43 protein-coding genes and 2 pseudogenes (1 of these 45 running past the window's edge) are annotated in these 52,023 nt (G+C 73.5%); 21 read left to right on the forward strand and 24 right to left on the reverse strand.

Features of this window, described 5'->3' with window-relative positions; translation table 11 throughout:
• Positions 1 to 186 carry the start of a Si-specific NAD(P)(+) transhydrogenase gene (gene sthA / locus AC27LF_RS27115; RefSeq protein ID WP_479660935.1) on the reverse strand. The gene continues 1,218 nt to the left of window position 1, outside the view, so only the first 186 of its 1,404 coding nucleotides appear in the window; it begins with the start codon at positions 184 to 186; its stop codon lies off the left edge, out of view.
• Positions 187 to 491: 305 nt separating this feature from the next.
• Positions 492 to 698: a hypothetical protein gene (locus AC27LF_RS27120; RefSeq protein WP_479660936.1), complete on the reverse strand. Its 207-nt coding sequence runs from the start codon at positions 696 to 698 to the stop codon at positions 492 to 494.
• A gap of 489 nt (positions 699 to 1,187) precedes the next feature.
• On the opposite strand from AC27LF_RS27120, the gene AC27LF_RS27125 reads away from it, so the two are divergent.
• Positions 1,188 to 3,032 (forward strand): glycoside hydrolase family 15 protein, encoded by a 1,845-nt coding sequence (locus AC27LF_RS27125; RefSeq protein WP_479660937.1) that lies wholly within the window; start codon positions 1,188 to 1,190, stop codon positions 3,030 to 3,032.
• Positions 3,033 to 3,041: 9 nt separating this feature from the next.
• Here AC27LF_RS27125 and AC27LF_RS27130 read toward each other — a convergent pair whose 3' ends face one another.
• Complete coding sequence (locus tag AC27LF_RS27130; protein WP_479660938.1) at positions 3,042 to 5,789, reverse strand: SpoIIE family protein phosphatase; 2,748 nt, start codon at positions 5,787 to 5,789, stop codon at positions 3,042 to 3,044.
• Between the two features lie 154 nt (positions 5,790 to 5,943).
• Here AC27LF_RS27130 and AC27LF_RS27135 point away from each other — a divergent pair, with 154 nt between their 5' ends.
• A complete protein-coding gene (locus AC27LF_RS27135) occupies positions 5,944 to 6,069 on the forward strand; it encodes a hypothetical protein (protein ID WP_487227777.1) in 126 nt (41 codons plus the stop codon).
• 224 nt (positions 6,070 to 6,293) lie between these two features.
• Here the strand turns inward: AC27LF_RS27135 and AC27LF_RS27140 are convergent, their stop codons facing one another.
• The 4 genes from AC27LF_RS27140 to AC27LF_RS27155 all read right to left on the reverse strand — a co-directional run bounded on the left by AC27LF_RS27140 (position 6,294) and on the right by AC27LF_RS27155 (position 11,320).
• Complete coding sequence (locus tag AC27LF_RS27140; protein ID WP_479660939.1) at positions 6,294 to 6,581, reverse strand: DUF1232 domain-containing protein; 288 nt, start codon at positions 6,579 to 6,581, stop codon at positions 6,294 to 6,296.
• 83 nt (positions 6,582 to 6,664) lie between these two features.
• Positions 6,665 to 7,807: a hypothetical protein gene (locus AC27LF_RS27145; protein WP_479660940.1), complete on the reverse strand. Its 1,143-nt coding sequence runs from the start codon at positions 7,805 to 7,807 to the stop codon at positions 6,665 to 6,667.
• 434 nt (positions 7,808 to 8,241) lie between these two features.
• A complete protein-coding gene (locus tag AC27LF_RS27150; RefSeq protein ID WP_404031190.1) occupies positions 8,242 to 9,606 on the reverse strand; it encodes an FAD-dependent oxidoreductase in 1,365 nt (454 codons plus the stop codon).
• 148 nt (positions 9,607 to 9,754) lie between these two features.
• On the reverse strand, positions 9,755 to 11,320 hold the full coding sequence (locus AC27LF_RS27155; protein WP_479660941.1) for a C40 family peptidase: 1,566 nt from the start codon (positions 11,318 to 11,320) through the stop codon (positions 9,755 to 9,757).
• 599 nt (positions 11,321 to 11,919) lie between these two features.
• On the opposite strand from AC27LF_RS27155, the gene AC27LF_RS27160 reads away from it, so the two are divergent.
• Together AC27LF_RS27160 and AC27LF_RS27165 are read left to right on the forward strand one after the other, a co-directional pair.
• Positions 11,920 to 13,866, forward strand: coding sequence for a DUF1996 domain-containing protein (locus AC27LF_RS27160; protein WP_479660969.1), 1,947 nt, complete (start codon positions 11,920 to 11,922; stop codon positions 13,864 to 13,866).
• A gap of 113 nt (positions 13,867 to 13,979) precedes the next feature.
• Positions 13,980 to 14,168, forward strand: a pseudogene (locus AC27LF_RS27165) (flavodoxin family protein); the annotation flags it as partial.
• A 106-nt stretch (positions 14,169 to 14,274) separates the two neighbouring features.
• Here AC27LF_RS27165 and AC27LF_RS27170 read toward each other — a convergent pair.
• Positions 14,275 to 14,712 carry a VOC family protein gene (locus tag AC27LF_RS27170; RefSeq protein WP_479660942.1) on the reverse strand — a complete coding sequence of 146 codons (438 nt, stop codon included), beginning with the start codon at positions 14,710 to 14,712 and terminating at the stop codon, positions 14,275 to 14,277.
• A gap of 177 nt (positions 14,713 to 14,889) precedes the next feature.
• On the opposite strand from AC27LF_RS27170, the gene AC27LF_RS27175 reads away from it, so the two are divergent.
• The 3 genes from AC27LF_RS27175 to AC27LF_RS27185 all read left to right on the forward strand — a co-directional run bounded on the left by AC27LF_RS27175 (position 14,890) and on the right by AC27LF_RS27185 (position 17,419).
• Complete coding sequence (locus AC27LF_RS27175; protein WP_487231278.1) at positions 14,890 to 16,131, forward strand: hypothetical protein; 1,242 nt, start codon at positions 14,890 to 14,892, stop codon at positions 16,129 to 16,131.
• A gap of 107 nt (positions 16,132 to 16,238) precedes the next feature.
• On the forward strand, positions 16,239 to 16,877 hold the full coding sequence (locus AC27LF_RS27180; protein WP_479660944.1) for a class F sortase: 639 nt from the start codon (positions 16,239 to 16,241) through the stop codon (positions 16,875 to 16,877).
• A gap of 74 nt (positions 16,878 to 16,951) precedes the next feature.
• Positions 16,952 to 17,419 (forward strand): SRPBCC family protein, encoded by a 468-nt coding sequence (locus AC27LF_RS27185; protein WP_479660945.1) that lies wholly within the window; start codon positions 16,952 to 16,954, stop codon positions 17,417 to 17,419.
• Between the two features lie 28 nt (positions 17,420 to 17,447).
• Here the strand turns inward: AC27LF_RS27185 and AC27LF_RS27190 are convergent, their stop codons facing one another.
• The 3 genes from AC27LF_RS27190 to AC27LF_RS27200 all read right to left on the reverse strand — a co-directional run bounded on the left by AC27LF_RS27190 (position 17,448) and on the right by AC27LF_RS27200 (position 22,112).
• Entirely contained in the window at positions 17,448 to 18,590 is a 1,143-nt protein-coding gene (locus tag AC27LF_RS27190) for a glycoside hydrolase family 19 protein (protein ID WP_479660946.1), read from the reverse strand.
• Between the two features lie 410 nt (positions 18,591 to 19,000).
• Positions 19,001 to 20,455 (reverse strand): glyceraldehyde-3-phosphate dehydrogenase, encoded by a 1,455-nt coding sequence (locus AC27LF_RS27195; protein WP_479660947.1) that lies wholly within the window; start codon positions 20,453 to 20,455, stop codon positions 19,001 to 19,003.
• A 667-nt stretch (positions 20,456 to 21,122) separates the two neighbouring features.
• Positions 21,123 to 22,112, reverse strand: coding sequence for an aldo/keto reductase (locus AC27LF_RS27200; RefSeq protein ID WP_479660948.1), 990 nt, complete (start codon positions 22,110 to 22,112; stop codon positions 21,123 to 21,125).
• A gap of 270 nt (positions 22,113 to 22,382) precedes the next feature.
• Here AC27LF_RS27200 and AC27LF_RS27205 point away from each other — a divergent pair, with 270 nt between their 5' ends.
• From AC27LF_RS27205 to AC27LF_RS27215, 3 genes are all read left to right on the forward strand, one after another.
• Positions 22,383 to 25,025 carry a winged helix-turn-helix domain-containing protein gene (locus AC27LF_RS27205; protein ID WP_479660949.1) on the forward strand — a complete coding sequence of 881 codons (2,643 nt, stop codon included), beginning with the start codon at positions 22,383 to 22,385 and terminating at the stop codon, positions 25,023 to 25,025.
• A gap of 115 nt (positions 25,026 to 25,140) precedes the next feature.
• Complete coding sequence (locus AC27LF_RS27210; protein ID WP_479660950.1) at positions 25,141 to 25,338, forward strand: hypothetical protein; 198 nt, start codon at positions 25,141 to 25,143, stop codon at positions 25,336 to 25,338.
• 269 nt (positions 25,339 to 25,607) lie between these two features.
• Positions 25,608 to 26,147: an HdeD family acid-resistance protein gene (locus AC27LF_RS27215; RefSeq protein WP_479660951.1), complete on the forward strand. Its 540-nt coding sequence runs from the start codon at positions 25,608 to 25,610 to the stop codon at positions 26,145 to 26,147.
• Here AC27LF_RS27215 and AC27LF_RS27220 read toward each other — a convergent pair.
• The 9 genes from AC27LF_RS27220 to AC27LF_RS27260 all read right to left on the reverse strand — a co-directional run bounded on the left by AC27LF_RS27220 (position 26,139) and on the right by AC27LF_RS27260 (position 35,463).
• On the reverse strand, positions 26,139 to 27,230 hold the full coding sequence (locus AC27LF_RS27220) for a polyphosphate kinase 2 family protein (RefSeq protein ID WP_479660952.1): 1,092 nt from the start codon (positions 27,228 to 27,230) through the stop codon (positions 26,139 to 26,141). The two genes, AC27LF_RS27215 and AC27LF_RS27220, sit on opposite strands and share 9 nt — an antisense overlap.
• Before the next feature lie 141 nt (positions 27,231 to 27,371).
• Positions 27,372 to 27,995, reverse strand: coding sequence for a GTP-binding protein (locus tag AC27LF_RS27225; RefSeq protein ID WP_479660953.1), 624 nt, complete (start codon positions 27,993 to 27,995; stop codon positions 27,372 to 27,374).
• A 208-nt stretch (positions 27,996 to 28,203) separates the two neighbouring features.
• Positions 28,204 to 28,563 carry a DUF742 domain-containing protein gene (locus tag AC27LF_RS27230; protein ID WP_479660954.1) on the reverse strand — a complete coding sequence of 120 codons (360 nt, stop codon included), beginning with the start codon at positions 28,561 to 28,563 and terminating at the stop codon, positions 28,204 to 28,206.
• A gap of 1 nt (position 28,564) precedes the next feature.
• On the reverse strand, positions 28,565 to 28,996 hold the full coding sequence (locus AC27LF_RS27235; protein WP_479660955.1) for a roadblock/LC7 domain-containing protein: 432 nt from the start codon (positions 28,994 to 28,996) through the stop codon (positions 28,565 to 28,567).
• Position 28,997: 1 nt separating this feature from the next.
• Positions 28,998 to 31,355, reverse strand: a complete 2,358-nt coding sequence (locus AC27LF_RS27240) for a sensor histidine kinase (protein ID WP_479660956.1) — start codon at positions 31,353 to 31,355, stop codon at positions 28,998 to 29,000.
• Between the two features lie 164 nt (positions 31,356 to 31,519).
• Positions 31,520 to 32,533 (reverse strand): substrate-binding domain-containing protein, encoded by a 1,014-nt coding sequence (locus tag AC27LF_RS27245; RefSeq protein ID WP_479660957.1) that lies wholly within the window; start codon positions 32,531 to 32,533, stop codon positions 31,520 to 31,522.
• A 248-nt stretch (positions 32,534 to 32,781) separates the two neighbouring features.
• The gene (locus tag AC27LF_RS27250; RefSeq protein WP_479660958.1) at positions 32,782 to 32,970 is read right to left on the reverse strand and encodes a hypothetical protein; all 189 of its coding nucleotides are present in this window, start codon (positions 32,968 to 32,970) and stop codon (positions 32,782 to 32,784) included.
• 178 nt (positions 32,971 to 33,148) lie between these two features.
• On the reverse strand, positions 33,149 to 33,817 hold the full coding sequence (locus AC27LF_RS27255) for a response regulator (protein ID WP_479660959.1): 669 nt from the start codon (positions 33,815 to 33,817) through the stop codon (positions 33,149 to 33,151).
• Positions 33,814 to 35,463, reverse strand: a complete 1,650-nt coding sequence (locus tag AC27LF_RS27260; protein ID WP_479660960.1) for a sensor histidine kinase — start codon at positions 35,461 to 35,463, stop codon at positions 33,814 to 33,816. The genes AC27LF_RS27255 and AC27LF_RS27260 overlap by 4 nt, the downstream gene beginning before the upstream one ends.
• A 98-nt stretch (positions 35,464 to 35,561) precedes the next feature.
• On the opposite strand from AC27LF_RS27260, the gene AC27LF_RS27265 reads away from it, so the two are divergent.
• The 3 genes and pseudogenes from AC27LF_RS27265 (at position 35,562) to AC27LF_RS27275 (ending at position 37,529) form a co-directional block, all read left to right on the forward strand.
• The gene (locus tag AC27LF_RS27265) at positions 35,562 to 36,548 is read left to right on the forward strand and encodes a Bug family tripartite tricarboxylate transporter substrate binding protein (protein ID WP_479660961.1); all 987 of its coding nucleotides are present in this window, start codon (positions 35,562 to 35,564) and stop codon (positions 36,546 to 36,548) included.
• Positions 36,549 to 36,652: 104 nt separating this feature from the next.
• Positions 36,653 to 36,826 (forward strand): annotated as a pseudogene (locus AC27LF_RS27270) (GntT/GntP/DsdX family permease); the annotation flags it as partial.
• 100 nt (positions 36,827 to 36,926) lie between these two features.
• Positions 36,927 to 37,529 (forward strand): GntT/GntP/DsdX family permease, encoded by a 603-nt coding sequence (locus tag AC27LF_RS27275; protein WP_479660962.1) that lies wholly within the window; start codon positions 36,927 to 36,929, stop codon positions 37,527 to 37,529.
• A 44-nt stretch (positions 37,530 to 37,573) separates the two neighbouring features.
• Here AC27LF_RS27275 and AC27LF_RS27280 read toward each other — a convergent pair whose 3' ends face one another.
• Entirely contained in the window at positions 37,574 to 38,038 is a 465-nt protein-coding gene (locus AC27LF_RS27280) for a hypothetical protein (RefSeq protein WP_479660963.1), read from the reverse strand.
• A 208-nt stretch (positions 38,039 to 38,246) separates the two neighbouring features.
• Entirely contained in the window at positions 38,247 to 39,893 is a 1,647-nt protein-coding gene (locus tag AC27LF_RS27285; protein WP_479660964.1) for a multicopper oxidase family protein, read from the reverse strand.
• Between the two features lie 184 nt (positions 39,894 to 40,077).
• Here AC27LF_RS27285 and AC27LF_RS27290 point away from each other — a divergent pair, with 184 nt between their 5' ends.
• Positions 40,078 to 40,344 (forward strand): hypothetical protein, encoded by a 267-nt coding sequence (locus AC27LF_RS27290; protein ID WP_404031132.1) that lies wholly within the window; start codon positions 40,078 to 40,080, stop codon positions 40,342 to 40,344.
• A gap of 129 nt (positions 40,345 to 40,473) precedes the next feature.
• The gene (gene rpmG, locus AC27LF_RS27295) at positions 40,474 to 40,638 is read left to right on the forward strand and encodes a 50S ribosomal protein L33 (RefSeq protein ID WP_479660965.1); all 165 of its coding nucleotides are present in this window, start codon (positions 40,474 to 40,476) and stop codon (positions 40,636 to 40,638) included.
• Between the two features lie 94 nt (positions 40,639 to 40,732).
• Here rpmG and AC27LF_RS27300 read toward each other — a convergent pair whose 3' ends face one another.
• Positions 40,733 to 41,356, reverse strand: coding sequence for a TetR/AcrR family transcriptional regulator (locus AC27LF_RS27300; RefSeq protein WP_479660966.1), 624 nt, complete (start codon positions 41,354 to 41,356; stop codon positions 40,733 to 40,735).
• 606 nt (positions 41,357 to 41,962) lie between these two features.
• On the opposite strand from AC27LF_RS27300, the gene AC27LF_RS27305 reads away from it, so the two are divergent.
• Entirely contained in the window at positions 41,963 to 42,958 is a 996-nt protein-coding gene (locus tag AC27LF_RS27305) for an ion transporter (RefSeq protein ID WP_479661148.1), read from the forward strand.
• A gap of 176 nt (positions 42,959 to 43,134) precedes the next feature.
• Complete coding sequence (locus tag AC27LF_RS27310) at positions 43,135 to 46,509, forward strand: pyruvate carboxylase (protein ID WP_479661151.1); 3,375 nt, start codon at positions 43,135 to 43,137, stop codon at positions 46,507 to 46,509.
• Between the two features lie 536 nt (positions 46,510 to 47,045).
• Here the strand turns inward: AC27LF_RS27310 and AC27LF_RS27315 are convergent.
• A complete protein-coding gene (locus AC27LF_RS27315; RefSeq protein ID WP_479661147.1) occupies positions 47,046 to 47,849 on the reverse strand; it encodes an SDR family NAD(P)-dependent oxidoreductase in 804 nt (267 codons plus the stop codon).
• A gap of 86 nt (positions 47,850 to 47,935) precedes the next feature.
• Here AC27LF_RS27315 and AC27LF_RS27320 point away from each other — a divergent pair, with 86 nt between their 5' ends.
• The 4 genes from AC27LF_RS27320 (at position 47,936) to AC27LF_RS27335 (ending at position 51,959) form a co-directional block, all read left to right on the forward strand.
• Entirely contained in the window at positions 47,936 to 48,787 is an 852-nt protein-coding gene (locus AC27LF_RS27320) for a helix-turn-helix transcriptional regulator (protein WP_479661146.1), read from the forward strand.
• A gap of 113 nt (positions 48,788 to 48,900) precedes the next feature.
• On the forward strand, positions 48,901 to 49,368 hold the full coding sequence (locus AC27LF_RS27325) for a MarR family winged helix-turn-helix transcriptional regulator (protein ID WP_479661145.1): 468 nt from the start codon (positions 48,901 to 48,903) through the stop codon (positions 49,366 to 49,368).
• Between the two features lie 136 nt (positions 49,369 to 49,504).
• A complete protein-coding gene (locus tag AC27LF_RS27330; RefSeq protein WP_479661144.1) occupies positions 49,505 to 51,226 on the forward strand; it encodes an MFS transporter in 1,722 nt (573 codons plus the stop codon).
• Between the two features lie 157 nt (positions 51,227 to 51,383).
• The gene (locus AC27LF_RS27335; RefSeq protein ID WP_479661143.1) at positions 51,384 to 51,959 is read left to right on the forward strand and encodes a DUF2269 family protein; all 576 of its coding nucleotides are present in this window, start codon (positions 51,384 to 51,386) and stop codon (positions 51,957 to 51,959) included.
• Positions 51,960 to 52,023: the final 64 nt, after the last annotated feature.

Consider the following 52,023-nt stretch of genomic DNA (forward strand, 5'->3'; position numbering starts at 1 on the left):
GCCGGTCAGGTACAGCACCGCCTCGCGGAGCGTCTTGGAGGGAATGGTGCCGGTGTGGATGGAGACCCCGCCGACCATGTCGGGGCGGTCGACGACGGCGACCCGGCGGCCGAGCTTGGCCGCGGCGATGGCGGCCTTCTGGCCGCCGGGTCCGGATCCTATGACGAGCATGTCGAAGTCGGGCACCCACCGGAGTCTGACACCCCCGAGCCCCCGCGGAAAGCCCCACAACGGCCCGGACCGCCCCCGCCGAGAACGCGAGCACGCACCCGCGCACGGTCCTGATGACGGCGCCACCGGCGGGACGGGCGAGCAGCCGGGTGGTCTCGCGGGGTTTCACCGCTGCGGCCGGGGCGACGTCGGTGGGAGCGCCGACGCCGTCGCGTGTCGCGCAGCCGGACAGCGCCGGCAGCAGGGACAGGGTGAGCGCCATGACGGCCGTGGATGCCGCCGGGCGCGGCCGTCGGCGTCACGCAGGAGGTGACCGTGTGCTACGGCAGCAGTTTCTCGATGGCGGCCGGGCCCTCCGCGGCCAGTTTGCGGCGGGCCCATTCGAGGGTGGCCGGAGTGATGTCCCTGCCGGCGGCGAGGACCAGGTCCTCCGGGCCGATGCCGGAGCCGGGGGCGGAGTGGAGCAGGGCGTCCGGGGTGCAGTGGTCGCCGGGCGACTTGGATGTCTCGGGTTCTGACGTCGACATGATGTCTCCTCCTCGGGTCCGTGTGGCCGCATCGGTACCCGTGCCGCGAGAGCGTGGCACTCTCTCACAATTCACCGCCAAGCCCCACCCTGCATCCGGAAGAGCGCCCTCACCTCGCCGCAGTCGCGCCTCGCCCCGCCGCCCGTCCCGCAGACCCGCCCGTCTCGCAGACCCGCACGCCCCGCCTCGCCCGGCCCGCCCCGTCCGCCGTCCGCCTCGCGGACGCGCCGGCCACCAGGCTCGCGGACCCGTCCCGTCCACCACCCGGCTCCCGGACGCCCCTGCCGCCCGCGCACGCGCCCGCCGCCCGCTCGCTTCGCCCGCCGCGTGGCTCGCGGACGCGCCGTTCGTCGCCCGCGCCGCTGACGTGCCGCTCGCTGACGCGGCGCCGCTCGGCCCGCGGGCGCGGGATCGTGGGCGCGCCGTCGGAAAAGTTTCGCTTTTAAGCTGGAAGCAGTCCGCACGCCCGTTGGCCGGGAGGCTGCCGCGATGTCCGAGACGCCGTTTCGCCGGGACGAACCCGGCAACCCCCGCTATCTGCCGATCGCCGAGCACGGACTGATCGGCGACCTGCAGACCGTGGCCCTGGTGGGCAGCAACGGCACGATCGACTGGTACTGCTGCCCGTCCTTCGACGCCCCCAGCGTCTTCGCGGCGATCCTGGACGCCGAGCGCGGCGGAGCCTTCGAGCTGGCGGCGGCCGTACCGGCCCGGACCAAGCAGTTCTACTTCCCCGACACCAACGTGCTGATCACCCGCTTCTTCACCGAGGACGGCGTGGGCGAGGTCCAGGACTTCATGCCGGTGACCGGAGAGCCCGCCGGCTCCGCCGAAGGCGACCGGCACCGCCTGATCCGTCGCGTCGTGTGCGTCCGCGGAGCCGTACCCTTCCGGGCCCGGGTGGCCCCCCGCTTCAACTACGGCGCCGACCCGCACGCCGTGCTCATGCGGAACGGCAGCGCCCTGTTCGAGTCACCGGAGCTGTCCCTGTGGCTCACCTCCACCGTGGCGCTGGAGAGCGACGGCGTGGACGCCAGGGCCGACTTCAAGCTCGCCGAGGGCGAGTCCGCGGTGTTCGCCCTCGACCGGGTCGGCGACGCCGTGGCCCCCCGCGGCTGCGCCCAGATGGAGGCCGAGCACGAGTTCGCCGCCACGGTCGCCTACTGGCGCCGCTGGCTGCACCAGTCCCGCTACCGCGGACGCTGGCGCGAGATGGTGCACCGCTCGGCGCTCACCCTGAAACTGCTCACCTACGCGCCGACCGGCGCCATCGTCGCCGCCCCCACCACCAGCCTCCCCGAGCAGGTCGGCGGCGAACGCAACTGGGACTACCGCTATGTCTGGGTGCGCGACGCGGCCTTCTGCGTCTACGCGCTGCTGCGGCTGGGCTTCAGCAGCGAGGCCGAGGGGTTCATGCGCTTCCTGACCACCCACATCAGCGTCGGCGACGGCGGTGCCTCCGGGCCGCTGCAGATCATGTACGGCATCGACGGCCGCGCCGACCTGCCCGAACGTGAGCTGCCGCACCTGGAGGGCCACCAGGGCTCCGCTCCGGTCCGGGTCGGCAACGCCGCCGCCGACCAGCTCCAGCTCGACATCTACGGCGCCCTCATCGACTCGGTCTACCTCTACGACAAGTGGGCCCAGCCCATCCCCAGCGACCAGTGGGACGACGTGTGCCATCTGGTGGACTGGGTCTGCGACAACTGGGACCAGCCGGACGAGGGGGTGTGGGAGACCCGGGGAGGGCGCAAGAACTTCCTGTACTCGCGGCTGATGTGCTGGGTGGCCATCGAACGCGCCATCCGCCTCGCCAACCGGCGCGGACTGCCCGCCGACCTGCCCCGCTGGCGGCGGAGCCGCGACTCGATCTACCGGCGGATCATGGACCACGGCTGGTCGGCGACGCGCCATGCCTTCGTCCAGTACGAGGACGGCGACGTACTGGACGCCTCCCTGCTGATGATGCCGCTGGCCAAGTTCATCGCGCCCACCGACCCGAAGTGGCTGTCCACCCTGGACGCGCTGACCGAGGACCTGGTCTCCGACTCGCTCGTCTACCGCTACGACCCGCAGGCCAGCCCGGACGGACTGCGCGGCGACGAGGGCACCTTCTCGATCTGCTCGTTCTGGTACGTCGAGGCGATGGTGCGCGCCGGGCGTCTTGAGGAGGCCCGGCTGGCGTTCGAGAAGATGCTCACGTACGCCAACCACCTGGGCCTGTACGCGGAGGAGATCGGCCGCACCGGCGAGCAGCAGGGCAACTTCCCGCAGGCGTTCACCCACTTCTCGCTGATCAGTGCCGCCTACAACCTGGACCGCGCCCTCGGCTGACCGGGAGCCTCACGGCGCCGCGGGCAGGGACTGCTCCGCCCAGATGACCTTTCCGGACGGCGTGTACCGGGTGCCCCAGCGGTCGGCGAGCCGGGCGACGAGGAACAGGCCGCGTCCGCCCTCGTCCGTGCTCGCCGCGTACCGCAGGTGCGGCGAGGTCGTGCTGCTGTCGGAGACCTCGCAGATCAGTGACCGGTCGCGGAGCAGCCGCACGCCGACCGGGGCACGGCCGTAGCGGATCGCGTTGGTGACCAGCTCGCTGAGGATCAGCTCCGTGGTGAACGTCATCTCCTCGACGCCCCACGCGGCCAACTGCCGGGTCACGGCGGCCCGTACGTCCGAGACGGCGGCCGGATCGGACGGCACCCGCCAGTCGGCCACCCGGTCCGGGCCGAGCGCGCGGGTGCGCGCGACGATCAGGGCGACATCGTCGTGCGGGCGGGCCGGCAGCCGGTCCAGGACGGCCCGGCAGGTGTCCTCGGGCGAGTCGCCGGCCCGTTCCAGCGCGGTCCGCAGCAGGCCGAGACCCACGTCGATGTCCCGGGCCCGGTCCTCCACGAGCCCGTCGGTGTACAGCACCAGCCGGCTGCCCTCGGGCAGATCCAGATCGGCCGTCTCGAAGGGCAGACCGCCGAGGCCGAGCGGCGGCCCGGCCGGCACGTCCGGGAACTCGACGGTGCCGTCGGGCCTGACCAGCGCGGCCGGCGGATGGCCGGCCCGGGCGAGGGTGCAGCGACGGGAGACCGGATCGTAGATCGCGTACAGGCAGGTCGCGCCGGTGACCGCAGCGCCGCGGTCGGCCGGTGCCTCGTCCTGGTCGATGCGGCCCACCAACTCGTCCAGCAGACCGAGGAGTTCGTCGGGCGGCAGATCCAGCGCGGCGAAGTTGTGCACCGCCGTGCGCAGCCGGCCCATCGTGGCCGCGGCGTGCAGCCCGTGCCCGACCACGTCGCCGACGACCAGCGCCACCCGGGCACCGGACAGCGGCAGCACGTCGAACCAGTCACCGCCCACCCCGGACTGCGCCGGCAGATAGCGGTAGGCGAGGTCAAGCGCGCCCTGCTCGGGCAGGCTGCGCGGCAGCAGGCTGCGCTGGAGCGTCACCGCCATGCTGTGTTCGCGGGTGTAGCGGCGCGCGTTGTCGATGGACACCGCGGCCCGGGCGACCAGCTCCTCGGCCAGGGCCAGATCCTCCCGGTCGAACGGCTCGGGCCGCTTCGACCGCCAGAAGTTGGCCAGGCCCAGGAGCAGGCTGCCCGCCCGCAGCGGCACCGTGACCAGCGAGTGGATGCCGTACTCCATCACCCGGGCGGTCCGCTCCACGTCCTGCGCGTGCCAGCCGGGCGCCTCGCTCAGCACCGGTTCGACCACGGCACGGCCGGTCGCGAGGCTGCGGCCCTGCGGCGCGGACGGCACAAAACGGATCCGCTCGCCCACCTGGTAGAGCGGGGCGTCCTTGCCGAGGCCGTTGCAGGCGACGCGGCGCAGCGCGGCGCCGGGCTGCGGCTCCTCCCCGCCGAGGACGGCTTCGTACAGGTCGACGGAGACGAAGTCGGCGAAGCGGGGCACGACCACCTCCGTCAGTTCCTCGGCGGTGCGGGTCACGTCCAGGCTGGTGCCGACGCCCACCCCGGCGTCGTAGAGCATGTCGAGGCGTTCGCGGGCCGTCTCCGCCCGGCCGGACAGGGCGCGCAGCTCCGTGGAGTCGCGCAGTGTGGTGACGCTGCCCGGCGGGCCGCCCCGCAGATGCGTGGGCCGCTGGTTGATCGCCAGCAGCCGGTCCTTGACGAGGTGCACCTCGTCGGTGGCGGCGCGGCCCGAGGCGATCAGACCGGCGGTGTCCGCGTCCAGGCCCAGCTCCAGGACGTGCCGGCGCTCGGCGTCCGGCGGCAGGCCGAGCAGGCGCTGCGCCTCGTCGTTGGCCAGCAGCAGCCGGCCGTCGCCGCCGACGATGAGCACACCCTCGCGGACCGCGTGCAGCACCGCGTCGTGGTGCTCGTACATCCGCGTCATCTCGTGCGGGCCCAGCCCCCTGGTCTGCCGCAGCAGCCGGCGGCTCACCAGCGCCGTGCCCGCGGTGGCCAGGGCGAGCGCGGCGGCGGCCGAGGCCAGCAGCAGCGGCAGCTGCTGGTCGGCGAGCACACCCACGTGCGCGGTGGTGATGCCGGACGACACCACGCCCACCACGCGGCCGTCGGGTGCCTTCACGGGCACCACGACCTGCACCAGCGGACCGAGGGTCCCCTCGATCTCCTCGGTGACGGTGCCCCCGGCCAGCGCCGGGCCGATGTTCCCGACGAACTTCTTGCCGATGCGGTCCGGCTCGGGGTGCGTGTAGCGGATCCCGTCGGTGTTCATCACGACGATGAAGTCGACACCGGTCGCCCTGCGGGCGGCCTCCGCCCTGGGCTGCAGGGCGGCGATCGGATCCGGGCTGCGCAGCCCTTCGACCGTGCCCGGCGCGTTGGCGAACGTCTCGGCGACGGAGAGTGAGCGGCTGCGGGCCTCCACGGTGCTGTCGTGCCGCACCTGGAGCACCTGTGCCACCACGGCCGACACGACCAGCAGCAGCACGATCACCACCTGGAACACGAAGACCTGCGCGGCGACGCTGCGCCCGCCCAGCGCCGACCGCAGCCGTCCGCGGCCGGTGCGGCGCGAACCGGCCGCGGCCTGCACCTCCGGCGCCGGGGGTGCGTGGGTGTCCCCGGGCGGACGGTGCGGCCGAGTACCGGACTGGCCGGGCGGGCGGTCCATGTGCCATGTCTACACTGCCCGGCCGTGTGAGGCGAGAGGCGTCACACGTGCCGACGCCCGGCGAACCGGCACCTCCGGGCTCACACACGGTGACCATCCGGTACGTGCCCCGCCGGGTGGCCCGGCCGCACGGCGCGCCCGCGGAGGGGCGGGCGTGCCGCGCTCCGGGGCCCGCGGGGCGCTCGGCGCCGGCGCCACCGTGCGCGCTGTTCCGGCCGTGCGCGCCGCCCGTCTCCTCCCGCAGGAATTCGGCTCCGCCCCGCTCAAGCCCGCCATGTGAGTGACGTCACCCCAGCGGCACCCGCGGGGCCGGGCGGCCGGGAAGATCCACCGGGGAACGGACCCCGTGCGGCGCCGGTGGGCGGTTCGCGGCAGGCCGCCGGCAGCCCGACAGGCGCGGCGCGACCGGAGGAGGCCAGGACCCGTCCCTCTGCGGCGACCCGCCGTGGCGGCAGCGTGGGCACGACCCGACGCCGGCCGTCTTCGGTGGGGCGGGGAGGGACATCACGGCTTCGTGCCGTCCGGCGGGAGGGTCGGGCCGCCGCGCAGGCTGCGCAGTGCGAGCAGCAGCACGCCGATGTCGTCGAGGTACACCGGGTCGGGCAGCAGGTCGGCGGGGAGCACCAGGTAGAGGACGGCGCCCCAGAAGATCCAGCGCGGGCCCGTGGGCAGCCCGGCCCGCCGCAGCGTCCGCCGGGCGCGGACCAGCCGGACCAGCAGGACGAGGGCCACACCGAGGACGGCGACCGCGAGCACCGCGGCGACCAGCAGCACCGTCGTGGTCGTGTCCATGAATGCTCCTGTCCGTCCGCTGCCCCTGCCCGGCCACTCCTTCGCTTTCCCGCTGCGGTGCCGCCGTACCGCTCGGCCACGGATCAGGAGGGGCCCTTCACCCCGTCGGCGTCGTCACCGCCCCGGGTACGCGACCCCTTGGCGCCGCTCGTCAGCCGGGCGAACGTCCGCGTGAACTGCCGCAACGGAGACGCCGCGGACGCCGCGGGCGGCTCGGGCCGCTCGGCGGGCGGGGCGGGCGCGTCGCGGTAGGCGGCCAGTGCCTCATGGGCCTTCTCCGCCGCCTCCCGGTACAGGTCCCGGGACCTGGTCATCGCCTCCAGCGCCTCGGCGTACATCGCCACCAGCCCGCGCTCACGGGCCAGTTCCTCCTCCAGGGTGAGCAGCGTCCAGTTGTCGCGCAGGTCGGCCAGCGCCTCCGCGGCGCCCTCGGGCGCCGGCTTCGGCAGGGCGGTGAAGCGCCGCAGCGCGTCGAGGAGTTCGGCGGGTTCGGAGCCGTCGAGGAAGACGCTGCGCACGGCGTACTCCTCGGCGTCGTAGCCGTCCGGGGCCGGCTGCGGCGGCAGCAGGACGGCCCCGCCGCGTGGCACCTCCACGCCCTGGTCGCGCAGCGCCCAGTTGACGGCGCGCAGTTGGTGCGGCGCGGCCCGGTGCTCCATGACGCGGTGGCGCAGCGCCGGCGGCAGCAGCCGGGCCAGCGGCAGCCTGCCCCGCTCGTCCGGGGTCATGGCCTCGTGCACGACCAGGTGGACGGACCAGGACCCGCGTACGGCGTCGCGGAAGACCCGCCGCATGGCCTTGTCGTCCTCGGGGAGCGGGTTGATGTCGCGCAGGCGCAGCCCGGCGACGGCGTGGTGGTGGTCCCAGGGGACGTCGTCCTCGTCGGGCCAGAACATGGTCGCGGGCGACGGCCAGGTGTCCTCCCACGGCCGTTCCGCCTCCGCGACGAGCAGCCACGCGCGCCCGTCGGCCCGGTCCCGCGGCGGCGGGAGCGTCAGCCGGGCCCGCACCGGCACCGCGCCGTCGACCCGCCAGCGTGCCTCGAAGACCCGCCCTGCGGTGTCCTGCGGCACGGGGGGTTCGGCGAAGTCGTCGAGGATCTTGCCGTCCTTGTGCCGACGCAGGGTGCGGCGCAGGACGTCCTCCGAGGAGGTGCCGGCATGGCGGCCGCGGGCCTGCCACACCGTGCCGGGGATCGGGGAGCGGTCACTGGCGGAGTTCGACATGGGCCCATCTGCGGTGGAGGCGGCGTGCGCCTTCCAGTATCACCGTTGGGGAACGCGGCCCGGCGGCCGGGTCGGGGCCGACGGGCGCGCGCCGCCGATTCCGCGCGGGCCCGCGGGCTCGGGGGAGTGCCCCGGCGCGCCTCGGACTGCCCGGCGCACACACGGTGTTCGCGGCGCACCCGGGGTGTGCGCGGCGCACCGCTCACGGCCCCCATTCACTCGTGCCGGTGAGCTGTCGCGGCCCACGACCATGGGGCGCAGAACGGGGCCCGCCCGCCCATCCGCTCAGGGGCGGACCCCGTTCACGCCGGGCGAGGCCCGGCCGCGGTCGCGGGCGGCGCGGCACCGGGGGGCGCCCCGGCGGGCCGTGGGGCGCGCCCGTGGATGCGGCGCGCCGTCAGCGCACCGCCGGACCCACGGGCGCGTTCGTCGCCCTACGCCCCGCTCTCGCGGAGCATGTCCTCGCGCTCGACGATCTTCACGCGCTCGCGGCCCTCGCTCTCGCCCCGCGCCTTTTCGGCGGCGTCCAGGCGGTACCAGCCGTCCCAGGTGGTGAAACGGATGTTCCGGTCGGCGAGGAACGCGTCCACGGCCTGCGGCGCGGGTGACTCGGGTGTGTGCAGACGGCCGTTCGCGTGGTCGTCCAGGAGGTTGGACACCGTCTCGTTGGCGTCGCCCTTGGTGTGACCGATCAGACCGACCGGACCGCGCCGGATCCAGCCGGTGACATACGTGGACTGCAGGTGTGCGCCGCTCTCCTCGATGACCCGGCCGCCCTCGTCGGGGACGGTGCCGGAATCCAGGTCCCACGGCAGCTTGGGCAGCTTCTCGGAGAGATAGCCGACGGCCCGGTAGACCGCCGTGACGTCCCAGTCCTTGAAGGTTCCGGTGCCCTTGACGTTGCCGGTGCCGTCGAGGGCGGTGCGCTCGGTGCGCAGGCCGACGACCTTGCCGTCCGCGCCGAGGATCTCCGCGGGCGACTCGAAGAAGTGCAGGAACAGCTTGTGCGGCCGGTCGCCGACGTCGCGGATCGCCCAGTTCTCCAGCGTCTTGGCGACCATGTCGGCCTGCTTGTTGCCGCGCCGGGTCTCGATCGAGCCCGCGTCGTAGTCGATGTCCTCGGGGTCGACGATGACCTCGATGTTCGGGGAGTGGTCCAGCTCGCGCAGCTCCATCGGGCTGAACTTCGCCTGGGCCGGGCCGCGGCGGCCGAAGACGTGGATCTCCCGGGCCCTGTTGGCCTTCAGACCGTCGTACACGTTCGGCGGGATCTCCGTCGGCAGCAGTTCGTCCGCCGTCTTGGCGAGGACGCGGGCCACGTCGAGGGCGACGTTGCCGACGCCGAGCACGGCCACCTTCTCGGCCTCCAGGGGCCAGGTGCGCGGCACGTCCGGGTGGCCGTCGTACCAGGAGACGAAGTCGGCGGCGCCGTACGAGCCGGCCAGGTCGATGCCGGGGATACGCAGATCGCGGTCGGCCATCGCGCCGGTCGAGAAGATCACGGCGTCGTAGAACGCGCGCAGGTCGTCGAGGCTCACGTCGCGTGGGTAGTCGACGTTCCCGAACAGCCGGATCTGCGGCTTGTCGAGCACCTGGTGCAGGGCCGTGACGATGCCCTTGATGCGGGGGTGGTCGGGAGCGACGCCGTACCGGATCAGGCCGAAGGGTGCGGGCATCCGTTCGAACAGGTCGACGGAGACGCCGGGTTCGGCCGCCACCTCGGATTTGAGCAGGGCGTCGGCGGCGTAGATCCCGGCGGGGCCGGCTCCGACGATGGCTACCCGCAGGGGGCGCGGCATGATCAGGTTCCCTTCGAGCGACAATGGGCGACTCGAACGGGAAGCCTAAACTAAGGCAGACCTAAGTTAGTACGCGGGTCCGCCCTATGACCCCATAAACCGGCCTTATGCCCGGGGTGCCGGAGCCCGGGAGCGGCTGCTCAGGGGGTCATGCCGGTCGTACCACCCGGTGGATCGCCGACTCGCCGGCGCCGTAGACGGACTCCTCGCGGACGGCCGAGCCCGGGCCCGGTGCGTGCACCATCATGCCGTCGCCGACGTAGATGCCGACGTGGCTGTCGTTGTCGAAGAAGAAGACGAGGTCGCCGCCGCGGATGCCGGTGAGCGCGACCGGGGTGCCCGCGAGGGCCTGCTCCTGCGCCGAACGCGGCAGGTCCACCCCGGCGGCCTTCCACGCGGCCTGGGTGAGGCCGGCGTAGTCGTACGAGTCGGGTCCGGTCGCGCCCCAGACGCACGGCCGTCCGATCTGCGCCCGGGCGAAGGCCACGGCCTGCGCGGCCCGGCCACCGGCCGCCCCGGCAACGAGGGAATCCGGGCCGGCCGACGTCCCGGCGGCGAAGGACACCGTGCCGACGGGCGAGCCGATGCCGTGAGCCCCGAAGAGCCCGGCCCCTTCCGGCGGGGACGCGAACGCCGTCACCGCCGTCGCTTCCGGCCGCGGTTCGATCGCAGCCGTCATGGCTCCCGGCTGGGGGTCGACGGTCGTCACCGCTGCCGCTTCCGGCCGGGGCGCGAACGCCGTCGGCACCGGTTCCGGCGGGGGCGCGAACGCCGTCGCCGCTGTGGCTCCCGGCTGGGGGGCGACCGCCGCCACAGCTGCCCCTGCCGACCGGGGCTCGAACCCCGCAACCGCCACTGCTTCCGGGCGCGGCTCGAATGCCGCCGTCCCTGTTCCCGGCTGGGGGTCGATCGCCGTCGTCGCGGCTTCCGGCCGGGGGCCGATCGCCGTCGTCGCGGCTTCCGGCCGGGGGCCGATCGCCGTCGTCGCCGCCGCGTCAGCTCGGGGCTGGAATGTCGTCGTCGCCGCCTCCGGTGGCCGCGCGGTGTGCCGGGTCAGCTGTTCGCGTGCCGCGGCGAGCTTGCGGCGGTTGCTCTCCTTGGCGGCGGCCGGTGAGGGCCTGCGCGGCCCGGTGGCGGGCGCGGGCGGCTCCGGCGCGTTCGGCGCCTCGGCTGCCCGCCGCTGCCCGGGCACGGCGGGCAGCGCGGCGACCGGCCCCGCGACCGGTTCCAGGGCGGAGTGAGCGGCGGGTTCCAGGAGCGGGCGGCCGGTGGGCTCGGGTGCCGGGTCGCCGGGCGGGGCCGGTGCCGGACCGGCCGGCAGCGCCGGGAGCGGGCCGCCGGTCAGTTCCGCGACGGCGCGGCCGGCCGGCCCCGGGGGCAGTTCGGGCACGGAACGGCCCGCGGCCTCCCGCCCGCCCTCCCGGGGGGTGGGGCCGGGGCGGTTCGCGGCCGGCCGCTCGGGCATCCGGTCGGCCGGGAGCACGGCCGGAACGGTCGGACCGAGCTTCGCGCGCGCCACATCGAACCACTGCCGGGCCACCTCGTCGAGCGCGGGATCGCCGCGCCCACCCGGCCGCTTGCGCAGCGGGACACCGCGGGTCCGTGTTCTGGCGGTCATCGCACGCGTCGCGTTGTAGTTCCCGGTGGCGTTCTCGGCCTGGTCGTAGAGGCTGTCGATCCGTTGCCGGACCTCGTCGCGGCTCTCCGGCGCCATGGGCGACGCGCTCCTTCCGTGCTCCGCCTGCCGGGTCGGCCGTCGGGTCAGGGCGTACGGCTGCGGAAGGCGTGCCCTACGGCCCCTGCCCGATGGGCGGTCGGGCCGGTTCACCCCGTCGTCGGTCGGGTCCCCGGCTCCGGCCGGCTCGGCGGCCACCGGACTCGGCGGAGGCCGCGCGGCCCGACGGGGTTCGCCGGGTGCACCGGGCGGCCTGGGCGTCAACCTAGCCAACTTGTGTGCCCCGTGTGAAGGTTGGAGCGGGGAATGCCCGATACGCCGGTGTGTGATCCGTCCGGCAGTCCGGCCGTCACAGCCTGACGACGATGAGCGCGGTGTCGTCGGTGGCGCCCTCAGACGGCATGGCCCGGGCACAGGTGGTGACCGTGACGAGGCCGCCGATGGGGCAGCCGCATTGCGTTCTGTATGAGGTCTGCGTGAATCTGTGGGGCGGTTGAACACATGGGGGCCCGCATCCGTATGGGGCGGGGGATTTCCATGCCGAGACGACCTGAGACGCAGGGGTACTTTCCGTGGGACGCACTACGCGCAGACGGCCGACGGGCGCACGGCGCGCGACCTTCGCAGCGGTCGCACTGATGCTGGGCGGAGGTGGGCTGATAGCGGCGAACGTGTACGCGTCGGCCACCGAAGGCGGCGGTCAGGAAACGAGCGGCAGCGGCACGTTGTCGGCCGCGGGCGCGGCCACCATCGACTGCCCCGACGTCGGTACGCGCCTGACCAGCGTGCCGGACGCCGCCAGGGGTGAGGTCGACCGCGAACTGGCCCTGCTGGACGAGCAGATCGCGGCCGCCTACCGGCAACTCCAGGAGGCGCCGCAGGACCGGCGCCAGGACCCCGGGTCCGCCGGCGGCGCCATCATGGACCCGCTCAAGGAGAAGCGGGCGGCGGCCATCGGCCGGATCGCCGCCGCGATCGACCGGGCGGGCGAGGGCCCGCAGGGGCTGGACCAACTGGCCGAGTGCACCCTGCGACCGGCCGATGACCGGTCCGGCGACGGCACGGCCGGCGGCCGGGACGAGAGCGGCGCCGCACAGCAGCAGGACGGGGCCGGTCAGCAGCAGGACGGCGGCGGTCAGGACCAGGCCGGCGGCGGTCAGGGCCAGGGCGGCGGTGCGCCGGGCCAGGGCAGTGGCCAAGGGGGCAACGGGCCGGTCGCCTCGGACTACCAGGACATCACCACGGTCAAGCCCGGCCCGCAGAGCCCGGCACCGGCCGCCGACGCCTCCCGCGGCAGCTTCACCAGCGACTGCGGCGTCAACGCGAACGGCCTGTTCAACTCCGACAACGTGATCGTGGCCCCGGGTGTCTCCAACGGCGCCCACCACTTCCACGACTACATCGGCAACCAGGCCAACAACGCCTTCGCCGGGGACGACGACCTGGCGGGCGCGGACACCAGCTGTGTCGACAAGGGCGACAAGTCCTCGTACTACTGGCCGGTACTGCGCCTGCAGAACGGCACCCGGGAGCGGGACGCCGACGCGCCCGGCGGCGGCACCGAGGGCAACGCCGGCCAGATCGTCACCCCCAAGCAGGTCACCCTCACCTACGGGGGCAACCCGCGCGAGAAGGTCACGGCCATGCCGCGGCTGCTGCGGATCATCACCGGAGACGCGAAGGCGTTCGTCAACGGTCCCGCGAACGCCAACGCCTCCTGGAGCTGCACCGGTTTCGAGGACCGGCAGTTGAAGGACAAGTACCCGCTGTGCCCGGCCGGCAGCGACGTCGTGCGCACCTTCGTGTTCCAGAGCTGCTGGGACGGCCGCAACACCGACAGCGCCAACCACCGTACCCACGTGGCCTTCACCACCGCCGACGGCGGCTGCCCCGCGGGGTTCCGGGCGATCCCGCAACTGGTGCAGCGCATCGTCTACGACGTCGACGCGCCGAGCCTGGCCGACGGCGGGCGAACGGTCCCGCTGTTCGCCGTGGACTCCTTCCCCGAGCAACTGCACAAGCCCGTCACGGACCACGGCGACTTCATCAACGTCTTCGACGAGGACCTGATGCGGGAGATGACGGACTGCATCAACAGCGGCAGGACCTGCGGCGCCGGCGCCAACCCGAGCGAAGAGCCCCGGCCCGGCGAGCCGCCCGCGTCGAGCGCCGCCCCCACCGACGGCACCGGCACGAAGCCGGAACCCGGCCAGAGCGCCGACGAACCGACCACCGCACCCCCGGCCGACGCGCCGGCCACCGAACCGGCCGACACCGGAGCGCCCACCGTCTCCGGCACCACCGCACCCCGCGTCTACGCGACGGCCTCGCCCGGACGCACCGACCCGGCCGCCCGACCGGGCGGCGCGGACACCGGCGACGGCACCGGCACGACGACGTCGGCGCCGGCCGGGACGCCGGGCGCCGCGCCGGTCGGCGATCCCACCGCGGCCGGGCGGCCGGCGCCGCAGACGGCCCAGGGCGGCCTCGCGGACACCGGCGCGCGGCTGTGGCCGGGCGCGCTCGGCGCGGTACTGGTGATCGCGGGCTTCGTGGTTCTGCGCCGGACCGGCCGCCGCGCCTGACACACGCGTCCGGCCTTCGGCCGTGCCCTCCCGGATCCGGCGCCCGGCCCGGCGCGTCGAGCGCCGCGCCGGGCGCCGTTTCGCGCGCGGGAGTCCCGCCACGGCGACGAGACCGCGGCCGGTCCTTCGGCTGCTGCGTGCCCGGCGGGAACGACGTCACCGGGGCGGTCCGCGGGATCGAGTCGATCACCACCGGTTCCGGTCGGCGCCGCGCTGCCGAGCCCGTCACCGTGACGGGCGGGCCCGCCAAGGGTGACATCGAGGCGTGCTGGGAGCTGGGCGCGACCGTCGCCGCGGGGCTCGCGACTGAGCGGAACCGCCGCGCCGCGTCACGTGTCCCGAGCGGAACCGGCCGCGCCGCGCGTCACGAGTGGAACCGGGCGCGCCGCGCCGTGTGTCGCGAGCGGGTCAGTAGACCGGTTGGCCGATGCTCAGCATGTTCCCCTCGCTGTCGCGGAACCAGGCCCCGCGGTCGCCCCGTGCGCCCGTGCCCCGGTAGTGCCCCCGGACCTCGGCGATCCCGTCCCTCGTCCGGCCGCCGCCGTACTCCGCGGCCAGCTCGAACTCCTCGAACACCACTCCGCGACGCCGCAGTTCCGATACGACCGTCTCGATGTCGTCGACCTGCCACGACATCTGGGTGAACGTTCCGGGCGAGGCGCCGGCCGAACGGAAGAGCTGGAATTCCCCGGCTGCGCACCGGTAGAGCAGGCCGCCGGGCCGTTCGTCGACCGGCTCCAGGCCGAGCTTTTCGGAGTAGAAGCGCCGCGCGCGCTCCAGGTCCTGCGCGGGGAGCCGGGTCGCGACTCGGCCCTGGGCCAGAGGGTGTGTGTCCTGTGGGGTCATACCGGCACTGTGCCCCGGACCGGGGCCCAGTGGGCCGGGTGGAGTGCGACGGTAACCCGGCTGGGCGGCCCGGATGGTGCGAGCGGAGTGTGTGCTTGACGGTGGTTCATGTCGGAGCCCGGGTGATCCCAGCTGATGCGGTATCGGCTGCCCGTGCCACGGCGGAAGGATTCCCTGATGCATTCTGCTCGCATGATCCTGGCCACGGCGGTCGCCTCGGCCGCCATCGCGATCACCGCCCCCGTCGCCCTTGCCTCGGGCGGCGACGAAGGAGGCCGTGGTGATTCTTCGTACAACAAGGAGAAAGGCAACGACAGCAGGCGCGACGAACCGCGTGGCGGATTGCACACGGGCGGTGGCGCCCTCACCGCACTGACGGGTCGCGGCGACGAGGACCGAGGCGGTGAGCCGCGGGGTGGACTGCACACCGGCGGCGGCGCGCTCACCTCGGTGGACGCACGCGGTGACGGCCGCGAGGACCGGCCGCGCGGCGGCGTGCACACGGGCGGCGGTGCGCTCACCGCGCTCCCGGCTCGTGGTGACGAGGACCGGGGCGAGAACAACCGGGGTGAGAACAACCGGGGCGAGAACAACCGGGGTGAGAACAACCGGGGTGAGAACAGGGGCGAAGAGCCGCGTGGTGGAGTGCACACCGGTGGTGGCGCGCTCACCGGGCTGCTGAGCCGTGGTGACGAGGACCGGGATGAGGAGAGGGGTGAGAACAGAGGCGAGAACCGGGGCGAGAACCGGCGCGAGGAGCCGCGTGGTGGAGTGCACACCGGTGGTGGCGCGCTCGCCGGGCTGCTGAGCCGTGGTGACGAGGACCGGGGTGAGGAGAGGGGTGAGAACAGAGGCGAGAACCGGGGCGAGAACCGGCGCGGGGAGCCGCGTGGTGGAGTGCACACCGGTGGTGGCGCGCTCAGCGCGCTGCCGGCCCGTGGTGGCGAGGACAAGGACGAGGAGAGGGGAGAGAACCGGGGCGAGAACCGGGGTGAGAACCGGCGCGAAGAGCCGCGCGGCGGCGTGCACACCGGCGGCGGCGCCCTCGCGGCGGCGAAGGCCCACGGCGACCGGGGCGGTGAGCCGCGGGGCGGCGTGCACACGGGCGGCGGTGCGCTCAGCACGGCCGTGAACGACAGCTGGAACACGGACAGCGGCGGCAACAGCAGGTTCGACCCCGAGACGTACAGGGACAACTCCGGCAAGGGCAACGGCAACGAGAAGGGCGCGGACGGCGAACGCAACAAGGACTCGTGGGGCGGGGGCGACCGGGAGGACCGGCCCAACGGCGGCATGCACACCGGTGGCGGCGCACTGGCCACCTCGGGTGTCACCGCCGGCGGCCTGGCCGTCGTGGCCTTCCTCGGCGCCGGCGTCTACGCGCTGCGCCGCAAGCACGCCGACGGGTCGGTGTTCTGACCCGCAATGGCGACTCACGGGCCGCGGCCGCCGAGCGCTCGTGCCGGCGGCCGACAGCCCGCACGTCGTGACCGCTGCGCTGCCGTGCTCTAGTGAGGTGGTGTCCGATGGCAGCTCCCGACTCGTCCCCGACCCCCGCCGAGCAGGGATCGCACTCCTCCGGGCACCTGGTGGTGTGGGGTGTCGCGATCGTTCTGCTGGTCGCCGGCCTGATCGGTGGGAAGACACATCACAGCGCCGAACCGGCGCAGGCCCAGGGCGCCACGTCCGTGTCCCGGCCGACCGGAAAACATCTGCCCCGTGCCCGGCCGACGCGGCTGCTCATCCCGAAGATCGATGTCGACGCCCCGTTCACCGACCTCGCCCTGAACGCGTCGGGGCAGTTGCAGCCGCCGCCCGCCGACGACGTGAACCTCGTCGGCTGGTACGCCAAGGGCGCCGCCCCCGGAGAGACCGGCACCGCGATCATCGCGGGACACGTGGACACCAAGACGTCCGCTGCCGTCTTCGCCGGACTGGAGGAACTGGCCACCGGCGACCGGTTCACGGTGCGGCGCGCCGACGGGAAGGACGCCGTCTTCGTCGTCGACAGCGCCGAGACGTTCGAGAAGGACGCCTTCCCGAACCGCCGGGTCTACGCCGACACGCCCCGCGCCGAGGCGCGCCTGATCACCTGCGCCGGGGACTACGACCACACGGCCGGGGACTACACGGAGAACCTGGTGGTCTTCGCCCATCTCGTCTGACGCCCGGGACACGGCCCCGCGGCCCGGCGCACGTCCGGGCCGCGGTTGTCGGTGGGGCGCAGTACGGTGACGGCATGTATGCCACCCGAGTCTCCCGGCGCGTGCGGGCGCCCCGTGCCGCCGTCTACCGGTCCCTGCTCGATCCGGCCGCGGTCGCCGTGTGGCGGGTGCCCGACGGCATGACCGCCGTCGTGCACCGCTTCGACGCCCGCGAGGACGGCGCGTTCCGGGTGTCCCTCACCTACGACGACCCGCACGGCACGGGAAAGTCCGGCCCGCGCACGGACACGTATCACGGTCGCTTCACCCGGCTCGTGCCCAACGAACTGATCGTGGAGACCATCGAGTTCGAGACGGACGAGGAGGCGCTGCGCGGTGCGATGACGCTGACGACCTCGCTCACCGACCAGGACGGCGGCACCGAGGTCGTCATGTGCCACGAGGGCATCCCGGATGTCGTCCCGCGCGAGGACAACGAACTCGGCACCCGGATGGCCCTCGACAAGCTCGCCCGTCTCGTCGAGGGCCTGGACCGCCGTTGACGTTTCTCCCGGGTGGGGGAGCGGCGGCTCAGCAGTAGAGGTTGGCGCCGGGGGTGACGCCGAGGATCTGGGTGAAGCGCTGGTAGGCGTCGACGCGGCTCTGGACCTGGGCGGGGTTGCGGCCGTCGCATTCGAGGGAGCCGTTGATGGAGCGGATGGTCTGGCCGAAGCCGGCGCCGCCGACCATGGCGTTGTGCGGGGTCATGGTGCCGGGGCCCGACTGGGTGTTCCAGTACCACAGGCCGGTCTTCCAGGCGACGGAGGCGTTGTTCTCGACCTGCCAGGGGTTGTTCAGCAGGTCGATGCCGAGGGCGTCGCCCGCGGCCTTGTAGTTGAAGTTCCAGCTGAGCTGGATGGGGCCGCGGCCGTAGTAGGCGGCCTGGCCGGCGGGGCAGCCGTAGGGCTGGTTCCCGTCGCAGTAGTGGGGGTAGTTGGCGGTGTTCTGCTCGACGATGTGGACGAGGCCGCCGGTCTCGTGGTTGACGTTGGCGAGGAAGGCCGCGGCCTCCTGCTTCTTGACGGTGTCGCTGCCGGTGTTCGCGAAGCCGGGGTAGGCGCCGAGCGCGGCGGTCAGCCCGCTGTAGGTGTAGAACGGGTTCCGGCTCGGGAACATCTGGTTGAACTGCGCCTCGCCGACCACGAATCCGGACGGGCTGCCGCCCCCGCCGCTCGCCGGGGCGTTCCACTTCTGGTTGGCGCCGCCCGAGCAAGTCCAGATCTGCAGCCGGGTCCCGTTGGCGCTGTTGTTGTCCCGCACGTCCAGGCACTTGTCGGCGGCCGGGTTCACGATGTCGTGGGCGGCGGTGACCACCCACTGCTGGTTGGCGCCGCCCGAGCAGTCCCACACCTGCACGGCGGCGCCGTCCGCGGTGCCGCGGTCGACCACGTCGAGGCACTTGCCGAACGCGCGCAGGGTTCCGTCGCCCGGGTTGGACCAGCGCTGGGCGCCGGTGCCGTTGCAGTCGTAGAGCTGTACGGCGGTGCCGTTGGCGCTGTTGGCGCCGGCCACGTCGACGCACTTTCCGGCGAGCCCGGTGATCTGGCCGTCGGCGGCCCGGGCGGGAGTCGTGGCGAACAGGGTGGCGAACAGGGCGGCGAGGACGGCGCCGACCAGGGTGCGGGCGGGGGCGATGCGTCTGCCGGACGGTCGGCCGGCGTGGGGGGTGGCCATGGTGGACGTGGCTCCTTGAGAGTGGGGAGACGGAGTGCGGACACACCGGCGGGCCGTCGGGCGGCGCCGCCGAGCGGCTTGTGCGCGGGGCAGAGCCGGGGCGGGCGAGGGCGTGACGAGCGGAACCGTGCGGCCGGGCGGACCGGATGGGGAAGGGGTGCTGCGCGGTCTGCCGGCGTGCTAGGTCCAGACCATGACAGGCGGCGGTGGAGCCGTCAACCACCCTGCGCGCACCGGCACTTCGGCCTCGACCGGGCCCGGTGCGCCGCCGGCGCGTGCGCCGGTTCGGTCCGCTGTGCCGCGGCGCGGCCGGCCGGTGGCCGAAAGGCGTGATGCCGTCGACCGGTGTCGGTCGACGGCATCACGGGGGTGCGTACGGTGGCGGGCGGCTCGCGGGGACCGCGCCGGGGTCAGACCGCCGGGGCCGGGTAGGTGGGGTACTCCACGCCGGAGACGTGCTGGACGACCCGGACGACCTGGCAGGAGTAGCCGAACTCGTTGTCGTACCAGAGGTAGAGGATCGCGTTGTCGCCGTCCACCTTGGTGGCGCCGGCGTCCACGATCGAGGCGTGGCGGGAGCCGATGAAGTCGCTCGACACCGCGTCGGGCGCGTTGATGAAGTCGATCTGGCGCTTGAGCGGCGAGGTCAGCGACATGTTCCGCAGGTGGTCGAGCACCTGCTCGCGGGTGGTCGGCCGGGCGAGGCGCAGATTGAGGATCGCGATCGAGACGTCCGGCACCGGCACCCGGATCGAGCTGCCCGTGATGCCGGCCTTGAGGCCGGGCAGCGCCTTGGCGACCGCGGAGGCCGCACCGGTCTCGGTGATGACCATGTTGAGCGGCGCCGAGCGGCCACGGCGCTCGGACTTGTGGTAATTGTCCAGCAGGTTCTGGTCGTTGGTGAACGAGTGGACGGTCTCCACATGTCCCCGCAGCACCCCGTACTCGTCGTCCATGGCCTTCAGCGGCGGAACGATCGCGTTGGTGGTGCAGGACGCGCAGGACAGGATCCGCTCGTCCGGTTTGATCGTGTCGTGGTTGACGCCGTGCACGATGTTGGGGATGTCGTCCTTGCCCGGCGCGGTGAGGACCACCTTGTCGATGCCGGGGCGCAGATGCTGCGACAGGCCCGCGCGGTCGCGCCACCTGCCGGTGTTGTCGATGAGGATGGCGTCCTTGATGCCGTACGCCGTGTAGTCCACGGACGTGGGGTCGTCGGCGTGGATCACCTTGATCACGTTGCCGTTGGCGATGATCGTGCCGTTCGCCTCGTCGACCGTGATCGTGCCCTGGAACTGGCCGTGGATGGAGTCGCGGCGCAGCAGCGAGGCGCGCTTGACGATGTCCTCGGCCGCCCGGCCGGCGTCACCGCGCACCACGATGGCGCGCAGCCGCAGGCCGTTGCCGGACCCCGCCTTCTCGATGAGCAGGCGGGCGACGAGCCGGCCGATGCGGCCGAAGCCGTAGAGGACGACATCGCGGCCCTCGCGGCGCTCCGGCTTGGCGGCGCCCATGGCACCGGCGACGGCCTCGGCGGTGAAGTCGGCGACGGACAGGCCCCGCCCGTCGCCGCGGTACGTCGCGGCGAGCATGCCGATGTCGATCTGGGACGGGCCGAGGTCCAGCGCGGTCAGCGCCCGCAGGAACGGCATGGTCTCGGTGACGGACAGCTCCTCGCCGGCGATCTGCCGGGCGAACCGGTGGGTCTTGAGGATGCTGACCACCGACTTGTTCACCAGGGAGCGGCTGTGGAGCAGGACGGTGACGTCGCGCTCCCGGTGCAGCTTCCCGATGAGCGGGATCATCGACTCCGCGATCTCCTCGCGGTTCTTCCAGTTGGTGAACGAGTCCTCGGTGACAGTCACAGATCTATCTTTCGAGCTAGGCGGCGCTCATATGATAACCACCTCTCGATGTGATCCTCCCCGGGGGTGAAAAAGGGGGATGGAGGCGGTGGCGAGCACGCGACTCGGGCGGATCGAGCGGCACTTCGGCGCCTCCGCTGTTCGAACGCGGCATCGCGGGAGTGCGGACCGCGTCCTACGAAGGAGCCGAGGCCGTCGCCCAGGCGCGCGACACCCTCGCCCGCGCCGACGCGACCGGGCGCCGCGCCCCGCCGACGCCGCGGGCCGCATTCCGCGCCTCGCGGCCACCAACTCGCCCATGCTGTCCGGGGCGGTGTCCCGGCCGCGCGCCCGGCTGCCCGCGCTGTCACCGGCGGTGAGCGGTGGGTACGCCTCCTCGCGCATCGTCGGCCTTCCGGCCCGGCACCAGCTCAAGGGCGCGGGGCTGTGGCACCATGCGGCTTCGCCGCGTGGGCGCGACCGGCCGCAACGCAGTCGCACCCGACCGGCAACGCACCCCCTGCTCAAGGGAAGCCGGCCCAGAGCGCCACCGCGGCGTATCGCGAACTCGCCGCGCGGTCACTGCACTTGCGCACCGGTGCGGCACACACCCGGGAACGTCGCCGGAGTCTGGCCCGCGCTCGGCCCGCGGCGGGACGGGCCGCCGGGGTGGCGCGTTCGCCGGGCTTCAGCGGTTCACGGTCCGCATGCCCGCCTCGTCGTAGCGGTCCCCGGCGGCCTCGGGGAGCTCCGCGTCGATGCGGGCGAGATCGTCCGCGGTCAGTTCGACGTCGACGGCGGCCGCGTTCTGCTCCAGATAGCCGCGGCGCTTGGTCCCCGGGATCGGCACCAGGTCGTCGCCCTGGGCCAGCACCCAGGCGATCGCCAGCTGGGCCGGCGTCACCTCTTTCTCCGCGGCGATCTCCTTCACCTTGTCCGCGAGGCGCAGATTCTGCCGCAGGTTGTCCCCGGTGAACCGGGGGCCGCTGCGGCGGAAGTCGCCCTCGTCCAGGTCCTCGGGCGAGGAGAACCGGCCGGCCAGGAAGCCTCGGCCGAGCGGCGAGTAGGGGACGAACCCGATGCCGAGTTCCCGGCAGACGGGCAGCACCTCGGCCTCCGGGTCCCGCGTCCACAGCGAGTACTCGCTCTGCACCGCGGTGACGGGGTGGACGGCGTGCGCGCGGCGGATGGTCTCCGCGCTCGCCTCGCTCAGCCCGATGTGCCGCACCTTGCCCTCCGCGACCAGCTCCGCCATGGCGCCGACGGTCTCCTCGATCGGCACCTGAGGGTCGACCCGGTGCTGGTAGTAGAGGTCGATGTGGTCGGTGCCGAGCCGTTGCAGCGAGCCGTGGACGGAGTCGCGTACATGCGCGGGCGAGCCGTCCTGGCGTCCGACCGTGCTCATGTCGCCGGGCACGGCGTCGTCCATCCGGTAGTTGAACTTCGTCGCGATCACATACGCGTCGCGATGTCCTTTGATCGCGCGGCCGACGAGCGATTCGTTGGTGAGCGGCCCGTACATCTGCGCGGTGTCCAGGAAGTCGATGCCCAGGTCGAGTGCGTGCTGGATGGTCCGCAGACCCTCGTCCTGGTCGGCTGTGCCGTAGAACGCGGACATCCCCATGCAACCGAGGCCGATGGCGGACACCCGGAGATCCCGCAGACTGCGCTGTTCCATCTGAGTTCCGGCCTTTCCGTGGGTGTGACCTTCGCTGTCCGTGACGCTAGGAGCTGGAGTGCGCTCGATGTCAAGGCCGTGGGTGTGACCCGCGGGCGCCTCCATCCTGCCGTCCGTACCGGGGCGGCGCACTCCGGCCACGGGGGCGGGGCCGGGGCGTCATAATCGCACATACGTCCGGATCGGTCGGCGCGCACATGCCCGGCGCGGCTGACACACTGACCGGAAGGACCGTCGGCCACGACCTGACGGACGGTGGTGGTGAGCGCCATGGCCCGTGCGCACCGGGACCGCACCGCACCGGATCCACGCGTCGACCCCCGCGGCGAACCCTTCCTCGGCACCCGCTTCGCCGCCCCCGCACGGCCCCCCACCTTCCTGCGCCGCGCGCGTCTGACGGACCGCCTCGACCAGGGCCTTCGCACACCGCTGACGCTGGTCGACGGGCCGGCCGGGGCGGGCAAGACGCTCCTGGTCGCCGACTGGGCCGCGCACCTGGACCGGCCGGTGGCCTGGCTCACCGCCGACCCGGCGGACCGGGCACCCGGACTGTTCTGGGCGTATCTGCTCCAGGCCCTGCGGGCCGCGGGCCCCGGGCCGTCGCCCGGCATCGGCTCCCCGGCACACCCCGCAAGCGTCGACCGGGCGCTGCTGGCGCGGCTCGCGGCCGACCTGAAAGACCGCGCCGACCCCGCGATCGTCGTCGTCGACGAGTTCGAGCGGGTGCCCAGCGCGGACATCGCCGGACAACTGGAGTTCGTGCTGCACCACGCCGCGGCCGGGCTGCGGCTCGTCCTCGTCACCCGCAGCGAACCGCTGCTCCCGCTGCACCGCCACCGGGCGGCCGGCACCATCACCGAGATCCGCGGCGCGGAACTGGCGTTCACCGTCGAGGAGGCGGCCACCCTGCTGGCGTCCCACGGCCTGCGGCTCACCGAGGACGCCGTGCACGCCCTGGTCCGCCGCACCCGGGGCTGGGCCGCAGGACTGCGGCTGTGCGCCCTGGCCGCGCGGCAGAGCACCGACCCGGAGCGCTGCCTGAAGGAGTTCGAGGCCGGACACAGTATCGTCGCCGACTATCTGCTCGCCGAAGTGCTCAGCCGGCAGCCCGCCGGGACCCAGGACCTGCTGCTGCGCGTGAGCGTCGTGGAACGGTTCCGGCCGGGGCTCGCCGACGCGCTGACCGGACGGTGCGACGCCGAGCGGATCCTGGTCCGGCTGTGCCGGGAGAACGCCTTCATCGAACCCCTCGGACAGACGTGGTACCGGCTGCACCCGCTGTTCGCGGAGATCCTGCGGGCCCATCTGCGGGTGCGGCACCCCGGACTGGAGACCGAACTGCACCGCAGGGCCGCACGCTGGCTGAGCCGGTACGGATCGCTCACGGAGACGCTTGCCCACGGCTGCGCCGCCGGGGACTGGGAGTTCGCCGCCCGCGCACTCGTCGACGACCTCGCGATCGGCCGGCTGTTCACCGGCCACTGCCCCGACGACCTGGCCTCGCCGTTCGCCCGCATGACCGCGGGCGCCGACAGCCCCGCCCAGGAACTCGTCCTCGCGGCCCGCGAGTTGGCCGGCCGGGACCTGGGCCACGGGCTGGCCCGGCTGCGCCACGCCGCACAACTCCTCGACGGCGACGGCCCGGACGACCATGTGCCCGAACGGCTCGGCTGCGCCCTCCTGGAGGCGTTCGCGGCACGCCTGACCGGCGCCCCCGACCGGGCCGAACGGGCCGCCGCACGCGCCCGGGACCTGAGCCGGTCCGTGCCGGCCGAACGCCTGGACCGGCACCCCGAACTGCTCGCCCTGCTGCTGGCGCACATCGGCTCGGCGCGGCTGTGGGCCGGACACATCGATCAGGCGCGGGCCGCGCTCGCCGAGGCGGTCACCCGACCGGGCGGCGCCGCCACCGCACTGCCCCGCCAGGACGCCCTCGGTCATCTCGCGCTGATCGACTGGCTGGCCGGCCGGACGGCCGGGGCGGAGCGAAGGGCGCTCACCGCGCTGCGGGAGGCGGACCGGTACGGGCTGCCCGCGCCCGCCCGCTCCGCCGTCGGCAGGCTGGTCCTGGCCGCCGTGGCCGTCGAACGCGACGAACTGGACGCGGCCCAGGCCCTGCTCGACCAGGTCGCCGCGGACGGCGACGGCACCGCTGACCCCGTCGTGGCGGCGGGCCGGGCCCTCGCCACGGCCCGGCTGCTGCTGGCCCGGGGCGATCCCGGTGCCGCCGTCGCCGCATCCGCCGACCGCGCCACGGCCGCGGTCGCCTCCCCCTGGGCCGAGGACCACGCCGCCCTGATCGCCTCCGCGGCCCGGCTGGCCGACGGCGATCCGCACGCGGCGGCGGCCGCCCTGGAACCCGTCGACCGTCGCCTGCCCCACTGCGCCGTGGCGGCCGCACGGGCCCGGCTCGCGGCGGGCGACACCCGCGCGGCCCTCGGCCTGCTCGACGCGCTGCCGGCCGCGGCCGGCCCCGCGCTGACCGTGCGGGCCACCCTCGTACGTGCCGAGGCCGCCGACCGGGCCGGGGACGCCCCCGCCGCCCGCCGGCTGGTCGCCCGGGCGCTGCGCGAGGCGTACCGCGAGCGGCTGCGCCGGCCGTTTCGCGAAGCCGGCCCGTGGCTGCGGCCCCTGCTCGCCACCGCCCCGGCCCACGACTGGCTCGCCGCGGACGGCGGGGGAGCCCGCGACGAGCCCGGCCCGCGGCCCGCCCCGGTCGTCGAGGAGCTGAGCCCGCGCGAGCGCGATGTGCTGTGCCGGCTCGCGCAGCTCATGTCCACCGAGGAGATCGCGGCGGACCTGTACGTGTCCGTGAACACCGTCAAGACCCACCTCAAGAGCGTCTACCGCAAGCTCTCGGTGAACCGGCGGGCGGACGCGGTCCGCCGGGCCCGCGCACTGCGCCTGCTGTGAGGCGCAGCGGCGGTATCACCTGTGCCGGGTGAGGCCGTGGCGCCCCGCGGGGCGCACGATCGCGGGAAAGGGCACAGTTCGCCGGCGTACACGCCACCCGCGGGGAGAACAGCTCATGCGGTACGAGATCCGTGTCGACGGGCATCTGTCCAAGACGCTCGCCGAGGCATTTCCCGAGCTGGACCACGTCCTCGTGTCCGGCCAGACCCTGCTGTACGGGCCGGTGGTGGACGAGGCGCACCTGTACGGGCTGCTGGCCCGGTGCCAGTCGCTGGGCCTGTGCGTCCTGGAGATGCGCCGGCTGCCGGAATGAACCGCCGTGCCGTCGGGGACCGCCCCGAGCCGTGCCGTCGGGGATCCGCCCCGAACCGCACCATCAGGTGAGGAGGAGCCATGACCGAACCGCCTCGACCGGGACCGCGAGGCGCACCCGGGCCGCACCCTTCCGCACCCGGGCCGCACCCCTCCGCACCGGGGCCGCCCGGATCCCCACCGGGACCGCACCCCGACGCACCGAGGCCGCACCCCGAGGCGCCGGGACCGCACCCCGGTGCGCCGGGCCAGGAGCGGGACGTCGCGGAGGTGCTGGCCGCACTCGGCGCGTCCTGGCTGTGGACCCTGGGCTCGGCCCTGGTCACCCTGCTGGCCGGCATCCTGATCCTGGTCTGGCCGAACGAGACCCTTCAGGTGCTGGCCGTCATCGTCGGCCTCTACCTGCTGCTGAGCGGGGTGTTCCGGCTGGTCACCGCCTTCGCCGGGCAGGCACACGGCGAACGGATCACCGGGGTGCTGGTCGGCCTGCTGTTCGTCCTGGCCGGTGTGCTGTGCCTGCGCCACCCGTTGCAGACGATCGCCGCGCTCTCGCTGATCGTCGGGGCGACCTGGCTGGTCTCCGGCATGCTCACGCTGTACACGGCCGTCTCCTTCAAGGCACTGCCGCACCGCGGAGTCCTCTTCGCCGCGGGCGTGCTGGGTGTCGCCGCGGGCATCGTGGTGCTCGCGCTGCCCGCCGCCTCCGCGGTGGTGCTGACCCGGCTGCTCGGCCTGTGGCTGGTCCTGCTCGGGCTGATGGAGCTGACGACGGCCTTCGCGCTGCGAGCCGCCCTGCGGAGGCTACGCTGACCCGCCGCCCGCCCTCCCGGACTTCCGGACCTCGCGGGACTTCCCGCCGTTCCCGGACCCCGCGGCCTTCCCCGCCTTGCCTGCCTTCTTCGCCTGCTGGGTCTGCCGCGTCTCCTGTGGCTTCTGCGCTTCACGCGTACGCCCCGTGCCGGACGCGGCATACGGGTCGGGCTTCGCGCCTTCGGGGGCCTGACGCTCCAACTCCCGTCGGACCTCGGCGAGTTCACGCTTTGTCGCGGCGCTGACCTCGGGGTACCGCGGGTCGATGTCCCGCAGCGTGCGCACCAGTACGGCCGCCGCGCAGGCGCGCGCGAACCACTTGTGGTCGGCCGGGATCACATACCAGGGAGCCCACGGCGTGCTGGTGGCGGACAGCATCTGCGAGAACGCCTCCTGGTAGGCGTCCCAGTGGGCGCGCTCACGGACGTCCGCCGGGGAGAACTTCCAGTTGCGTTCGGGTACGTCGATGCGCTTGAGGAAACGGATCCGCTGCTCTTCCCTGGACAGGTTGAGGAACAGCTTCACGATCCGGAAGCCGTTGTCCGTCAGATGGCGCTCCCAGTCGTTGATCTCCCGGTAGCGCCGCTCCCAGACGTCCGGGCCCCGGGCCTCGGCGGGCAGCTTCTGCCGGGTCAGGTTCTCCGGGTGCACCCGTACCACCAGGACCTCTTCGTAGTGGGACCGGTTGAAGATGCCGATCTCACCGCGTGCGGGCAGCCGGCGGACGTAGCGCCACAGATAGTCGTGGTCGAGTTCTTCCGCCGAGGGCACCTTGAACCCGGCCACATGCACACCCTGCGGATTGATTCCGCTCATCACGTGCCGGATCGTGCCGTCCTTGCCTCCCGCGTCCAGTCCCTGGAGGCAGACCAGCACGCCGAAGGTGTCCTGGGCGGCCAGCCGCCGTTGGTAGTCGGCGAGCAGGTCGACTCCCGCGCGCAGCAACTCGACGCCGTCCTGCTTCTTGCGCAGGCCCGCCCGGTAGCCGGGGTCGAAGTCGTCCTCCAGGCGTACCGCCGAGCCGGGTCGGACCCGCAGCGGCTCGATGAGGTCCGTGATCCGCCGGACCCAGTCATCCGCCATGGCCCGTTCGCCCCTTCCGCGCCGGCATCGCAGAGCACCGCCCCGCATCGTCCCCGGGTACCCGCGGGGCGCCCGGACAGACCGCCCTGGGTCTCACCCTCCCCGGGTGAGGCCCGCCACCCGGTCCCCGGCGGCGCGCGGTCAGCCGGACCGGTCGCCGGCGTGGTCCTCGCTCCCGGCGGCGATCAGCCGGTCGATCAGGGCGATCAGCACGTCCCGGCACGACGCGCGTTCCCGTGCGTCGCACAACAGCACCGGGGTGTCCGCGGGCAGCGCGAGCGCGTCGCGCACGTCGTCGGCCGGGTACGGATGCCGGCCGTGGAAGCCGTTGACGCCGACCACGAACGGGATGCCCCGCCGCTCGAAGAAGTCGATGGCGGCGAAGCTGGTCCTCGGCCGGCGCACATCGACCAGGACCACCGCCCCCAGGGCGCCGATCGCCAGGTCGTTCCACATGAACCAGAACCGCTGCTGCCCGGGGGTGCCGAACAGATACAGCACGAGATCCTGCCCGATGCTGATCCGGCCGAAGTCCAGGGCGACGGTGGTGGCCCGTTTCTCCTCGATGCCGTCGAGGTCGTCGACGCCGAGGCCGGCGGCCGTCAGCGGTTCCTCCGTGCGCAGCGGGACGATCTCGCTGACGGATCCGACCATGGTGGTCTTGCCGACGCCGAACCCCCCGGCGATCAGGATCTTGACGGTGTCCGGGGCGGCGACCGCCCCGGCGGGGGAGCCGGGGAGCGGGCGGCCGATCTTGCTGACCATGAGGCGGGGATGCCCTTTCGTCTGAGCGGGAGAACCGGCCCGACGGCCGCGGAACGGACCTGAGCGCTCCGCTGGCAATGCCGGGATATGCCGTCGGTCGTCTGCGGCACCGTCGTGGCGGTCGTGCCCACGCGGCGGAGCCGCAAATCAATACAGCCCCGCGCCCCTTCGGGGCGCTGTCGAACCGCAGCGGACTCACTGGACCTGCTCAGAGCCGGCCGAGGCCGTCGCGGACCTTCCGCAGCAGTTCCAGGTCGGGTGTGCTGCCGGAGACGGGGTGGGGCGGGCGGGCGGTGATCCGGCCGTCCTCCAGCAGGTCGCAGAGCAGGATGACGACGACGCTCACCGGGAGGTCGAGGTGGGCGGCGAGTTCCGCGACGGCGATCGGCCGGGCGCACCGCTTGAGGATGCGGGTGTGCTCGGGCCGGAGCCGCCCGGCCCAGGCGGGCTGCGGTTCGACGGCGGTCACCGTGGTGATGAGGGTGAAGTCGGCGCGGCTCGGCCGGGTCCGCCCGCCGGTCAGGGTGAACGGCCGTACCAGACGGCCCGCCGGGTCGCCTTCGCTCACCTCACTCGCCGCGGTCGGACGCGGCGACGACACCCGCGCGCGGTGCCGCGCTCAGATGCTCGCCGATCTTCTTCACCAGCATGTTCATCTGGTACGCCACCACGCCGACGTCCGCGCCCTGGCTGGTGAGGACGACGAGATGGGCGCCCGGTCCGGCGGAGGTCAGGATCAGGAAGCCGTTCGCCATCTCGATGAGCGCCTGGCGCACCGGGCCGCCGCGGAAGTCCATGCTGACGCCCTTGCTGAGGCTCATCAGGCCGGACGCGGTCGCCGCAAGGCGCTCCGCGTCGTCGCGCGGGAACCCGGTGGACTTGCTGACGACGAGTCCGTCCTCGGAGAGGACCACGGCGTGGTTGACCTCGGCGACCCGGTCGACGAGACCGGTGAGCAGCTGGTCGAGCTGGGTGTGCGTGGCGGGGGTGGGGCGGGTCATGTCAGCGTCCTTCGTGTGCGGTCGGCGGGCGGAGTCGGACATCGACGTCCTCGGTCTCGGGAGGTTCCGCGGGTGGTTCGGCGTCCTCGTCACGGGCCCGCAGCGTGCCGCGCTGGAACCCGCCGAGCGAGGAGGCGGCGCGTTCCGCGGTGAAGTCGTCGTGGCCCGTCTCCCCGGCCGTCGGCGCCTCCTCGCGCAGCTCCAGGACCAGGCTGGTCTGCGGCACCCGGCGCGGCAGCGGCGCGAGAGCGCCGACGCCCGCGGTCTCCTCCGGGCGCGGCGCTGCGGCGGACCTGGCCGGGCCTGCCTGCCGGGTCCGCTCGGCGACGGCCGTCGCCACGGCGCTCCCCGCGCCGCCGCCCCGGCCCTGCTCCGCGGCGTGCTCCGCGGGCTCCTTGCGGGAGCCCCGGGCCGCGGGCGCGTCCGGGGTCTCGCGCACGACGATCTCGTGCGGCACCAGCACGATCGCCGTGGTCCCGCCGTACGGCGACGGGCGCAGGGTGACGGCGATGCCGTGCCGGGTGGCGAGCCGGGCGACGACGAACATGCCGAGCCGCAGATCGTCGGCGAGCCCGATCACATCGAACGGGGGCGCCACCGCCAGCTGGGCGTTGAGCGAGGCGTAGTCCTGCTCGGACATGCCGAGGCCGCGGTCCTCGACCTCGACGGCCAGGCCCTTGGCGACCAGCGCGGCCCGCACCCCGACCGGGCTGGGCGCGGGCGAGTAGACGGTCGCGTTGTCGATGAGTTCGGCGAGCAGATGGATCACGTCCGCGACCGCGGGCGGGGCGAGGCTCACCTCCTCGTCGGCGCGCACCTCGACCCGCTGGTACTCGGCGACCTCGCCGACGGCGCTGTGCAGGATGTCGATCAGCGCGACCGGTTCGCTCCAGCTGCGCCGCGGCTGCTCGCCGCTGATGATGACCAGGTTCTCCTCGTAGCGGCGCAACTGGCTGGCCGTGGAGTCCAGTTCGTACAGGCCCTGGAGGACGTCCGGGTCGGTGTGCCGGCGTTCCAGTGCGTCCAGCTTGCTGAGCTGGAGGTTGACCAGGTTCTGGCTCTGCCGGGCGATGCCGAGGATGACCTTCTGGAAACCGCGCCGGGTATCGGCGAGTTCGACCGCGGTGTGTACGGCCGTGCGCTGGGCGGCGTTGAACGCCTGCGCCATCTGGCCGAGTTCGTCGCGCCCGTAGTCGAGCGGCGGCGTCGCCAGCTCCACGTCGACCCGCTCGCCCCGCTCCAGCCGGGCGACCACGTCGGGCAGCCGCTCCTCGGCCAGGCCGAGCGTGGCCTTTCTGAGCCCGCGCAGCCGCCGGGACAGCGAGCGGGTGATGCGCCAGGACATGCCGACGCACAGCAGCAGCGCGACGAGCCCGCCGACGCTCAGCGAACCGGCCGTGACCAGCAGGTCGTGCGCCCGCGCGGCGCTGCGGTCGAGCAGCGCGGTCGTCTGATGCTGGATCAGGACCGAGTAGCGGGGGCTTACTTCGGTCAGCGCCGCGCTCCACTCGGCCCGTGCGTCGGGGAGCGCGATCCGGCCGTCGGCCGTGCCCGCCGTGGACCGGGCGGCGAGGATCCGGTCCTCGACGCCCTCCAGCGCCTTCCATGCGGCGCTCTGCAGGATCTGTTCGGTCTGTGTCTTGGCGCTGCCGCGCAGCGCGGGCACCGCCTGGTCCTCGACCAGAAAGCGGCGGGCGTTCACCAGCCGGGCGAACGCGGTCCACTGGTCGTCGGTGAGCTGCTTCGACGACCAGGCGAGGGCGAGCAGCGCGTCCTCCTGGGAGACCTGTTCGGCCGCGTGCTCCAGCGCGACGAGCGGCCCGGCCTGCGAGGTGAGGTCGCCGTCGTCGACCTGGGACAGCTCCTGGAAGGCGTGGATCTGGTCGTCGATGATCGCGGTGTACTGGTCAAGCACCTGTTCGGCGGTGATGTCGGTGGGGTCGTCGACCTGGCCCCGGTAGTACTCCAGGCTGCCGACCGAGGCGACGACCGAGTACATGCGGTCCTTGACGCGGGCCGGGGCCCGACGGATCTCCTTCGTCTGTCCGACGAGTTTGGCCACGGCCGCATCCGTCGTCCTGCGCTGGGCGTCGAGCGCCGCCCGGGAGCCGTGCGGGGAGGCGAGCCACGCGGCGGACAGCCGGCGTTCCTGTTGCAGTGCGAGGGTGGCCTCGGTGCCCATCGCCCCGGTCGACCTGCTCAACTGGGTCTGTGTCCGCAGCCGCAGCCCCTCCGAGAACATCTGGGTCGTGGTCACGCCCCAGACGGCGGCGAGGGTGACGCTCGGCACGAGGGCCAGCAGGATCAGGTTGAGCCGTATGGAGCCCAGACGGCGCCGGGCACCTGTCCGTTCAGACATCGTCGTCCTAGAGGCGGTCTTCGGGGGCGGGACGGGGGACGGGTGCGACGGGTGATCGCGTGTCCGATGCGGCAGCAAGGGGTGCGCAGGATGCTATCCGCACATGTGACCGCATGTGCCGCAAGTGGTCGAATCGTTGGCGTCGGCTTGGACGAACGGCTGGATCAACGCGTCCCGTTGGCGGCGAACTTCGCCACCGAGGCCACGTTCGTCCGGGTCACGAAGGCGGGACCGGTGAGCACGGGCGACACCCCGCCGCCGCTGACGTTGCCGTTGGTCTTGTACAACCACAGCGCGTCCACGGCGAGATAGCCCTGGAGGTAGGGCTGCTGGTCCACCGCGAACTGCACGTCACCGCTGCGTACGGCCTTGACCAGGTCGTCGTTGAGATCGAAGGTCGCCACCCGGGCTCGGCTGCCGGTCTGCTTGACGGACTTGACCGCGGCGAGCGCGAACTGCGCCCCGTTGGTGACCACTTCGTCGATGCCGGGGTTCTGCCGCAGCTGGGCCGCGATGGCCTCGGTGACCGCGTCCATGTCGGTGCCGTCGACGTAGGCGATGGTGGTCCGGCCGTCGAACGTCTTCTTCACACCGGCGCACCGCGCCTCGACGGCGATGTTGCCGCGCTCGTGGATCACGCACAGGGTGTGCTTGGCCTTCAGGTCGTCCAGTTTGTCGCCGACGGCACGGCCCGCCACGCTCTCGTCCTGGCCGAAGTACTCCAGGGCGCCCGCCGGCTGCCAGGCGTCGATGCCGGAGTTGAGCGCGACCACGGGAATGCCCGCGGCCTTCGCCTGGCCGAGCGGGCTCTTCATGGCCTCGGGCTTGGCGAGCGTCACGGCGATGCCGTCGACCTTGTCGCGGATCGCGTCGCGGACCAGCTCGGCCTGCCCGGCGGCGTCGGGGTCGTTCGCGTAGGTCAGCTCGACGCCGTCCTTGGCCGCGGCCGCCTCGGCTCCCTTGCGTACCCGGTCCCAGAAGGCGTCCCCCCGGTCGCCGTGGCTGATCAGGGCCATCTTCAGCCGGGCGGCAGCCGCCCCGCCGGTGTCGGCCGGCGACCGCGTGCCGTCGGTGCCGGAGCAGCCGGCCACCAGCAGACAGCCCGCCGCCGCGGCGGCGGTCAGCGCCGTGACGTGCGCCGGTCTGCCGGGGGAGGGGCGTGGGGGAGACGTGTTCATGAGGGTGCGGCACCTCGCTGTGCGGCCGAGCATGAGCGGAAGGGAGCGCGGGCCCGGCGCTCGGGCATGCCGGCCGGTCCGCTCTCCGGGCCGGAGCCAATCGCGTGTGACCGCGGGTAGTCAAGTGTGCCGAGAGCGTCAGGGGGTGTCGGTGCCGCATCGTGATGATACGTGTGCGCTGCGGTGGCCGGGGCCGGAGTTGCGGCCGGGCACTGAGTGCCGCGGCGGCACCGGGGCCGGTGGCCGTCTCATGTGGGGGCGGCGGTGTCGGGGACGGCCTCGTCGTCGCCGGGGTCCGGCTGGCAGGTGGGGCACAGCTCGTGGCGGCCGTCGAAGGTGACGACGGTTCCCCAGCCGAGGCAGTGCTCGCAGTCTCGGGCCAGGCTCAGGTCCGGGTGGGGAGGCAGAAAGGGGCTGTGGTGGGCTCCGTGTGCCATGCGGTGCGGCTCCTCGAAGTCGCGGTGCGGTGCCTCCAGTCTGTCCCTTTTTGTCACATATGTCAGTGATGCGTGTCACTGAGTGCCAGCAGGGATCGGGGGAGGGAGGCATGGCCGTACTTGCCGATCGCGGCCAGGTGCCCCACCGGTCCCGGGCGCGGCATCGGGCTCGGGGTGGTCAGGGGCGGTGGCGGTAGCGGCGTTCTGGGCGGCCTGCGGAGCCGTAGCGCAGGGTCACCTCGGCGTTGCCGGTGGTGTGGAAGTGCTCCAGGTAGCGGCGGGCGCTCACCCGGGAGATGCCGCAGGCGGCGGCCGCCTCGGCGGCGGAGACCGTGCCGTCCGTACCCCGCAGGACGCGCTCCACCAGCGCGGCGGTCTCGACGCTCAGCCCCTTCGGCAGCGTGCTGCCCGCCGGGGCCGGGAACGCCCCGGCGAGGACCCGGTCCACATCGGCCTGGCCGCGGACCACGGTGGTCAGCAGCCGCCCGCGCCGGGCCGCGTACCGCTCAAGGCGGGGTTGAAGGTCCTCCTGGTCGAAGGGCTTGAGCAGATAGTCCACCACGCCGTTGCGGACCGCGCCGCGCACCGCGTCGGCCTCCCGGGCCGCGCTGATGACCAGCACGTCGCAGTCGTGTCCGGCCGTGCGCAGCCGGGGAATGACGTCCAGTCCGAACGTGTCCGGCAGATACAGGTCGAGCAGGACGAGGTCCGGGCGCAGCTCCTCGACGGCGGCGACGGCCTGCTCCCCGGTGTGCGCGGTGCCGACGACACGGAACGGCGGCACCCGGGCCACCATGAAGTCGTCGTCGACGACCAGCACGTCGATGGTCTCGGCCGGCTCGGTCATGCGGTCGCTCCTTCCGCCACCGCGTCGGCGGGGTGGCTCACGGACAGGCGGGCGGTGAACTTCGCGCCCTGATCGGTGTTGGTCACGGCGATCTCGCCGCCCCGGCGTTCGCACACCAGCCGGGTCAGGGCGAGCCCGATGCCGCGCCCGCCCTCCCGCGCGGCCTTCGTGGTGAACCCGTGGGCGAACACCTCCTGGGCGAGTTCCGGGGCGACACCGGGCCCGGAGTCGCGCACCACGATCTCCACGCTGGCCGCGTCCTGCCGCAGCTCGACCTCCACCCAGGGCTCGCCGTCCGCGGGGGGCTCGCAGGTGGCGGCGTCGATGGCGTTGTCCACCAGGTTGCCGATCACGGTCGCCACGTCGGCCGCGTCCTGCGCGGTGAGCCGGCCGAGCGCCGTGCGGTCCGAGACCCGCAGCGCCGCCTTCCGCTCGGCGGCCTGGGACGCCTTGGCCATCAGCAGGGCGGCGACCGTGGTGTCCCGGACGCGGCGGCCGACGGTCATGTCGAGCGACTGCCGGCGCTGGTTCAACGCCCGGATGTAGCGCACCACTTCGTCCTGCTCGCCGATCTGGATGAGACCGGAGATGGTGTGCAGCTGGTTGGCGAACTCATGGGTCTGCGCCCGCAGCAGCTCGGAGGTGCTGCGGAAGGAGCCGATCTCCCGTTCCAGCCGGGCCAGTTCGGTACGGTCCCGCAGGGTGGTGACGGAGCCGAGCGGCCGCCCGTCCTTGACCACCGTCATCCGGTTCATGACGAGGACGCGGCCGTGCCGGACCACGACCTCGTCACGCGGCGCGGCGGCCTCCTCCCGGGCGCCGGTCAGCACGTCGAGCAGCCGCCCCTCGATGCCGAGTTCCGCAAGGCCGCGGCCCACACAGTCCTCGGGCAGCTCAAGCAGCCGCCGCCCCACGTCGTTCACCAGGGTCACCCGGCGCTGCGGATCCAGGGCGACGACGCCCTCGGCGATGCCGTACAGCATCGCCTCGCGGTGCTCGGCGAGACCGGTGATCTCGCGCGGTTCGAGCCCGAGGGTCTGCCGCTTGACCCGCCGGGCGAGCAGCCAGGAACCGGCCACGCCGAGCGCACTGGCCACACCGAGGTAGATGAGCAGGTACGAGGAGGCGCCACCGAGCCGCTGCCCCACGGTGGGCGAGGTCTCACCGATCATGACGGTGCCCAGGTTCCGGCCGACATCGTCGCCCGTCGCCCCGAGGACCGGCGCCTGCGCGACCAGCTCCCGGCTGCCGTCCCACTCAAGGGCGCCCGACCAGCCGCGTCCCTCGCCGGCCCCCGGACCCAGCGGCAGGCGGTCGCCGACGACCGTGGGGTTGGTCGAGCTGACCACCCGGCCCGCGGCGTCGGCCACCGTCACCGACGTGACGTCCGACTGCACCCGGGTGGAGTGCACCAGCGGGGCCAGCGCCTCGGCCGGCGCGGGCCCCGACAGCCGGCTGCGCACCAGCGGCTGCGCCGCCAGCTGCTCGGCGAGCGCGGTGACCCGGCGGCCCTCGACCCGGTTGAAGGTGGCCGCCGACTGCGCGAGCGAGACCGCGGCGACCGCCAGCAGCACCACGACGACGATGGCGAGCTGGAGGGCCAGCATCTCGCCCGCGAGGGTCTGGCGGCGGAACGGCGTGACCACAACGAACTCAATCTCTCCTGCTGACACAACCTGGGCGTGCTGTCCGCCAGGCCGCACAATCATGGCGTCCGCCTGGCGAGCAGCGAAAGGGAGGTGCCATGCGAGGCCGCACCCGCGTCCTGTCCGGCATCCTCACCGTACTGGCCCTGCTCGCCACCGCCTGCGGCGCCTGGCCCGGCCCGGCCGACGGCGCGGACGACGGGCTGCGGATCATGGTCCCCAACACGCCGGGCGGCGGATACGACACCACCGCGCGGACCGTGGCCCGGATCCTGGAGGAGAACGGCACCGCCCGGGACACCCAGGTGTTCAACCTGCCCGGGGCGGGCGGCACCGTGGGCCTCAAGCGCACCGTCGACGAACGGGGCAACGGGCGGCTTGCCCTGCAGATGGGCCTCGGTGTCCTCGGTGCGGCACGGGTCGCGCACGCGAAGGTGTCCGTCACCGACACCACGCCGCTCGCCCGGCTGATCGAGGAGCCCGAGGCGGTGGTCGTCCGCGCGGACTCGCCGTACCGCACCGTCACCGATCTGGTCGCGGCCTGGCGACGGGATCCCGGCGGGCTCACGGTCGGCGGCGGCTCGTCGCCCGGCGGCCCGGACCACCTCTTCCCCGTGTCACTGGCCGGCGCGGTCGGCGTCCCCGCGCGACGGGTGCGCTACGTCGCCCACGACGGCGGGGGCGGCGAACTGCTCCCCGCCCTGCTGGACGGCAAGGTCGACTTCGCCACCAGCGGCATCGGCGAATTCCTCGATCAGATCGCCGCCGGGCAGCTCAGGGTCCTCGCGGTCAGCAGCGGCCGGCCCGTCGCCGCGCTGCCGGGCGTGCCGACGCTGCGCGCCCGCGGCATCGACCTGGTCTTCGAGAACTGGCGCGGCATCGTCGCACCGCCGGGCATCGCCCGCGCGGACCGCGACCGCTGGATCGGCCTGCTGACCGCGCTGCACTCCGCACCGCAGTGGCGGGCCGAACTCACCCGCCACGGCTGGAGCGACGCCTTCACCACCGGCGGCGCCTTCGCCGCCGATCTGGTTCGGCAGGACCGCGAGGTGGCCGAACTGATCGAGCACCTGGGCCTGGACTGACCCGCATACGCCCGATGCGGCGCCGGTGATCCACCTCCGGCCCGCCGTACCGCCCTGCCCTGCCGACGCACCCGTATCCCCGTATGTCCCGGAAAGGCACCCGCATGACCGCATACAGCTGGTGGCTGTTGCTCATCCTCACGGTGGCCATCGCCGCACTGATCTGGCTCATCAACTCCCGGCTGCGCATCCATCCGTTCGTCGCGCTGATCGCGGTGAGCGTCGGCACCGGGATCGCCGCCGGGGAACCCGTCGCGAAGCTCATCGACTCCATCGAGGAGGGCGCGGGCGGCACCCTCGGCGACGTCGGCGTGACCCTCGCCCTGGGCGCCATGCTGGGCCGGCCGGCTGCTGTCCGACTCGGGGGCGACCGACGCGATGGCCCGGGCCCTGGTGGAGCGCGCCGACCGGCGCCGGCTGCCCTGGCTGGTGGGCGCCGCGGCCTTTGTGATCGGCGTCCCGATGTTCTTCGAGGTGGGGCTGATCGTGCTGCTGCCGCTGATCTTCAGCGTGGCCCGCAGGCTGGAGGAGCACGGGGACACGAAGGGCAGCCCGTATGTGCTGCTGGGCGTGCCCGCGATCGCGTCCCTGTCCACCCTGCACGGCATGCTGCCGCCCCACCCCGGACCGCTCACCGCGATGACCGGGCTGCACGCAGACCTCGGCCTCACCCTCGTCGTCGGACTCGTCTGCGCCCTGCCGACCGTCGTCCTGGCCGGTCCCGTCTACGCCCGCTGGATCGCGCCCCGGCTGCCCGAGGTCCGCCCGGACGCCGAGTTGGTGGCCCAGGCATCCTTGCTGGTGGTGGCGATCGGCGCCGGCTCCCTCGGGCTCAACTACGTCAACCACGCCGGGTTCTGGCTGGTGAAGGAGTCCTTCGGCATGGACCTCGGCCAGGCCACCAGGACCCAGACGGTGGTGCAGACCCTGGTCAGCGTGTTCGGCCTCGGCATGGCCCTGCTGCTGTCGCTGTTCGTCTGACGTCCGGCCGCACCGCGGCGGCAGGCGCCGCGCCGCCGCCGCGGTCAGCTCCACAGGGGCAGGGTCGTCACCCGCTCGTATCCGGCCGGCCGGCTGTCGGTATAGGTGAGGGTGATCCGGGTGTAGTGGTCGAGGTCCGGATGCCGCGGCCAGCGCTCGGGGTGTTCGAGGCGGACGGTCACCGGGTGGGGGTGGAACGTGCCCAGGGCGCAGTACGGCTTGCAGTCGTTCACCAGATTGACGCCCCGGGCCGTCGCCGCCTCCCGGCCCCACTGCGTCCAGCGCAGCCCGGTGAGGCGGCTGTTGCCGTCACCGCAGGCGAGGATGAAGTCGCCGGGCCGCACGCTGGAGTTCCACAGGCAGTCCACGAGGACGGGTGTCGCGCTCTGCGGCGCCCGGTGACCGGCGGGCGCCGGCGCCGACGGGGCCGCCGCGCCCGTCGTCGCGGCTCCCGCGAGCAGGACGCCCGCCGAGAGCATGATCGCGGTACGCCGCACTGGTCTGCGCATGGTCGCTCCCGCCAGCCTTGCCGCACGCGCGGCCACGCCGTTTCGGGCGCCGCCGCCTTCGTATCGACGCTACGACCGTCCCGGGAGATCCACCACTCGCGCCCCGCCGCGGCCCACGGCGGGCGGCCGAGCCGGGCGTACGGGTCCGGCGCCGTGCCCGGCCGGTGCCCGCAGCCGTCCGGGGGCGACGGCGGGCACCGGCCGGGGCTCATGTGCGGTAGCCGAGGATGGTCATCATGCCCGACTCGGAGTGGTACTGGTTGTGGCAGTGCAGCATCCACAGCCCGGGGTTGTCGGCGTCGAAGTCGACGACGAGCTTGCGGTGCGGGAGCACGATCGAGGTGTCCTTGCGGGCGCCCACCCCGTTGAGGCCGACGACCGCGAACGTGTGGCCGTGCAGATGCATGGGGTGCCACATGTCGGTGCCGTTGATGAGGGTGAGGCGGACGCGCTCGCCCTGCCGGATGGGATGGCGCTGGGTGAGCGAGTACGGCTGGTGGTCGAACGACCAGTTGTACTGCTTCATGTCACCGGTGAGCCTGATCCGGATCTCCCGGTCGGGTTTGCGGTCGGCGAGGGCCACGGACTCGTGCGGGTTGATCCGCCGGGCCGGCACCAGCTCGCGGTCCAGCTCCGCCGGGTAGGCGTCGGCCCGCGGCGCGGACGTCCTGTCGCTGGTGCGCAGCAGGGCCATGGCACGGGAGCCCTTGCCCTCGGCGAGCGCGACGAACGGGAAGACGCCGTCCTTCGCGGTGATCAGCACGTCGTAACGTTCCGCCATGCCGAGGATCAGCGCGTCGGTCTCCGTGTGCTCGACGGGGTAGCCGTCGGTGTGGGTGACGATCATCCGGTGCCCGCCGAGGGCGACCCGGAAGGCGGTGTCCGAGCCCGCGTTGACGATGCGCACCCGGATCCGTTCGCCGGGCCGGGCCCGGAACACCGACGGGTTGCCGGGCAGCCGGCCGTTGGCGAGGTAGTGGGGGTAGGCGACATTGCCGCCCACGCTGTGCAGGATGGCGCTGCGCTCGCCGTGCAGCATGCGGGAGGGCCCCTTCGGCTTCGCGGGGGCCGGGTGCGGCGCGGCGGAGGCGCCGTGGCCGCCGGCTTCGGGGCCGTTGCCCATCCCCTTGTCCATGCCCATGCCGTCCATGGACATGGTCTTGCCGTGCCGCAGCTCCGTGAGGACCTCGTCCGGGGTGGAGCCGCCGACGCCGTCGATCCAGTCGTCGAGGACGATCAGCCACTCCTTGTCGTAGTGCAGTGGCTCCCTTGGGTCGTCGACGATGAACGGGGCGTACAGGCCGCGGTCTGGCTGCATGCCGGAGTGGGAGTGCAGCAGATAGGTGCCGGGGTGGCTGACGGTGTAGCGGTAGGTGAAGTCGGAGCCTGGCGCGATGGCTTCCTGGGTCAGGCTGGGCACGCCGTCCATGTCGCAGCGCATGCGCACACCGTGCGAGTGGAGCGTGGTCTCGGCGGGCAGCCGGTTGGCGAGGTTGAGGCTGAGGACGTCGCCGGCGGTGACGCGGACCAGCGGGCCCGGCAGGCTGTCACCGTAGGCCCAGGTGCGAACCTTTCGTCCGTCCAGGTCCACGGTCGTCTCGGCGGCGGTGAACTCGAACCTGCGTACGGGCCCGGAGCCGCGTCTGCGTTCGACGGCGTGCACCTCGGGTCCGGAGGGGTTCACGAACCCCCTGGGTCCCGGGGGGACGAAGCCGTGGCTGGGGCCCTTGGCCGTCGCGCCGGCTTCTGGTCGGGACTGCGGGTGCGAGCCGTTTCCGGTGCAGGCCGACAGGAGTCCCGAGCCGACGGCCGCGACCGAGGCGGTGAGCAAGGTACGCCGCGAAGGTTTGTGCATGGATGAATAACACACGTTTAAAGCTGATATGTCCGGTATCTGGGGCGGCGCGTCATGATGTCGCGGGCGCCGCGTCATGACGCCGCAGGCGGGGTGCGGTGACGCGGGGGCGAGAAGGCGCGGCCCGGTGATGCCCGGACCCGGGCGCGGTGCGGTGTCAGTGCCGGATGCGACCCTGCACGGCATGGATGAGCGGGAGTTCATGCGGGGCCGGGTGTACGGGGCCGATCACGAGGACGCGGGCCCCCGGCCCGGCCGCAGTTACGCGGAACTGGTCGGGGGTCCCCTGGACGGGCTGCTCCTGGACGTCACCGGACGGCCCGAGCGGGCGACGGGGGAGCAGGTGGCGCTGGTGACCGAGCTGGGCCGCTACGGCCCCGGCGGCCGGGCCCTGTACGCGCCCCGCCCGCCGGACGGCCGCCGCTACGACTGGCGCGGCGACGCCCCCTGACCCGGCGGCCGGACCCGGTGCGAGGTCACCCGCGGCGGGCGGGAATGCGTGCCCCGGGGTGCGTGTTGCACGGTCCGTGGCTGTCATGCGCGTTACAAAACGCGGATGCGGCCGGAGAGGAGATCCCCCATGGCACGCAGCACCACGCGTCCCGTCGTCACGCTGAGGTCGACGGCCGCGACCGGCGTCACCTATGTGACCAGCAAGAACCGGCTGAACGACCCCGACCGGCTCGTTCTGCGCAAATACGACCCCGTGGCGGGGCGGCACGTCGCCTTCCGCGAGGCACGCTGACCCCGTCGAGAGCGCCCCGCCTGGACGGCCGGGGCGCTCTCGACGTGCCCCGGTCGGACGGCCGGGGGCGGGCCATGGCGCGGGCCGGGCGCGCTCAGGTCGCGGGTGGGGTGGCGGAGCGGCGCAGCAGGCTCAGCGTCGTGTCGAGTGCCGCTTCCAGATGGGTGATGCCGCCCGTCGACATCAGGATGACCACCCCGCCCTGTACCGCGGCGACCAGCGCGGCCGCCGTGCGGTCGGCGTCCAGCCGCCGGTCGATCGCGCCCCCGTCCTGCATGCGCCGGATCCCGGCCCGCAACGCCTGCTGCCACTGCTCGATCAGCCGGCCGGTGAGCGCCTGCGCGGCCGGAGTGGCGCGGCCCAGCTCCGTGATCAGCACACCCAGCGGACAGTTCACGCCCTGCTGCCGATAGCGCCCGACCACCGCGTCCCGCCAGTCCCGCCAGGCCGGCCAGGTGCTCAGATCGCTCAGCTGCGGCTCCTGGTCCTCCAGCACCCGATCGGCCTCCCGGGCGGCCACCGCGTACAGCAACTCCTCCTTGCCGCCGGGGAAGTAGTGGAAGATCTGGCTCTTGCTGGTGGCGGTCCGCGCACGGATGTCGTCCAGCGTGGTGGCCGTGACACCCCGGGCGCGGATCTCGGCCGCGGCGCCCTCCACGATCCGCCGCCGGGTGGCCGCCCCCTTGGCGGTGAGCTTCGTCCGGTGCGGGCTGGCCATGAGGCGCCTCCTTATGGACTGACGGGTCCATTCTATCCCGGGCGGCCCGCCGCCGGATCGACACGGGGCCGGGCGGCGTCCCGTCAGGGGCGCGGGGAACGGCGCGCTCAGCCACGACGGTGCCGCACACGTACGACGTCCTGCTGGAGGGTGCGGTGCCGGATCGATGCGGGGCTGGGCGGCGTCCCGTTAGGGGCGCGGGGAACGGCGCGCTCAGCCACGACGGTGCGGCGCGCGTACGCCGTCCTGCTGGAGGGTGCGGTGCCGGATCGACGCGGTGCCGGGCGGCGCCCCGTTAGGGGCGCGGGGAACGGCGCGCTCAGCCACGATGGTGCCGCGCGCGTACGCCGTCCTGCTGGAGGGTGCGGTGCCGGATCGACGCGGTGCCGGGCGGCGCCCCGTCAGGGGCGCGGGGAACGGCGCGCTCAGCCACCACGGCGCCGCACACGCACGACGCCCCACTGGACGGTGCGCAGCACCCACCCCTTCCCCGTCGCCTTCTACAGTGCTGTAGAAATCTCTCCTGGAAGGTGATCACTCGACAGCCGTGCCGCCGGGCCCGGCCGACCGGGTGAGCGCGGCACGTGAAGGAGCGGAAGCAGCACCATGTCGGACGAGTCGGACCAGCACCAGCACGCGGCCGAGCAGGTGCCGTTATCCGCCCGGCGTGAACTGGCCCGGCGCTGCCGGGCCGTCACGGAGGCCCGCTGGTTCGCCCTCACCGTCTTCACGGTGATCCTGGCGAACGCGGCACTGCTGGGCGTGGAGACCTACACCGGCCTCGTCGCCGACTGGCAGCACTGGCTGAGGCTCGCCGAACACGCCTGCCTGGCCGTCTTCACCGTCGAGATCCTGCTGCGCCTCGCGGCCCACGCGGACCGGCCACGGGAGTTCTGGAAGGACCCGTGGAACCTCTTCGACCTGGCCGTCGTGCTGTGCGCCTTCCTGCCCGTCGTCCGCGAGAACACCACCGTGCTGCGGCTGCTGCGGCTGGCCCGGGTGCTGCGCACCGCCCGGTTCCTGCCGCAACTGCGCATCGTGCTGGTCGCCGTGGCCCGCAGCCTGCCCGGCACGCTGAGCTTCCTCCTGGTCGGCGCGCTGCTGCTGTACGTGTACGCCATGGTCGGCTGGGTCTTCTTCGGCAGGTCCGACCCCGAGCACTACGGATCCGTCGGCCGGGCGGTCCTCACCCTCTTCCTCCTGATGACGCTGGACGGCATCGGGGACGCGGTCCGGGCCGGCCTTGAGGTGTCCCGCTGGAGCCTGCTCTACTACGCCTCCTATGTCCTGCTCGCCTCCTTCGTCCTGGTCAACGTGCTGATCGGAGTGGTCCTGACCTCCCTCGAAGAGGCCCGCGAGCTGGAACGGGACGAGACGCCCGCCCGGCGCCCCGCCCCCGTCGCACCCGAGGAGCGGCGGCACCTCGCGGAACGCATCGCGACCGCACGCCGCGCGCTCGACGACCTCGAACGCGACCTGCACCCCGACCTCCGGCACGACCTCCCGCACGGCAGCGAACCCGATGCCGAGCGCGGGCGTGCCCGGGGCCCGCTCGCCGTCGCGGGGGAACCGACGCTCCCGGCACCGGGCAGCGGCCCCTGACATCCGGGCCCCGGGAGCGCGCGAGGGGCTTCGGGCGCCCCCGGGCGGACCCGGATGTCAATGTGATGTTCGCCCCCTTCAGCCGTCGCCCGCCCGCCCCTAACGTTGCCGCGTGGCAGGGCAGGGCAGTCGCCGACACGATGGTGTTCGTCGAGGGCAGGCCGAAGGGGTCGATGATGTTCCGCAAGGTGCTGGTCGCCAACCGTGGTGAGATCGCGATTCGCGCGTTCCGCGCCGGCTACGAGCTGGGCGCGCGCACGGTCGCCGTGTTCCCGCACGAGGACCGCAATTCACTGCACCGGCTCAAGGCCGACGAGGCCTACGAGATCGGCGTACCCGGGCATCCGGTACGGGCCTACCTGTCGGTCGAGGAGATCGTGGCCGCGGCACGCCGCGCGGGCGCCGACGCGGTGTACCCCGGCTACGGGTTCCTGTCCGAGAACCCGGAACTCGCCCGGGCCTGCGAACAGGCCGGCATCACATTCGTCGGACCCGGCGCCCACACGCTCGAACTGACCGGGAACAAGGCCCGTGCCGTGGCCGCCGCCCGCGCCGCGGGCGTGCCCGTGCTGGGCTCCTCGGCGCCCTCCACCGACGTGGACGAACTGGTCCGGGCCGCCGACGACATCGGTTTCCCGGTGTTCGTGAAGGCGGTGGCGGGCGGCGGCGGCCGCGGGATGCGCCGGGTCGCGGAACCCGCCCAGTTGCGCGAGGCCATCGAGGCGGCGTCCCGCGAGGCGGCCTCCGCGTTCGGCGACCCCACCGTCTTCCTGGAGAAGGCGGTCGTCGATCCGCGCCACATCGAGGTGCAGATCCTCGCCGACGGCGACGGCGACGTCATCCACCTCTTCGAGCGGGACTGCTCCGTGCAGCGCCGCCACCAGAAGGTCATCGAACTCGCGCCCGCGCCGAACCTGGACCCCGCGCTGCGCGAGCGGATCTGCGCCGACGCCGTGCGCTTCGCCCGCGAGATCGGCTACCGCAACGCCGGCACCGTCGAGTTCCTGCTCGACCGCGCGGGCCGTCACGTCTTCATCGAGATGAACCCGCGCATCCAGGTGGAGCACACGGTGACCGAGGAGGTCACCGATGTCGACCTCGTACAGGCCCAGTTGCGGATCGCCGCCGGGCAGACCCTCGCCGACCTGGGGCTGACCCAGGAGTCCATCACCCTGCGCGGTGCCGCGCTGCAGTGCCGCATCACCACCGAGGACCCGGCCAACGGCTTCCGCCCGGACACCGGCCGGATCAGCGCGTACCGCTCGCCGGGCGGCTCGGGCATCCGCCTCGACGGCGGCACCACCCACGCCGGCACCGAGATCAGCGCGCACTTCGACTCGATGCTGGTCAAACTCACCTGCCGGGGCCGGGACCTGAAGGCCGCGATCGTCCGCGCCCGGCGCGCCGTCGCCGAGTTCCGCATCCGCGGCGTGGCCACCAACATCCCCTTCCTGCAAGCCGTACTCGACGATCCGGACTTCCAGGCCGGACGGGTGACGACCTCGTTCATCGAGGAACGCCCCCACCTGCTGACCGCGCGCTCCTCCGCCGACCGCGGCACCAAACTGCTCACCTATCTCGCCGACGTCACCGTGAACAAGCCGCACGGCGAGCGGCCCGACCTGATCGACCCGGTCACCAAGCTGCCCCCGCTGCCCGCGGGCGAGCCGCCCGCCGGGTCCCGGCAGCGACTCGTCTCGCTCGGCCCCGAGGGCTTCGCCCGCCGACTGCGCGAGTCACCGACGCTCGCCGTCACCGACACCACCTTCCGCGACGCCCACCAGTCGCTGCTCGCCACCCGGGTGCGCACCAAGGACCTCCTCACCGTCGCCCCCGTCGTCGCCCGCACCCTGCCCGGGCTGCTGTCCCTGGAGTGCTGGGGCGGCGCCACCTACGACGTCGCCCTCCGCTTCCTCGCCGAGGACCCCTGGGAGCGGCTGGCCGCCCTGCGCGAGGCCGTGCCCAACATCTGTCTGCAGATGCTGCTGCGCGGCCGCAACACCGTCGGCTACACGCCGTACCCGACCGAGGTCACCGACGCCTTCGTGCAGGAGGCCGCCGCCACCGGCATCGACATCTTCCGGATCTTCGACGCGCTCAACGACGTCGGCCAGATGCGCCCCGCCATCGACGCCGTGCGCGAGACCGGCACCGCGGTCGCCGAGGTCGCCCTGTGCTACACCGCCGATCTCTGCGACCCGTCCGAACGCCTCTACACCCTCGACTACTACCTGCGCCTGGCCGAGCAGATCGTCGCCGCGGGCGCCCACGTCCTCGCGGTCAAGGACATGGCGGGACTGCTGCGCGCCCCCGCCGCGGCCACGCTCGTCACGGCGCTGCGCCGCGAGTTCGACCTGCCGGTCCATCTGCACACCCATGACACGGCGGGCGGTCAGCTCGCCACCTATCTCGCCGCGGTCCAGGCGGGCGCTGACGCGGTGGACGGCGCGGTGGCGTCGATGGCGGGCACCACCTCACAGCCGTCGCTGTCGGCGATCGTCGCCGCCACCGACCACTCGGCGCGGCCCTCGGGCCTCGACCTCCAGGCCGTCGGGGACCTGGAGCCGTACTGGGAGAGCGTCCGCCGGATCTACGCGCCCTTCGAGGCGGGCCTCGCCTCGCCGACCGGGCGGGTCTACCACCACGAGATCCCCGGCGGACAGCTGTCCAACCTGCGCACCCAGGCCGTCGCGCTCGGACTCGGCGACCGGTTCGAGGACATCGAGGCGATGTACGCCGCCGCCGACCGGATCCTGGGCCGCCTGGTCAAGGTCACTCCGTCCTCCAAGGTCGTCGGGGACCTCGCCCTGCATCTGGTCGGCGCCGATGTGCGCCCGGAGGACTTCGAGGCCGCACCGGACCGGTACGACATCCCCGACTCCGTCATCGGCTTCCTGCGCGGCGAGTTGGGCACCCCGCCCGGTGGCTGGCCGGAGCCGTTCCGCACCAAGGCGCTGCGGGGCCGGGCGGAGGCGAAGCCCGTGCCGGAGCTGACCGCCGACGACCGGGAGGGCCTGGAGAAGTCCCGGCGCGCGACGCTGAACCGGCTGCTGTTCGCAGGCCCGGCACGGGAGTTCGAGACCCACCGGCAGACCTTCGGCGACACCAGCGTGCTGGACAGCAAGGACTTCTTCTACGGGCTGCGCCCCGGGACGGAGTACGCCGTCGACCTGGAGCCCGGGGTGCGGCTGCTGATCGAGTTGCAGGCCGTCGGGAACGCCGACGAGCGGGGCATGCGCACGGTGATGGCCACCTTGAACGGCCAGCTCAGGCCCATCCAGGTGCGCGACCGGGCGGCGGCCTCGGACGTGCCGGCCACACAGAAGGCCGACCGCGGCAACCCCGGCCATGTGGCGGCGCCGTTCGCGGGCGTGGTGACGCTCGCGGTCGCCGAGGGCGACGAGGTGGCGGCCGGGGCGACGGTGGCCACCATCGAGGCGATGAAGATGGAGGCCGCGATCACCGCCCCGCGGGCGGGCCGGGTGACCCGCCTGGCCATCAACCCCGTCCAACAGGTCGAGGGCGGCGACCTCCTGGCCGAACTGACCTGACCCAACCCCCCACAAGCCGCCCCCGCCCCGCCCACCCCGACACCCCACAAGCCGGGTGCGGGAGGTCGTGCCGGGGTGCCTGGGCGGCGGGCCGGTGCCGGGGCGTCCACCCGGGATCGGAACGGCGGGGCACCCGCGACCTGCGGATTCGCAACCCCCGCGCCCGCGGTCCCCGACCCCGGTCAGTCGCGACGCCCTCGTCCGGTCCCCGACCCCGGTCAGTCGCCGACGCCCTGGCCCGGTCCTCGACCCCGGTCAGTCGCCGACGCCCTGGCCCGGTCCCCGACCCGGACAGTTGCGACGCCCCGGCCCGGTCCCCGACCGCTGGTCCATGCGCCGGTTCCCGTCCGTGCGGGTTCCTCCCGGTCGGGCGCCCTGCGGATCTCCTCCCGCTCAGATGCCTCGGCCCGTCCGGTCGTCGGCGCCTTTCCCTGCCCGCTGCCCTACCACGTGGCCGGCGCCGTCGAGGACGGCCGTCGCGGCGGCGTCCGGAGCCGTGACCGTTCGTCGGTGGCCCGGACCGCGCGGCGGTGCGGTCATGCGCGCATGCCGCCGTCCACGCGCAGGATGGTTCCGGTGACATAGGACGCGCGGTCGCTCAGCAGCCAGGCCGCCGCCTCGGCGATCTCCGCCGGGTCGGCGGCCCGGCCCAGCGGGGTCTGGGCGTTGAGGCGGTCGATGACGCCCGGGTCGGCCTCGTCCCAGTGCTCCAGCATGTCGGTGCGGGTGGTGCCCGGCGCGATGGCGTTGACCCGGATGTTCTCCGGGCCGTAGGTCACCGCGGCCGACGCGGTGACGCTGTTCAGGGCCCGCTTCATCGCGCCGTAGCCGGGCAGCCACGGGTTTCCCATCAGGCTGCCGACGCTGGAGGTGCTGACGATCGCGCCCCGCCCGGCGGTGGCGCGCATCGCCGCGACCTCGGCGGCCACGGCGACCCAGGGACCCTTGAGGTTCACCGCGTACAGATGGTCGAGGTCGGCCTCGGGCACCCGGTCGAGCGGGTTCGGCGGCACGGCCACCGCCCCGTTGTTGAAGGCGATGTCGAGGCGGCCGTACACCGCCACCGTCCGGTCCACGGCGGCCCGTACGGAGTCCGGGTCGGACAGGTCGCACACGATGTGGTCCACGCTCGCGCCGGTCGCCCTGATCTCGTCGGTCACCGCCTTGAGCCGGGCCTCGGTGGGGGACGCCAGCAGCAGCCGGGCGCCCTCCCGGGCGAACAGCCGGGCCGCGGCGGCGCCGATGCCCCGGCCGGCGCCGATGATCAGCCCGGCCTTGCCTGCCAGGAGACCCGCGGCCGGGGCCGCCGGGACGGGTGCCGAGTTCACTGTTTCGTTCATGCCGTCGAGACTGCGCCGGGCGTCCGGGCCCAGCCAGGCACCGGCAGTACCTGGCTGGGCCCGGACGCCCGGCGGACACTGGGGGTGTGGACAGACGTGAACTGGCATCCTTCCTGCGCAGTCGGCGCGAGCGGATCACCCCCGCCGACGTGGGCCTGCCGGCCGGGACACGGCGGCGTACGCCCGGACTGCGCCGTGAGGAGGTGGCGCACCTGGCGTTCATCTCGACCGAGTACTACACGCGCCTTGAGCAGGCACGGGCCCCGCGCCCCTCGTACGAGGTGCTGACCGGTGTCGCCCGCGCGCTGCGACTGTCGGACGCCGAGCGCGCCCATCTGCACCACCTCGCGGGCGTGCCCCCGCTGCCGCCGTCCGGCCCGCCGCGGGTGGTGCGCCAGAGCATCGTCGACCTGCTGGAGCGGCTGCCGCAGGCCGCGGCGTTCGTGCTCTCCGCGATCTACGAGGTGATCGCCTGGAACGATCTCGCCGCCGCGCTGATGGAGGACTTCTCCGCGCTGCCCCGCCGCGACCGCAACCTGATCCGCCGGGTCTTCCTCGGCCCCGGCAGGAGCGGGCGGCGGCTGTACGGCGTCTCGGGCACCGACGAGTTCGCCCGTACCTCCGCCCACCATCTGCGGGCCGCCGCCGCACGCTACCCGGACGACCCGGAAGTGACCGGCCTGGTGGCCGAACTGCTGGCCGGCAGCGAGGAGTTCGCCCGTCTGTGGGACTCCCACGACGTGGCCGCGCAGCCCACCCTGTGCAAGACGCTCCAGCACCCCTCGGTGGGCGCTGTGACGGTCCGCTGCGACGTCCTGGACATCACCGACCTCGACCAGCGCGTCGTCATCTACACCGCCGCGCCCGGCTCGCGGGACGAGGAGGCACTGCGGTTGCTGTCGGTGATCGGCACCCAATCCATGGACGTACCGGGCTGAACCGTCCGGGCGATGACGGCCGGTCGGCGGGCGGTCACCGAACCCCCGGCCGCCCGGCTCCGGACCCCTCCCGGCATCTTGTTTCACAGTACATCTAAGTGCATCATGCAGGTATGCATAAGCGGGTTATGGATCCGGCGGCCCCCGGCGTCTCGCCGGAGGACCTGATCATCGCCGTCGAGCAGCTGGTCCGGCACGTACGCCGCAGTGCCACGGCCGGCGGCCTGAGCACGGCGGCCTCCTCGGTGCTGGCCCGGCTCGGCCGCGAAGGCCCCCAGCGGCTGACCGAACTGGCCCGCGCCGAAGGCGTCTCCCAGCCGAACATGACCCAGCTGATCACCCGGCTGGAGCGGGCCGGTCTGGCGCGTCGCACCGCCGACCTGAGCGACGGCCGGGGCGTCCTGGTGGCGGCCACCCCCACCGGCCTCGACGTCTTCCGGCAGCGGCGCGCGGAGCGCGCCGAGGCGCTTCAGGACCTCGTCGCGCGGCTCACCGAGGCCGAACGGGACGCGGTGCACATCGCGCTGCCCGCCCTCGCCCGGGCCATCCGGGACGACCACGAGCGCCCGGCCCCCTCCTGACCCCGTCGTCCACCTTTCATTTTTCCTCCCGCTTTCCCCCCTCCCGCCCTTTGCCCGTCCCGTTCTCCGCCCGTCCTGCCCTCTGCCTGTCCCGTTCTTCGCCCGTCCCCGTCAACGCTCCGGAAGAGAAGCACACATGAGTGCACCCCATGGAAAGGCCGCCAGTCCCTTCAAGCAGCCCAAGGCCGTCTGGGCCGTCGCGTTCGCCTGCGTGATCTCGTTCATGGGCATCGGCCTGGTCGACCCGATCCTGCCCGCGCTGGCCGACAACCTGCACGCCTCGCCCAGCCAGGTCTCCCTGCTGTTCAGCAGCTATCTCATCGTGACCGCGGTCGCCATGCTCGTCGTCGGCTGGTTCTCCAGCCGCTTCGGCGCCAAGCGCACCCTCGTCATAGGACTGGCGGTCATCGTCGTCTTCGCCGCGCTGGCCGGCTCCTCCGGCTCCATCAACGGCATCGTCGGCTTCCGGGCCGGCTGGGGCCTGGGCAACGCCCTGTTCATCGCCACCTCACTGGCGGTGATCGTCGCCTCGGCCAGCGGCGGGTTCGGCGGCGCGATCATCCTGTACGAGACCGCCCTCGGCCTCGGCATCGCCGTCGGTCCGCTGCTGGGCGGGGAACTGGGCGCGATCAGCTGGCGCGGACCGTTCTTCGGCGTCGCGGCGCTGATGGCCATCGCCCTCGTCGCCACCCTCGCCTTCGTGCCCACCCTGCCCCGGCCGGCCCGCCGCAGCTCGCCGCTCGACCCGCTCAAGGCGCTGCGCCACCGCGGCCTGCTGACCATGGGCATCATGGCGCTGCTGTACAACTGGGGCTTCTTCACCATGCTGGGGTACGCGCCCTACCCGATGGAGCTGAGCGCCCATCAGCTCGGACTGGTCTTCACCGGCTGGGGTCTGCTGGTGGCCGCCTTCAGCGTCTTCTTCGCCCCCCGCCTCCAGGCCCGCTACGGCACCGCCCCCGTGCTCTACGCCAATCTGCTCGGCCTCGGCATCGTGATGGCCGTGATCGCCGCGGGCGTCGAGACCCCCACCGTCGTGATCGTCGCGGTCATCCTCAGCGGCGCCTTCATCGGCATCAACAACACCCTCACCACCCAGGCCGTCATGCTGGTCTCCCCGGTGGAGCGCCCGGTCGCCTCCTCCGCGTACGGCTTCCTGCGCTTCATCGGCGGCGGCCTCGCCCCCTATGTGGCGGGCAAGCTCGCCGACGCCACCGACCTCAGCGTCCCCTTCTACCTCGGCGCCGCCACCTTCGTGCTCGCCATCCCGGTACTGGCCAGCGGGCACCGCCTGCTGCGCGCCGCCGAGACCGACACCGGCGAGGGCGAACCGGTGACCCCGCTGCTCACGCCCGTCGGCACCGCACCGCGCGCCGGCACCCGGCCGGTCATCGTCGCGGTCGGCGCCCACGAGGGGGCCGCCGCCACCGTCGACACCGCGGCCCGGTTCGCCCAGGACACCGGCAGCCCGCTGGAGATCGTCCATGTGCAGCAGACCGCCGTCGTGGAGGAACAGGCCGTCGACACCGAGACCGCCGACCAGGCCCACGCCGCCGTCACCGCCCACCTCGACCGCCTCGCCGCGTTGGACATCCCCGTGACGGGGCAGATCCTCAGCAGCGTCGGCGACCACGCCGCGGCCGGACGCGTCCTGGCCCGGCACGCCACCGAGGTGGGCGCCCGGGCCATAGCGGTCGGCCGTTCGCCGCGCGGCCCCCTCGCCCAGTTCGCCGACGGCAGCCTCACCACCGCGCTCACCCACGCCGCCGACTGCACGGTCGTCCTCGTCGAACCCGAACACACCCCACGGCCGCTGACCTCGGCCACCCTGTCGGAACTGCGCGCACAGGCCCGCTGATCGCCACCACCCACCGGCGCCGGACCCGCCAGCGGGCCCGGCGCCACCGCGTCCGGCGCCACCGCGGGGGCCGTAGGCGTGTACGCCCGCGAACGTACGCGGGGTTACTCCCCCCGGCAGACGCCCCTGCGGGCCGTTGACCGGCACGGTGAGAGCCATGAAACTGAGCCGTCCGGCCCGCCGGGCCCTTCTCGTCGTCCATGTCACCGCCTCCGCGAGCTGGCTCGGGATCACGCTCGGGCTGCTCGCGCTGGGGATCACCGCGGTCACCGCCGGGCAGGCGGGGGCCGTCACCGCCGCCGTACGCTCCATGCGGTTGTTCGCCGACTGGCTGCTGCTTCCCGTGGCGCTCGTCACGCTCCTCAGCGGTGTGGCACTGTCCCTCGGCACACCGTGGGGCCTGGCCCGGCACCGCTGGGTCTGGACCAAGTTCTGGCTGACCCTGGCCACCACCGCCGCGACGGCCTTCGCGCTGCGCCCCAGGGTGCATGCGGCGGTCACGGCCGTCACCGCCGGCGAACCCCTGCCCGACGCCGGTGTGGTCCTGATCGGACCGGCCGTGTCGCTGGCCGCCTATGCCTTCATGACGGCGATCTCGGTGCTCAAGCCATGGGGCCCCACCCGGCGCGGGCGCCGGTTGCGCGAGGCCGCGCGTCCTGTTCCCGCGCGTGAGACACGGGCGTCCACGAACGGTGACCGGCCTGGACGGCGGGTGCCGCATGCGCGCCGGTGAAAAAGGCGCGCCCGGCTCGCCGCACACGGCGGTGGACGGCCCCAGAAGGCCGGGAAACACCGCG

The sequence above is a fragment of the Streptomyces diversicolor genome, from assembly GCF_057537855.1.

Bases quoted from the DNA above. Each gene is read 5' to 3' on its own strand.
- AC27LF_RS27220 (WP_479660952.1), bottom strand. From the start codon at position 27,230: ATGGCGGATGACTGGGTCCGGCGGATCACGGACCTCATCGAGCCGCTG.
- AC27LF_RS27175 (WP_487231278.1), top strand. From the start codon at position 14,890: ATGCATTCTGCTCGCATGATCCTGGCCACGGCGGTCGCCTCGGCCGCC.
- AC27LF_RS27325 (WP_479661145.1), top strand. From the start codon at position 48,901: ATGCATAAGCGGGTTATGGATCCGGCGGCCCCCGGCGTCTCGCCGGAG.
- AC27LF_RS27160 (WP_479660969.1), top strand. From the start codon at position 11,920: ATGCTGGGCGGAGGTGGGCTGATAGCGGCGAACGTGTACGCGTCGGCC.
- AC27LF_RS27145 (WP_479660940.1), bottom strand. From the start codon at position 7,807: ATGTCGAACTCCGCCAGTGACCGCTCCCCGATCCCCGGCACGGTGTGG.
- AC27LF_RS27170 (WP_479660942.1), bottom strand. From the start codon at position 14,712: ATGACCCCACAGGACACACACCCTCTGGCCCAGGGCCGAGTCGCGACC.
- AC27LF_RS27245 (WP_479660957.1), bottom strand. From the start codon at position 32,533: ATGAACACGTCTCCCCCACGCCCCTCCCCCGGCAGACCGGCGCACGTC.
- AC27LF_RS27125 (WP_479660937.1), top strand. From the start codon at position 1,188: ATGTCCGAGACGCCGTTTCGCCGGGACGAACCCGGCAACCCCCGCTAT.
- AC27LF_RS27335 (WP_479661143.1), top strand. From the start codon at position 51,384: ATGAAACTGAGCCGTCCGGCCCGCCGGGCCCTTCTCGTCGTCCATGTC.
- AC27LF_RS27130 (WP_479660938.1), bottom strand. From the start codon at position 5,789: ATGGACCGCCCGCCCGGCCAGTCCGGTACTCGGCCGCACCGTCCGCCC.
- AC27LF_RS27255 (WP_479660959.1), bottom strand. From the start codon at position 33,817: ATGACCGAGCCGGCCGAGACCATCGACGTGCTGGTCGTCGACGACGAC.
- AC27LF_RS27200 (WP_479660948.1), bottom strand. From the start codon at position 22,112: ATGGAACAGCGCAGTCTGCGGGATCTCCGGGTGTCCGCCATCGGCCTC.
- AC27LF_RS27265 (WP_479660961.1), top strand. From the start codon at position 35,562: ATGCGAGGCCGCACCCGCGTCCTGTCCGGCATCCTCACCGTACTGGCC.
- AC27LF_RS27315 (WP_479661147.1), bottom strand. From the start codon at position 47,849: ATGAACGAAACAGTGAACTCGGCACCCGTCCCGGCGGCCCCGGCCGCG.
- AC27LF_RS27225 (WP_479660953.1), bottom strand. From the start codon at position 27,995: ATGGTCAGCAAGATCGGCCGCCCGCTCCCCGGCTCCCCCGCCGGGGCG.
- AC27LF_RS27185 (WP_479660945.1), top strand. From the start codon at position 16,952: ATGTATGCCACCCGAGTCTCCCGGCGCGTGCGGGCGCCCCGTGCCGCC.
- AC27LF_RS27190 (WP_479660946.1), bottom strand. From the start codon at position 18,590: ATGGCCACCCCCCACGCCGGCCGACCGTCCGGCAGACGCATCGCCCCC.
- AC27LF_RS27300 (WP_479660966.1), bottom strand. From the start codon at position 41,356: ATGGCCAGCCCGCACCGGACGAAGCTCACCGCCAAGGGGGCGGCCACC.
- AC27LF_RS27310 (WP_479661151.1), top strand. From the start codon at position 43,135: ATGTTCCGCAAGGTGCTGGTCGCCAACCGTGGTGAGATCGCGATTCGC.
- AC27LF_RS27280 (WP_479660963.1), bottom strand. From the start codon at position 38,038: ATGCGCAGACCAGTGCGGCGTACCGCGATCATGCTCTCGGCGGGCGTC.
- AC27LF_RS27290 (WP_404031132.1), top strand. From the start codon at position 40,078: ATGGATGAGCGGGAGTTCATGCGGGGCCGGGTGTACGGGGCCGATCAC.
- AC27LF_RS27180 (WP_479660944.1), top strand. From the start codon at position 16,239: ATGGCAGCTCCCGACTCGTCCCCGACCCCCGCCGAGCAGGGATCGCAC.
- AC27LF_RS27235 (WP_479660955.1), bottom strand. From the start codon at position 28,996: ATGACCCGCCCCACCCCCGCCACGCACACCCAGCTCGACCAGCTGCTC.
- AC27LF_RS27305 (WP_479661148.1), top strand. From the start codon at position 41,963: ATGTCGGACGAGTCGGACCAGCACCAGCACGCGGCCGAGCAGGTGCCG.
- AC27LF_RS27140 (WP_479660939.1), bottom strand. From the start codon at position 6,581: ATGGACACGACCACGACGGTGCTGCTGGTCGCCGCGGTGCTCGCGGTC.
- AC27LF_RS27210 (WP_479660950.1), top strand. From the start codon at position 25,141: ATGCGGTACGAGATCCGTGTCGACGGGCATCTGTCCAAGACGCTCGCC.
- AC27LF_RS27250 (WP_479660958.1), bottom strand. From the start codon at position 32,970: ATGGCACACGGAGCCCACCACAGCCCCTTTCTGCCTCCCCACCCGGAC.
- rpmG (WP_479660965.1), top strand. From the start codon at position 40,474: ATGGCACGCAGCACCACGCGTCCCGTCGTCACGCTGAGGTCGACGGCC.
- AC27LF_RS27285 (WP_479660964.1), bottom strand. From the start codon at position 39,893: ATGCACAAACCTTCGCGGCGTACCTTGCTCACCGCCTCGGTCGCGGCC.
- AC27LF_RS27150 (WP_404031190.1), bottom strand. From the start codon at position 9,606: ATGCCGCGCCCCCTGCGGGTAGCCATCGTCGGAGCCGGCCCCGCCGGG.
- AC27LF_RS27240 (WP_479660956.1), bottom strand. From the start codon at position 31,355: ATGTCTGAACGGACAGGTGCCCGGCGCCGTCTGGGCTCCATACGGCTC.
- AC27LF_RS27330 (WP_479661144.1), top strand. From the start codon at position 49,505: ATGAGTGCACCCCATGGAAAGGCCGCCAGTCCCTTCAAGCAGCCCAAG.
- AC27LF_RS27120 (WP_479660936.1), bottom strand. From the start codon at position 698: ATGTCGACGTCAGAACCCGAGACATCCAAGTCGCCCGGCGACCACTGC.
- AC27LF_RS27205 (WP_479660949.1), top strand. From the start codon at position 22,383: ATGGCCCGTGCGCACCGGGACCGCACCGCACCGGATCCACGCGTCGAC.
- AC27LF_RS27155 (WP_479660941.1), bottom strand. From the start codon at position 11,320: ATGGCGCCGGAGAGCCGCGACGAGGTCCGGCAACGGATCGACAGCCTC.
- AC27LF_RS27275 (WP_479660962.1), top strand. From the start codon at position 36,927: ATGGCCCGGGCCCTGGTGGAGCGCGCCGACCGGCGCCGGCTGCCCTGG.